Origin of the sequence: Cobetia sp. 14N.309.X.WAT.E.A4 (assembly GCF_030397495.1) — a bacterium.
In the GTDB taxonomy this organism is placed as follows: Bacteria; Pseudomonadota; Gammaproteobacteria; order Pseudomonadales; family Halomonadaceae; genus Cobetia; species Cobetia marina.
Genome location: NZ_JAPNXT010000011.1, coordinates 1 through 57,671 on the forward strand (window position 1 = coordinate 1; position 57,671 = coordinate 57,671).

A 57,671-nucleotide genomic window follows, 5' to 3' on the forward strand; every position below is an offset into this window, starting at 1 on the left:
CCGACAGCTTCAGCGTCGTGGTCACCGACATCACCGGGCAGAGCACCAGCGACAGTCTGGACATCGCGATCCTCGATACCGCGCCGACGGCCAACGCCGATACGCGCAACATCGACGAAGACACCACCACGGCACTCGACGGCAACGTCATCGACGGCGCCAGCGACACCGCCGACACCCTGGGGGCCGATGCCACCAGCGTGACCAGCGTCACGCCGGACGGCGGGAGTGCGTCCGACGTCACGGCAGATGCCGCCGCAGTCGTCACCGGCGACTACGGCACGCTGACGCTCGAAGCCGATGGCAGCTACAGCTATGTGCTCGACACCACCAATCCGGCCGTGCAGTCGCTGGATGATGGCGAGAGCCTGGCGGACGAATTCAGCTACACGATCACCGACGCCGATGGCGACACCTCCAGCACCACGCTGACCATCATCGTCGACGGCTCCACCGACGCAGTCCCCATCATCACGTTGGCAGACAAGGAAGTGACCGAGGCCACGGGTGCCACTGTCACTGACACCTTCCAGGTCGAGGCGGATGCCGGCATCGCCAGCGTCACCATCAATGGCACGGATATCACTTCGGCGTCAGTGGATAGCCCCATCGTGATTCCGGGCGCGACTGATGACGAAGGGACGCTGACTATCACGGGCTACGATTCCGGCACTGTGTCCTACACCTATGTGGAGGATGGCACGGCTGCGGATCACACGGCTGGTGACAATAGCGTGTTCGACAACTTCGCCGTGGTCGTCACTGACTTGGCAGGACAGAGCACGAGCGACAGCCTTGACGTCAAGATTCTGGATACCGCGCCGGTTGCCAACCCTGATGAACGCACCATCGAGGAAGATGCGACGGATGAACTGACAGGCAACGTGATTGACGGTATCAATGACACCGCAGATACGCTGGGCGCCGATACGCCGTTCATGGTCTGCAAACTGGACGATAAAGGGATTGCCGACGGCGGCAGTGCGACCGTCACCGGCGACTATGGCACGCTGACACTCAATAGTGACGGCAGCTATACCTACGTATTGGATACCACCAAGACGCAGTCGCTGGCTGATGGTGTGCAGGCGGAAGATGTCTTCACTTATGTCCTGGAGGACAGTGATGGTGATACGTCTACCACCACGCTGACCATCAACATCACGGGGTCTGACGATCTGCCGGTACTTACCGCAGACACTGGTGCCGTGAGTGAGGACGACGTACTGAGTGCCACTGGTGCGCTGACGGCTACCGACGTGGACGGCATCGCTCCGACCTTCGTCGCCGCCACCGATGACAGCAGTGTCTACGGCAGCTTCGAGGTCGCCGCCGACGGCAGCTGGACCTACACGCTTGATAACGACAGTGCAGACGTACAAGGCCTGATTGAAGGACAGACCGTCACCGAGCAATACATCGTGAGCCTGTCGGATGGCACCAGCACTACCGTCGATATCATTATTACCGGTGCTGATGATGGTGAGCCGACCATCGACTCGTTGGAAGATCAGTCAGTCATCGAGGGTGAGGGTGCGACCGTCACCGATACCTTCAATGTCCAGGCTGATACTGGCATCGCTACCGTCACCATCAACGGCACCGATATCACCGGCGCGACTGCAGACAATCCGGTCGCGATTCCTGGCTCGGATGGTGATGAAGGTACGTTGACCGTCACTGGCTACGATGCCGACACGGGCACCGTCTCTTACCGCTATGTGGAAGATGGTACTGCCGCTGATCACTCTGGCGGCGATGACAGCGTTGTCGATAGCTTCACCGTGGTGGTGACGGATGTTACCGGCGCAACAGCTACCGACAGCCTCGACGTCACGGTTCTGGATACCGCGCCGGTTGCCAATGATGACACCTACACCATTCGTGAGGACGATACTTCCCCTGATGGTGAGCCGGTGATCAGCACCAATGTGATCTCCAGCGTCGTAGGTGGCGGGCAGGATGAGCTTGGTGCCGATGCCGTGACCATCACGAAACTGGACGGCATCTTGCTGGCAGACAACGGGGGTAGTGTTACCGTCGATGGCAGCTATGGCAGCCTGACCCTCAATACCGATGGCAGCTTCAGTTATGACTTGGACGATGTACGTGCCCAGGCATTGGGAGCGGGTGATCTGGTCAAGGAGGAGTTCGAGTACACCATTCTTGATGCGGATGGGGATTCGGATACCGCTGTCATCACCATCAATGTCCAGGGCTTGAACGACAAGCCGGTGGCCTATGACGATGGCCCGATTCTGGTCGAGGAAGATACTCCGGTCAGCGGCAACGTCCTGAGCAACGATGTTGATGCCGATGGTGATGAGTTGAGCGTCGTCAGCTTCACTGTTGACGGCGATACCTACGACCCGGGCGAGACGGCGGATCTTGGCGAAGTCGGCACACTGCTGATCAATACTGACGGTACCTTCACCTTCACGCCCGGTGAGAACTACAACGGTCCGGTGCCTGATACCACCTATGTGATCACGGATGGCACCGAAATTGATGAAGCCATTCTCAGCTTCCAGGATGTCACGGCGGTCGATGACCCGGTTGTCATCAGTACAGATGATGGCGCTGTTGTCGAAGATGGTGTGACACAAGCGTCGGGTACGCTGACCGCGACCGATGTCGATAGTGTTGCGCCGACATTCGTGGCCGCGACCGATGACAGCAGTGACTACGGCAGCTTCACTGTCAATGCTGACGGTAGCTGGACCTATACGCTCGACAACGACACAGCTGCTGTTCAGGGGCTGACGTCTGAAGACGAGATTGTCGAGCAGTACACCGTCACGCTCAGCGATGGTTCCACCACGACAGTGGATATCGTGATCACCGGTACTGATGATGCACTGCCGGTCATCAATTCACTGGAAGATCAGTCCGTCACCGAAGCGACAGGAAGTACGGTCACCGATACCTTTACCGTGAAAGCTGCGGCAGGTATTGCGGCAGTGACGATCGCTGGTGTGGATATCACGGATGCCAACACCTCACCGGTAGTGATCTCCAATCCAGATGGCGAAGGGACGCTGACCGTCACTGGCTATGATGCCGACACCGGGGTGGTCTCCTACAGCTATGTGGAAGATGGCACTGCGGCTGATCATTCCGGTGGCGATGACAGTGTCGTTGACGACTTCGCTGTAGTGGTGACGGATCTTGCCGGTCAGAGCACCACATCCAGTCTGGATGTCACCGTTCTGGACACCGCGCCGATAGCCAATGCTGATACCCGCAGCATGAACGAGAATCGTAGTGCTGCCGTTACCGGCAATGTGGTGGACGGCTCATCTGCGACGGCGGACACCCTGGGGGCCGATGCGGTCACCGTCACCGCCGTCACTTCCGGATCAGAAACCGTCGCGGTGAGCGATGGCGCGGCGGCTGTGATCACTGGTGCTCATGGCGAGCTGACGCTTGAAGCGGATGGCTCCTACAGCTACCAGTCAGCACGCGAAGATCTGCAGTTCCTCGCGGCGGGTGAGTCGGTCACGGATGTCTATACCTACGTGATCAGGGATGCTGACGGTGATACCTCCAGCACCACTCTGACGATCACCATCAATGGTCGCAACGACGGCCCGGCGATCAGCGTCAACAGTGGTGATAGCGCCTCCGCCAGTCTGACGGAAACGGACTCCGCCCTGAGCACCAGCGGTACGCTGTCGGTGACGGATGTGGATCTCAGCAATAGCGTGACGCCAAGCGTGACCAGTGTCTCCAGCAATGGTGATACTGGCGCGCTGGACAACGATGATCTGCTTGCGCTGCTGGGGGTGGACACCGGCGCCATCATCGATGACGAGAACACTGAAGGGACGCTCAACTGGACCTTCGACAGCAGTGCTGCCGGGGAAAGCTTCGACTACCTGTCTGCAGGCGAGTCACTGGTCCTGACCTACACCGTCACTGTCACGGATACGGCGGGAGCGACAGCTACCCAGGATGTCACCATTACCATTCAGGGGACGAATGACGCTCCGGTGGTGACTGCGACTGAAGGCCGCGTCAGCGAAGAAGGGCTCGAAGGCGGTATCGCCGACAGTGATGCGGCTGATGGCTTCACGGATACTACCGATGCCACCATCGTCACCGGTACGGTTTCGGTCACGGATGTCGACAGTGACAGTGTCTCGCTGGTGCTGACGGCGCCTGCCACGGCCATCACGTCCGGTGGCAGCGCCGTGACCTGGGCTGGAAGCGGCACTCAATCTCTGGTGGCGACCGATGCCGAGGGCAATGAAGTCGCGACGGTGACCATCGATGACAGCGGCGCCTATACCTTCACTCTGAGTCAGGCGGTTGATCACTCGGGTGATGGGGAAGATGTCCTGTCTCTGGACTTCGGTGTGCTCGCAACGGATAGCGAAGGCGCAAGCTCCACCGGCACGCTGACCATCGGCATCGAGGATGATGCCCCCGAGCAGCAGGAAGCACAGAGCTTCTCCTCGACGCTGGTGGACACAAATCTCACTATCGTGCTGGATGTCTCTGGTTCCATGTCTGTTGCCAGTGGGATCGGCACCCAGACAAGGTTGGAAAGTGCCATTGAATCCATAAAGACCTTGATCTCGGCCTACGATGATTTTGGGGATGTTCGAATCAATCTGGTGACCTTCTCCACGACGGCAGACTCCTATGGGGCTTGGCTGACAGTCGATGAGGTCGAGGCTGTTCTGAACGATCTGACAGCTGGAGGTGTCACTAACTACGATGCCGCGCTTGCAGAGGCTATGGAAAATTATACGGCCGATGGCGCTATCGACAACGCTCAGAATCTGTCCTATTTCTTCTCGGACGGTAACCCTTATTTTGCTGATGGGAATAGTGATCGACTGAGGAATAGCGTCAGCATCACACAGGGGGGGCTCAATGACTCGGGTATCTCTGAAAATGAAGAAAACATCTGGACGGACTTCCTTGTAGACAACGGAATCAAATCCTATGCCATTGGCATGGGATCGGGGGTGTCCGAGGACAACCTCAATCCAATTGCCTACGATGGTTCAGCGGACGAAGATATCGATAGTACGGTCGTGACCAGCTTCGAGGATCTCGACGATACGCTTGCTGCCACGGTCCAATCACCCGTCAGTGGTCAGCTGGTATCAGGTAGTTCCGTGGATGGCAGTCTGTTGGGAGCGGATGGTGGTTATCTGCAATCGGTCACTGTGGATGGCACGACCTACAGCTATGATCCGGATACCAATGCTGTTTCTGCCACTGGCACTGACAACAGCAGCTACGATGCAGACAGCCTGGAGTTGACCATCTCGACGGATCTGGGCGGCAGCATGCTGTTCAATCTGGGGACCGGTGATTTCTCCTATACGCCGCCGGACAATGTCAGTGAGCGTTCCACGGACAGCTTCGATTACGTCACGGTCGACAACGACGGGGATACCAACACTTCCAGCGTCAGCATTGATGTCGACAAGTTGGCTGTCGTGATCGGGACCTCCGGTAACGATACTTTGACAGGTGATGGTGACGGGCCTTTCTATGCCGATTATCTGATCGGCCAGGGCGGCAATGACATCTTGAGTGGCGGTGTGGGCAGCGATCGTCTGGAAGGCGGTAGCGGCAACGATACGCTGAGAGGTGGTACCGGCAACGATATCCTGTCCGGTGGCGAGGGCGATGATCTTCTGGTGGGTGGCTCCGGCAACGACATCCTCACTGGCGGCGATGGGGCAGACACCTTCCAGTGGATGAGTGGTGATGACGTCAACAGCGAAGGCGGCATGGCGACGGATACCATCACCGACTTCAGTGTGGCGGATGGCGACGTCATCGATCTGTCGGATCTCCTTCAGTCCAATGGGGACGCCGATGCGCTCTCGAGCTTCCTGCACTTCGAGTCAGATGGGGACGGCGGTACCACCATCGAGATCAGTGTGGACGGCTCTGCGGGCAGCAATGTCACCCAGGAGATCACTCTGCAGGATGTGGATCTGACATCGGGCGGTGATTCCGATACCCAGATCATCCAGTCGCTGCTGGATAGCAATAGCCTCAAGACCAACGTTGACGGTTGATGCAAAAGATAAGGGAGATGGCTTAGGCCATCTCCCTTTTATTGCATTAGACTTCACCGAATGAATGTCTGCGAAGTGCCCCACTAAGGAGGACAGGTTGAGCGATCAACCCACGCCATTGAGACCAGAGCCGGTCGGCGAAAGAGAGGGCGACCCTCTGCTGAATGCGCTGGTGTTCATGGCGCGTTACCACGGCAATCCCCGGTCAGCCGCCGTGCTGACGGACGGGCTGCCGATGGAGGACGGGCGTTTGCCTCTGGCGCTTGTCAGCCGTGCAGCCGCGCGTGCCAATCTGAGCGCCAAACTGGTCAATCAACAGATCACCGCGATCAGCGATCTGTTGATGCCCTGCATTCTGATGTTGAATGAAGGGCGCGCTGTCGTGCTGCTGGAAGTGGATGCCAAGACAGAAAAGGCGCGAATCCACCAACCGGAAGCGGAAGGCGATGCATGGATCGAACTGGAAACGCTGACGGCACGCCATGATGGACGAGTGGTCTACCTGAAGCAGGAACACCGTTTCGATGAGCGCGCCCCGGAAACGCTGGAACAGAGCGATGGCCACTGGTTCTGGTCGACGCTGAAGCTCTCGACGCCTATCTATCGTGACGTGATTCTGGCCTCTGTCCTGATCAATCTGTTTGCCGTGGCATCGCCACTGTTCGTGATGAATGCCTATGACAAGGTGGTGCCCAATCTGGCGTTCAACACCTTGTGGGTCATGGCGACGGGCATGGCGATCATCATGGTATTCGATTTCGTGATGCGGCAGACGCGTGCCTATTTCATGGATACCGCCGGCAAGAAGTCCGAGGTGCTGCTGACTTCCAAGCTGTTTGCCAAGACCATGAATCTGCGCATGGAGTCGCGCCCCGGCTCCGTGGGCGGCTATGTGAAGCATCTCCAGGAATTCGATTCCATTCGCGAGTTCTTCACGTCAGCGACGTTGACCACGCTCGTCGACCTGCCGTTTGCGCTGCTGTTTCTCGCCATCATCTGGATCGTCGCCGGGCCCCTGGTACTTGTGCCCCTGATAGCTCTTGTCATCCTGCTGATCTACAGCCTGGCGATACAGAGACCGCTGCGCAACAGCATCGAGAAGGGCTCGCGGCTGGCGACCGAGCGCAATGCACGTCTCGTGGAAGCGGTCTCGGGGCTCGAGAGCCTCAAGCTGGCCAATGCTCAGGGAGAGACCCAGCGCCGCTATGAGCGTGCGGTGGGTCAGATCGCTCATTGGGGAGTGAAGAGCCGCAATCTGACGACATCCGTCAGCTCGCTGAGCATGTCATTGACGCAGGCCACCACGGTGGCACTGGTCGTGTTCGGGGTCTATCTGATCGCGGATGCACGACTCTCGGTGGGTGGGTTGATTGCCGCGGTCATGCTTTCCGGGCGCGCGCTTCAGCCCCTGGGGCAACTGGCGCTGCTGATTACCCGTATCGGGCAGACGCGCAGTGCCATGAGTGCGCTTGAGCAGATCATGGCGTTGCCTGAAGAGGCAGAAGATCGTCGGTACGTGCATCGCGAGACACTGCAGATGCGGATCGAGTTCGATCGTGTCGGCTTCGCCTATGCGCCCAACACGCCGCCGGCGGTGACCGATATCTCGTTGACCATCGAGCCAGGCGAGCGAGTGGCCATCATCGGCCGTATCGGTGCCGGCAAGAGCACCCTGCAGCGCCTGATATGTGGACTCTATCGCGCTACCGCCGGCAGCGTGCGAGTCGATGGTCTTGACCTCAACCAGATCCATCCCGCCGATGTCCGGCGTCATATCGGGCATGCCGGTCAGGACAGTGCGCTGTTCTTCGGCTCTATCCGCGACAACATCACCCTGGGGCAGCCGCATGCCAGTGATACCCAGATTGAACTTGCGGCCGATGCTGCCGGAGTGACCGAGTTCACTCGCCATCACCCGGAGGGGCTTGATCGCCAGGTCGGGGAGGGGGGACGGATGCTGTCCAGTGGCCAACGTCAGACGGTCCTGATGGCTCGGGCGCTTCTGATGCGACCGCCGCTGCTGTTGCTCGATGAGCCCGGTTCGCACATGGACAATCGTGCCGAGCTGCGCCTGAGGCGTATGCTCAAGTCATTGCCGCGTACCCAGACCATGGTGCTGGTGACGCACAAGAGCAGCATGCTGGAAGTGGTAGACCGCGTCATCGTGATGGAAGGTGGGCGTATCGTCGCTGACGGTCCCAAGGACAAGGTATTGAATGCCTTGAATGAAGGGCGTGTGTCCGGGCGCAAGCAGGAGGCTCAACGTGGCTAAGGCACCGATTGAACAGCGCGATCTTCACCACCTGGATGACGTCAGCTCAGCCGTTCTGCTGGCGACCCCCTGGAAGTCACGCATCCTGATCTGGATGGTGCTGGCCTTCATCGTGGTGTTCGTCATCTGGGCCAGCCAGGCGAGCCTGGAGGTCGTGACGCGAGGTTCCGGCAAGGTGGTGCCCTCCACCCACCTCCAGGTCGTGCAGAATCTGGAAGGGGGGATCGTGCGCGAGATCTACATCAAGGAGGGGCAGATCGTGTCGCCCGGAGAGCCCTTGCTGCGCATTGATGACACCAGCGCCGGTTCCGACCTGCGCGAGCGTGTCTCGACCCTGGATGGCTTGCAGGCCACCATCATCCTGTACGACACCGAGCTGGATTCCATCGCGGTGGACGCCTCTGCCGATGACTGGAAGGACCAGGTCGTCATGACCCGCGTCCCCCTGCCATTCGATGAGGAGTTCAAGACTCGCAGTCCTGCACTTGTCGCGCGTGCGATGACCGCCTATCGCACCCACCTCAACCAGTTGAACAGTGGCTTGAATGGCTCTCGTGAGCAGATTCTGCAGAAGGAGCAGGAGCTGAGAGAGCTGAAGTCACGCATCAATAGCCTGGAGCGCAGCTACCAGCTGTCACGTCGTGAGCTCAACATGACAGCACCGCTGGTACGTGAAGGCGTGGTATCGCAAGTCGATCTGCTCAAGATCCAGCGTGAGGTGAATGATCTGCGGGGGGATCTGGAGTCGGCGCGACTGGCAGTGCCTGGCAAGCAGTCGGAGCTGGATGAGGCCATCTCGAATCGTGTCGGTGTTGCCCAGGAATTTCGCTCGCGTGCAGCAGATGAGCTGGCCAAGACTCAGGCGGATCTCGGGCGATTGCGTGAGGGGCGTACCAGTCTTCAGGACCGTCTTGACCGTACTTTGGTGACGTCTCCCGTTCAGGGGGCCATCAAGACCTTGAATATCAATACCATAGGCGGGGTCATCGAGCCTGGCGAAGATCTGATGGAAATCGTTCCCATCGAAGATCAGCTGCTGGTCCAGGCCCGGGTGGCACCCAAGGACATCGGCTTCCTGCGTATTGGCCAGCCTGCCGTGGTCAAGCTGTCTGCCTACGACTTCACCATCTATGGAGGACTCGAAGGCGAGGTGGAGCAGATCAGTGCCGACACCGTTCAGGATGAAGAAGGCAACAGCTTTTATGAAATCAAGGTGCTCACGGAGCAGAACCACCTTGGAAGTGACTCAGACCCGCTCACGATCATCCCGGGCATGCAGGCCAGCGTGGATGTCATCACCGGTGAGCAGACCATCCTGCAGTACCTGATGAAGCCGATTCTGCGCGCCAGGCAAGGTGCCTTGCGTGAACGTTGATCATGGACATGAAGTATTCAAGGGCAACCCATAATGAAAAAGACACTCTTGGCATTGAGCGTGATGGCGGGGATGAGTTCCAGTCTCTCCGCTTCTGCGCAGTCATTGGAAGAAGCCGTTTCCAAGGCAGTGATGGAAAATCCGCGTACCCGCTTGCAGGTGACCCGTCATATCCAGCGTCTGGAAGAAGCGGAAGTCCAGCGTGGGGCCTATCGCCCGACGGTCGATCTGACCGGACGACTGGGCTATGGCAAGTTCGACTCCGAGGATGATGGGGTCAATGACGAGGATGACTGGCACGATTATCGTCGGTTGGATCTCACCATTCGCCAGCTGCTCTGGGACGGTGACACCACGATCGAGCGCATCCGTCAGGCAGAGACCGAAGCTGACTATCAGCGCCTGCAGACGGCCGCCGAAGCCAATGATGTCGCGTTGGATACGGCCGGGGCCTATCTGGATGTCATGCGTGATGAGCTGATTCTCAAATATGCGCAGGCCAATCTCGATGCGCACCGTCGTATTTCCAGTGATATCGGGCGTCGTGCCGAGTCCGGTCTCGGCGCACGCAGTGACGTGCGTCAGGTGGATGGCCGCCTGGCCAATGCCGAGGCCAGCGTGCTGTCCGCCCGGAACAACCTCGAGGATTCCCGCTCGGCGTATCTGCGTCTGGTCGGTGAGCTGCCCACGGATCTGAACCTCCCCAGCCTCGATACCGATCTGATCAGTGCCGATGTGGAGAGTGCCTATGTCCAGGCCAATCAGCGCAACCCCCTGCTGGCAGCGGCACGGGTGTCCATTGATGCGGCTCGTCATGAGGTGAACGCTGAGAAGGGTGACAACTACCCGGAATTCAGCATCGAAGGCAATCGCACGCTGACGGACGATTATGATCAGGACGAGAGCAGCTCCGATGACTGGAGCGTCGAACTGGTCATGCGCTACAACCTGTATCGCGGTGGGCGGGATCAGGCCGAGATTCGCGGACGCCAGGCAGCACTGGAAACCGTCGAGCATGACAATGATCGCGTGATGCGTGATGTGCGTGATGAGATCCGACTGGCCTGGAATGCACGCGAGAACCTCAAGCGTCAGATCGATTATCTGGAAAGCTATGTGCGTGCCGCGACGGATACGCGCGAAAGTTATCGCAAGCAGTTCGATATCGGCCGCAGGACGCTGCTGGATCTGCTGGACAGCGAAAGTGAGCTGTTCACTTCGCAGCAGAATCTGATTCGTGCACGTTTTGACCTGGAAACGGCCAACTATCGCTTGTTGTCCGCGACAGGTGCATTGCTGGATTCAATGAACGTTGCCGTACCGACCCGACAGGGTTGAGTCGCTCACGGCACCACCAGGAAGTGGTGCCGTGGTCATACTGACGGCTGATGAGGAAATCAGATGAGTCTTTCGCGCCGCCTGTTTACCTTGATGTTGTTGGTGCTGTTGGTGTTTTCCTTCGGTATCTTCTTCATTCAGGTCAACAATACCCGTGATTCACTGGCCGAACGACAGCGTGTCGAGCTCTCGAATCTCGCCCAGAGCCTGAGTCTTGCACTGGTGCCGCATGTCGAGCTTGGTGATGCTGCCAGCGCGGAAACCCTGATTCGCGCCACCCTGGATGGTGGATATGTCCGGGATATCCAGCTGGAAAGCGTCGCGCTCCCGGCCCCCATCGCGTTTGACATCACACGAGAAAGCCAGGCACCCGAGTGGTTTCAGCAGATGATTCCCATGCCGGTAGAAACGGTCAGCCGTGAATTGCCGGGTGGGTGGGCCTCTCTGGGGACGATCTCGCTGACGGGAGAGCCGGCCCAGGGTCACGATGACCTCTGGAAGCTCGCCAAACGGCTCGGACTCTGGTTGCTGTTGGGGGGCTTGTTGACCCTGCTGGTGGCCTCGCTGGTCATGCGTCGCCTGCTGCGTCCTCTGGACCGCCTCTCCGCACGTCTCAACGAGATGGAGACACAGCGTTTCGACGCGCCTCTGGAGGAAACCAGTGTCAAGGAGCTGCGTGGCATCACGTCGGCGGTCAATCGACTCGGGCAGCGTCTGCATACCCAGTTCGAGGCTCAGGCGGCGCAGTTGGCGCGCCTGCAGCGCCAGGCTGAACAGGACGCTGTCTCGGGGCTTGGCAACCGTGGTTACCTCAATCGTGCAGTGGATGAATGGTTGAGTGAGCCTCTGGGAGGCAGCTTCGCACTGTTGCGGGTCGCGCAGCTTGAAGTCGTCTATCAGGAGCAGGGCTACAAGGGACGCGATGCACTGCTGCGCGCCATCGCTCAGCGGCTTGAGCAGCGTGAGCTGGCCGGGGAGCCCATCGTGGCAGGGCGATTGGCCAATCATGACTTCGGCTTGCTGTTGCCAGAAGCCGATGAGTCCGCGCTGCAGGCCTTCTTGAAGGGCATCACCGAAGACATCGATCGACTGCTGGATGCCAATCCCATGGCGAACAGCCGCCCGATCGGTTGTGTCATCGGGGCGGCAAGGCGAGAGCCGGGCATGACCCGCACCCAGTTGTTCACGGTGGCGGACACGACCTTGCTGCAGGCCATCGAGCATGGCAGCAGCGTCGCGCTTGCCGAGGAAGGGGATCAGGCGCGTCCACGCGGCGAATGGCGAGACGTCATCGAGCAGTCGCTGGAGCGCCCTGATGGGCTCGATTTCGTGGCGCAGCCCGTGCTGTTCAATGATGGCAGTGAGCTGCACCGGGAGCTGTTCGCGCGTCTGCGTGAAGGGGACCAGCTGCACCGAGCCGGCGATTTCCTGCCGGTCGTGCGCCATTTCCGTCTGGGAGCACGCTTCGACCTGCATGCGCTGGAGTGGCTGGCTGCCCATGTCGATGGCATCGAGGCTCCACGTCTGGCGCTCAACCTCACCGAGGAGACGCTGGATGATGAGGCGAGCTTCTCGGGACTCATCAGCTGGTTGGGAGTCCATCCGCGTCTCTGCAAGCGTCTGGATATAGAAGTGTCGGAAAGCATCGCGCTTCGCCACCTGGAGCGCGTCAAGCTGCTGTTCCGGCGTGCACGCCGGCTGGGCGCGCGTGGAGGCATTGACCGCTTTGCACGTGAGCTGAAGGAGCTCAGTTATCTGGAGGCGCTGCGTCCGGACTACGTCAAGATCGATCAGGCGTTCTTCAAGCGTGACGATGTGGACACCGAGCTGTTGCAAAGCCTGTGCATGACGGCGCATCAGGTCGAGTCTCTGGTGATCGTGACACGGGTCGAATCCGAACAGGACCAGGCGCGCGTGATGTCCCTTGGCGCCGACGGCTATCAGGGCTATGTGGCACCGGCCGTCGATGTCATGGCGAGGAAGCCCTGATAGACAGCCAGGGGCTGGTCGCCATGTGGCAGAGACGCTGCTTCAGCTGGCTGATCGCCTGGGTATTGATGCTGTTCACGGTCGGTTCCGTACTGGCCCGCGATACGCAGGCACAACGTTTCATCGAGGTCTATGGTCAACCGGGGTGGGCGAGAGTCCAGCAATGGGAGCAGCTGCTCGTGGATCTCGACGGGCAGCCGGCCAGGCGTCAGCTCAGTGAGGTCAATGATTTCTTCAACCGGATGCATTTCACCGATGACATGCGCGTCTGGGGGAAGGAGGATTACTGGGCGACCCCGCTTGAGTTCCTGGGGGCCGGCGCAGGGGACTGCGATGATTTCGCCATGGCCAAGTATCTGACATTGCGTCAGCTGGGCGTGCCGGAGAGTTCCTTGCGCCTGCACTACGTCAAGGCATTGAGGCTCAATCAGTTCCACATGGTCGTCACCTATCAGGGCGCGGGCATGTCGATGCCTGATGTGCTGGACAACCTCAACAGCTCCATCCTGCCGGCCAGTGAGCGCACCGATCTCCTGCCGATCTACAGCTTCAATGGCAACGCGTTGTGGATGAGCAAGCGGCTGGAGGGGGGAGAGCGCATCAGCGACAGCCGAGGGCTGTCGAGTCTCACGGACTGGCAACGACGCTACAAGGACGGCGTCCTGAAAGCTCCCCTGCGCAAGCGCCCCTGAGGTGAGGGGCAGTTCAGCGTCGAATCGCGACAGGTATCGAGCAGAACGCCCCGTGGCCAGACCGCCACGGGGCGTTCTGCTTCATGCGGTGTCGGATCGCTTCATTCCGGCGTGTTGCCGCGCAGGTGGAGCACTTCGAGCAGGTTGCCGTAACGGTGACGGCTGGGCATGGTCGCCAGGCCGGAGAACAGCAGCCAGAAGAGGCGCTTCCCGCGAGTGAGCTGATGCGTATGCTGCAGCAGGCGCGACAGCAGACGGTTCTCGTCGCGCTCCTTGTAGCTCGGGGCCATGCTGACCTGCTCACGCACCAGCACCGGGGCCATTTCGAGTCGATACAGCGTTTCGAGTTCTCGGAAGCTCAGGCCGTGTGCCTCGACCACTTCGGCCATGTGCTGATACTCCGCCTCGCGGGGGTCACGCTCCTCCCAGAGAGGCGCCAGCGCCAGCCAGACCTCCTGGCGGCGTTCGAGCAGGGCGGCCACATCGGGGGCGAGGTGAGCGTTCTGGTCGTTCATGGAGAGATCCCGAGCGAAGGCTGTCAGACAGACACACCATCAACGGATGGCGCGAAGCAGGACAGCGGTGTGATGGCGGTGTGCTGAATGCGTCACATGATACGGCAGTCGTCATGGAGGGCTCCAGTGACGTGACATCAGCGCGGGTTGGCCCGCCGGGGCGGACAGCGTCGCCGACAGCCGCTAGAATAGCGGCCAGCAGCAGGCACACACGCCTGCATGTCCTGATTCGACAGCCAGACTCACCAGACGTTTTCAGAGCAAGGCACCGGTCGCGCAGCGTGCGCCGTGGTCGTTGCATACTGGAATCGGGCATCAGCATCGGCGGGTACACGCCGGGCCAACAGCAAACGAGGTTCTTACGTGATCATCAAACCCAAGGTTCGCGGCTTCATCTGCACCACGACTCATCCCAAGGGCTGCGAGCAGAATGTTGCCGAGCAGATCGCCATCACCCGCAAGACGGTCGGTGACAAGCGCGACGGTGGCCCGAAGAAGGTGCTGGTGATCGGTGCTTCCAGTGGCTATGGCCTCGCGGCGCGTATCACGGCAGCCTTCGGTTACGGCGCGGACACCCTGGGTGTCTTCTTCGAGAAGCCGGGCACCGAGAAGAAGGCCGGTACCGCAGGCTGGTACAACTCTGCCGCCTTCGACAAGTTCGCCAAGCAGGAAGGGCTCTACAGCCAGGCCATCAATGGCGACGCCTTCTCGCACGAGACGCGCGCCAAGGCCATCGAGCTGATCAAGGCCAACATGGGCGAAGTCGATCTCGTGGTCTACTCGCTGGCCTCTCCGGTGCGCAAGCTGCCGGACAGCGGTGAAGTGAAGCGCTCCGTGCTCAAGCCGATCGGCGAGACCTACCGGGCGACCGCCATCGACACCAACAAGGACACCATCATCGAAGCGGAGGTCGAGCCGGCCACTGAGCAGGAAATCGAAGATACCGTCACCGTGATGGGTGGTCAGGATTGGGAGCTGTGGATGCAGGCGCTGGACGACGCCGGCGTGCTGGCGGATGGCGCCCGCTCCGTGGCCTTCAGCTACATCGGTACCGAGATCACCTGGCCGATCTACTGGCACGGTGCGCTGGGTCGCGCCAAGGAAGATCTGGACCGCGCCGCCGGCAGCATCCACGAGAAGCTGTCCGCCAAGGGCGGTCGTGCCCACGTGGCCGTGCTCAAGTCCGTGGTCACCCAGGCCAGCGCCGCGATTCCGGTCATGCCGCTCTACATCTCCATGGTCTACAAGATCATGAAGGAGAAGGGCCTGCACGAAGGCACCATCGAGCAGCTCAACCGCTTCTACGCCGAGCGCTTCTATGGTGAAGGCGAGATCGTCACCGACGAGTCCGGCCGTCTGCGTCTCGACGACTGGGAGCTCAAGGACGACGTCCAGCAGGCCTGTCAGGAACTGTGGCCGCAGGTCACCAGCGACAACCTGTTCGATATCACCGACTACGCCAGCTACAAGCAGGAATTCCTCAAGCTGTTCGGCTTCACGCGTGATGATGTCGATTACGATGCCGACGTCGCCACCGACGTCGAATTCGATGTCGTGCAGATGTAAGAGCGCTTCAGCAAGCGCAGAGGTCAGGGTAGCAAGCGCTGCCAGCTGCCAGCTGCCAGCTGACCGCTGACCGCTGACCGCTGCCCGCTGAGCGATGACGACGCCACCCTTCGGGGTGGCGTCGTCGTATGTGGCGGCCTCATCTTGAGCGTCATGCCAGTCCGGGCCAGGCACAAGTGCCAGAGGCATGGCACAATATGGCGGCAGGTTTTCCCCACCCTCACGCGATGGACCTCGACTCACACCCATGCCCGTGGATTCACTGGTTTCCCCCCAGGCCCAGCAACGCCAGATCGGCTTCGTGCTGTTGCCCGGCTTCTCGTTATTGTCCCAGGCCTGTGCGCTGGAGCCCCTGCAGGTGGCCAATCAGCTCGCGGGGCAGACACTCTATCGGGCCGTCACCTTTGCGCTGGACGGGCGCGGTGTGGCGTCCGCAGCGGGCTTGAACCTGTCGCCGGACAGCCTGGTCGCCAGTGATTCGCGCCATCTGGATGCCCTGTTCGTGTGCGGTGCTCAGCCGGCGGGCGAGGCGGGCCTGCAGGAGGTGGCCTCGAATCCCGCGCTGCTGGCCTGGCTCAAGCGTCTGGCCGAGCGTGGCGTGATGCTGGGCGGCATCTCCACCGGCACCCGTGAGCTGGCTCGCGCCGGGCTGCTTGATGGCTATCGTGCGACGATCCACTGGCAGCGTGCCGAGTCGTTCCGTCGCGACTTCCCGCAGGTCAACGTCTCCCATCAGCTGTATGAGCTGGACCGTGATCGTGTCACCTGCGGCGGGGGTACCGCGGCGATGGACATGATGATGACGTTGATCGCCCAGCAGCATGGTCGTGCGCTGGCCGAGAAGGTCTCCGAGCATTTCGTCTGCGAGCGTATCCGGCTGGCGGACGAGCCACAGCACGTGCCGCTCAAGAACCGTTTCGCCCATGCGCCCCAGCCGCTGGTGGAGGCCGTGACCCTGATGGAAGCCAATATCGAGGAGCCGCTGTCCACCCACGAGATCGGCGAGCACCTCGGGATCTCGCGGCGTCAGCTGGAGCGGCTGTTCAAGAAGCATCTGCAGGCGGTGCCCAGCCGCTACTATCTGGATCTGCGTCTGGCACGCTCACGTCAGCTCTTGCGCGAGAGTGATCAGCCCATCGGCGAGATCGCGCTGGCCACCGGCTTTTCCAGCGCCGCTCACTTCTCCACGGCGTTCCGCAACCATTTCGGGCGCAGCCCCCGCGACGAACGTCTCATGCTGCAGGCCTGAAATGTCGCATCGGTGACAAAAGTCGCCTCCTGACATAAGTCGTCGTCCTTTCGCTGAAAGTCTTTGTCATCTCGCCTCCCTATACTCGGGAGTCATGACCCGTGGCTCGCCGATCATCGGCCTGCCACGCAACGCCCCCGCGATGAGGAAGAGACGATGACCCAGCTGACCCGTGCCGATTTCGACCATGCCATGGTGCCCAACTACGCACCCCAGGCTGCCATTCCGGTACGCGGCGAGGGCAGCCGTCTGTGGGATCAGGAAGGTCGTGAGTACATCGACTTCGCCGGCGGCATCGCCGTCACCTCGCTGGGTCACTGCCACCCGGCACTGGTCAAGGCGCTCAAGGATCAGGCCGACAAGGTCTGGCACCTGTCCAACGTCTACACCAACGAGCCGGCCCTGGCGCTGGCCAAGGCGCTGACCGAGCGCACCTTCGCCGACAAGGTCTACTTCTGCTCCTCCGGTGGTGAGGCCAACGAAGCCGCGCTCAAGCTGGCACGTCGTTTCGCCCATGACACCCATGGCGAGAAGAAGGACAAGATCATCTCCTTCCGTCAGTCCTTCCATGGCCGCACCTTCTTCACCGTCAGCGTCGGTGGTCAGCCCAAGTATTCCCAGGGTTTCGGACCGATTCCGGGCGGGATCCAGCACGCCGAGTTCAACAACCTCGACTCCGTGCGCGAGCTGATGGGCGATGACACCTGCGCGATCATCGTCGAGCCGCTGCAGGGCGAGGGCGGCATCATTCCGGGGGAGCAGGCCTTCCTCGAGGGGCTGCGTGAGCTGTGCGACCAGCACGATGCGCTCTTGATCTTCGATGAAGTCCAGAGCGGTGCCGGGCGGACCGGCCACCTCTACGCCTACCAGCACTTCGGCGTGGTGCCGGACATTCTGACCACCGCCAAGGGCATCGGTGGCGGCTTCCCGCTGGGCGCCATGCTGACCACGGATCGCATCGCGCCGGCCATGGCCATCGGCACTCACGGTTCCACCTACGGCGGCAACCCGCTGGCATGTGCGGTGGGGCTGGCGGCGCTCGAGACCATCGACACGCCGGAAGTGCTCGAGGGCGTCGCGCATCGCCACCAACTGCTGCGCAATGGCCTGGAAGGCATCGCCAAGCGTCACGGTGTCTTCAAGGAAGTGCGTGGCATGGGCCTGTTGATCGGTGCCCAGATGGCGCCGGACTATGCGGGCCGTGCCAAGGACATTCTCAATCTGGCGATGGAAGAAGGTCTGATGGTGCTGGTCGCCGGGCCTGACGTGCTGCGTCTGGCACCGTCGCTGGTGATCAGTGAAGCCGAGCTCCAGAGCGGTCTCGACAAGCTCGACCGTGCCGTGGCGAGCTTCGTCGCCGCCTCTGCATCTGCATGAGCAGCGCCATGAGCAGTGCCCCGATGCTGGTGGTGCGGCCTGCCGAAAGCCGCGATCTGCTCGCCCTCGAGCGGCTCGCGGCCTCGGCCACGCCACGCCTGACCAATCTGCCGGCACATCGTGACCGCCTCGAGGAGCGCATCACGCGCTCCCAGCGCAGCCTGCGTGCCGAGATCGATTTTCCCGGTGACGAGATCTACTGCTTCGTGCTCGAGGATCTCGACAGCGGGGAAGTGGTCGGTACCGCCTCGCTGCGCGCCGAGGCTGGCGCGCGGGAGGCCTACTACACCTATCGTCAGGAAACGCTGATCCACGCCTCGCAGCAGCTCAACGTGCGCCATGAAGTGCAGACGCTGTCGCTGTCGCATGAGGTGTCGGATGCCACGCTGCTGTGCGCGCTGTCGCTGGATGCCCGCTACCGCGAGACGGATGCGGACAGCCTACTGCGTCGTGCACGCCTGATGTTCATCGCCCAGTACCCGGAACGCTTCGCCAATGAACTGGCGGTGGCCTTCCCCGGCTATCTGGAAACGCGTGACGAGCGTCAGGTCAGCCCGTTCTGGGACAGCGTCGGCCAGCACTTCTTTGATCGCGACTTCAATGACATCAACCAGATGGCGGGGGTGCGCTCCAAGAGCTTCATCGCCGAGGTGATGCCACCGTTCCCGCTCTATCTGCCGCTTCTCACGCCCCAGGCGCGTGCCGCCATCGGGCGCGAGAATCCGCGCCACGAGTACGCCATGCAGGAGATGCTCGCCGAAGGTTTCTCGCGCTCGCGTCATGTCGACATCTTCGATGCCGGCCCCTTGCTGCTGGCGGAGTGCGAGCGTCTGCACACCTTCAAGCAGTGCGGCTGGCATCCGGTGCGTATCCGTCCGCAGGAAAGCCTGCCGGACGCGGTGCCGGCGATGGTCGCCAACCAGCGGCTCGGCGATTTCCGCTGCGTGCTGGCGCGCTATGCACTGACGCCGACCGGCCAGCTGATGCTGACGCCGCAGCAGGCCGAGGTACTGGGGGTGGAAGAAGGGCGTGCGGTGCTTGCCGTGCCGATGCCCTTGCCGGCGGTCGATGAGGGAGAGCTGTAATGCGTATTCGTCCTATCGCTCGTCACGATATCGAAGGCCTCAAGGTGCTGGCGCGGGAAACCGGCGTCGGCTTCACCTCACTGCCGGACAATCATGAATTTCTCAGCGCCAAGATCGAGCGCACCCTGGCCGCCTTCGAAGGCCGGGAACCCGGTGATGATCGCCTGTACTTCTTCGTGCTCGAGGATGAGCGCGACGGCAGCATCGCGGGCTGCTGTGCCATCGAGGCCTGTGTGGGCACCGATGCGCCGTTCTATCACTACCGGCTCGGCTCGCTGGCGCATTCCTCGGTGCAGCTCGACCTGCATCGCACCCTGGATACGCTGACGCTGTGCTCCGATCACACCGGCGATGCCGAGGTCTGCTCGCTGTTCCTGCGTGAGGGCTGGCGCAAGGACCGCAATGGTGCGCTGCTTTCCAAGGTGCGCTGGCTGTTCATGGCCCAGTTCCGCGAGGCCTTTCCCGACAAGGTGCTGGCCGAGATGCGCGGTGTCTTCACGCCCGAGGGGCGCAGCCCGTTCTGGGAGTGTCTGGGCAGCCACTTCTTTCCGATGGACTTCAATGAGGCCGACCGCCTCACCGGCATGGGCCAGAAGAGCTTCATCGGCGAGCTGATGCCCAAGTTCCCGATCTACACGCCGTTTCTCTCCGAGTCCGCGCGGGCTGCCATCGGTCAGGTGCACGAGCACACCCGCCCGGCGGTGGCGATGCTCAAGAAGGAAGGGCTGCGCTGGGAAGGCTATGTCGACATCTTCGATGGCGGCCCGACGGTCGAGGCCTATATCGATGACGTGCGCGGCGTCCGTGACAGCCAGCTGGCATGTGTCGAGGTGATCGCGTCTGATGCCCCGGCCTGTGAGCGTCCCTCCGTCATGGCCGCCACCACCGGCATGGCGGACTTCCGCGCCAGCTGGATCAGCCATGCTGTCACGCGGGACGACGCGGGTGCCTGCCATGTGCGCCTGCACCGTGATGAGGCCGAACGCCTTGGCGTCACCGGCGGTGACACGCTACGCGTGCTGGCCAGCTGAAGCATTCGCCCCGGGCATCCGCTTCTTTGCGCCATCTCGCAGGCCCATGTCGCCTTGCGTCCTTTTGCCATCAGCGGGGCAGATCGCCAACTGCCCCGTTATCTCCTTGTTCAGCGTCGCTTACGCGGCGCGCCCTTTCGATGAGGCATGCCATGACCACTACGACTCCGACTCCCGCCACACTCAACGTGCGTCAACAGCTCTTCATCGACGGCGCGTGGCAAGCGGGGGAGGCCGAATCCTTCACCAAGACCGACCCCGTCTCCCAGGCACGCCTGTGGCAGGGCGCTTCGGCCACTGCCGAGCAGGTCGAGCAGGCCGTCGCGGCAGCGCGTCAGGCATTCCCGACCTGGGCGCGCCTGGGTTTCGAGGCACGTCTGGCGGTGGTGGAGCGCTTCCGCGATCAGCTGGAGCAGCATCGTGAAGCGCTGGCGATCAGCATCGCCAGTGAAACCGGCAAGCCGCTGTGGGAAGCGCGTACCGAGGTCGGCGCGATGATCGGCAAGATCGCGATCTCGGTGAAGGCCTATCACGAGCGTACCGGCGAGCGCGCCAAGGATGTCGCAGGCACCCAGGCGGTCCTGCGCCACCGCCCGCATGGCGTGATGGCCGTCTTTGGCCCCTACAACTTCCCGGGGCACCTGCCCAACGGCCACATGGTACCGGCGCTGCTGGCGGGCAATGCCTGCGTGTTCAAGCCCTCCGAGCTGACCCCGGCCACCGCCGATCTCACCCTGCAATGCTGGGAGGCCGCGGGCCTGCCGGCCGGCGTGATCAATCTGGTGCAGGGCGCGGCGGACGTCGGTCAGGCCCTGTCCCAGTCCGAGGGCATCGATGGGCTGCTGTTCACCGGCAGTGCCAAGGTCGGCAAGCTGCTGCACCGTCAGTTCGCCGGTCAGGTCGGCAAGCTGCTGGCGCTGGAACTGGGCGGCAACAATCCGCTGGTGGTGCGTGATGTGCAGGATGAAACCGCCGCGGTGCTGGCGATCATCCAGTCGGCCTTCGCCTCGGGCGGTCAGCGCTGCACCTGTGCGCGCCGCCTGATGGTGCCGCAGGGCGAGGTCGGTGATCGTCTGATCGAGGCGCTGGCCACGGCGCTGCGCGAGTTGCGCGTGGCGGGGCAGTTCGAGCAGGACGCGCCCTTCTATGGCGGCCTGGCCAGTGTCGCGGCGGCCGAGGGCCTGCTCAAGGCGCAGGATGATCTCGAAGCGCTGGGCGGCAATGTCCTCGTGCGCATGCAGCAGCTTGAAGAGGGCACCAGTCTGCTCAGCCCGGCGCTGATCGATGTCACCGGCCTTGCGCTCGAGGACGAGGAATTCTTCGGTCCGCTGCTCAAGATCCATCGCTACACCGACTGGGACGAGGCCATCGCGCTGGCCAATGACACCCGCTACGGTCTCTCGGCCGGGCTGATCGGCGGTGAGCGTGCTGACTGGGACGACTTCCTGCTGCGCATTCGCGCCGGCATCGTCAACTGGAACCGCCAGACCACCGGCGCCTCCGGCGACGCGCCCTTCGGTGGCATCGGCGACAGCGGCAACCACCGTCCCAGCGCCTATTACGCGGCCGACTATGTCAGCTATCCGGTCGCCTCGATGGAAGCCGAGGCGCTGGCGCTGCCCGCGACCCTGCCGGCCGGTATCCGTCTGTAAGGCCGTCCGTTCGGGCACCGCCGCCGCTTACCCATTGTTGACCACGACGCTCGCCGTGCCTGCTCCCTGAGGTGCCAAGGCGTCGTGGCAGGAGACCTTCATGTCCGACACCTCGTATCAAGAGATCAATTTCGATGGCCTGGTAGGCCCGACCCACAACTACGCCGGTCTGGCACATGGCAACGTGGCCTCGATGCGCCACGGCGGCCTGGCCTCCAACCCGCGCGAAGCCGCGTTGCAGGGCCTCGACAAGATGAAGTCGCTGGCGGATCTGGGTTATGCACAGGGGATTCTGCTGCCGCAGCAGCGCCCGGACCTTGGCGCACTGCGTGATCTCGGCTTCACCGGCAGCAATGCCCAGGTGTTGAAGGCGGCCAGCGAGCAGGCACCGCAGCTTCTGCGCGCGGTGTGTTCCGCCTCCAGCATGTGGACGGCGAACGCCGCCACCGTCACGCCCTCGCGCGACAGCGGTGATGGCCGCGTGCACTTCACGCCGGCCAACCTGCAATCCAGTTTCCACCGCTACCTGGAGCCCGCGACCACCGGACGCATCCTCGGCGCCATCTTCGCCGACGATGCCCATTTCGCGCATCATGCTGCGCTGCCCGCGACGCCGGCCTTCTCCGATGAAGGTGCGGCCAATCATACGCGGCTGTGTGATGGCCACGGCGGGCCGGGCGTGCATCTCTACGTCTATGGCCGTCAGGCCTTCGGCGGTGACGGCGTCGAACCGCGTCGCTATCCGGCGCGTCAGACACTGGAAGCCAGTCAGGCCGTCGCGCGTCAGCATGGCCTGAGCGAGGATCAGGTGGTGTTCGCCCAGCAGCATCCGGAGGCCATCGATGCCGGTGTCTTCCACAACGATGTCATCGCGGTGGGCAATGGCCCGGTGCTGTTCTACCACGAGCTGGCCTTCCGCGATGAAGAGGCGGTGCTCGACGAAATTCGCGCGAAACTGTCCACACCGCTGATCCCGATCCGCGTGCCGCTGGAGGCCGTCAGCCTCGAGGATGCCGTCTCCTCCTACCTCTTCAACTCGCAGTTGCTCTCCAATGACGATGGCAGCATGACGCTGGTGGTGCCGGGCGAGTGTCAGGAGAACGAGACGGTATGGAATGCGCTGCAGAATGCGATTCTGGCCGGCCCGAACCCGATCGGGGAAGTGCTGGTCAAGGACGTCAAGCAGAGCATGCGCAATGGCGGTGGCCCGGCCTGCCTGCGTCTGCGCGTGGTACTGAGTGACGCCGAGCGCGCCGCGCTGTCCGGGCGCGTGATGATGACGGATCAGCTGCACGGCGAGCTGGGTGACTGGGTCAAGCGTCACTATCGCGATAGCCTGACGCCGGCGGATCTCGCCGACCCGCAGCTGGCCGAAGAGACACTGGCGGCGCTGGATGAGCTGACGCGGCTGTTGAAGGTCGGCAATGTCTACGCCTTCCAGCGCTGATCGCCCTCGCTGAAGCCATGAACCACACAGCCCCCATCGGTCTCGCCGGTGGGGGCTGTGTGGTTGTGGATTGGTGATCTGAAGTCTGACATTTGAGAATCAGATGCCGTGGCGCGACTCAGGCCAGTTGTGGCTGCACCATGCGCTTGGGCTCGCGGCGCACCGGCCAGTGCACGAGCGCGGCCAGCAGGCCGAAGATGCCGCTGGCGATCCACAGCAGGTCGTAGCTGCCGGTCAGCTGATAGACCACACCACCGCCCCAGGCCCCCAGGAAGGCGCCGACCTGATGCGCGGCCAGCACCATGCCGAACACGAAGGCCTGACGCTTCTGGCCGAAGTAGAGCGCGACGGCCTGGCTGGTCAGTGGCACCGTCGACAGCCACAGCACGCCCATGATCGCGCCGAAGGCGTAGAGCAGCATGCTGCTGGGCGGGATGACCACCATCGCCATCACCAGTGCGGCGCGGCACAGATAGATCAGCATCAACAGCTGCGGCGGGTGACGGCGGCCGCCCCAGGCACCGAACAGGATGGTGCCGGCGATATTGAGCGCGCCGATGATCGCCAGCGTGTTGCCGGCCACGTTCAGGGGCAAACCGCAGGCGACCACGAAATTGGGCAGGTGGGTGGCGATGAAGGCGACGTGCACGCCGCAGACGAAGAAGCCGCCGGCCAGCGCCAGAAAGCGCCGGTCCTGCAGCAGCGGGCCCTGGCTCGGGACATCCTCTGCCTGTGTTTCACTGCCGGCCGGCGGGCGACGCAGCAAGGGCAGGGCCATGGGAATCAGCAGCAGACAGCTGGCGCCGAGCGCCAGCATGGCGATCTTCCAGTCGATCAGCACCAGCATCGGGGTCGCGACCGAGTAGATCAGCTGCCCGAAGGAGCCGCCGGCCGAGGCGATGCCCAGGCCGATGCCACGATGCTGGAGGGGAACCAGGCGCGTGACGGCGGCCAGCACCAGCGGGAAGGTGGTCGCCCCGATACCGATGCCGGCCAGCACGCCCGCGCCCAGCATCCACACCGTCGGGGTCGGCCAGAGGGCGGTGACGCCCATGCCCACCGCATAGCACAGGCTGCCGACCAGAAAGACGCTGAGGGTGCCGAAGCGGTCCGACAGCTTGCTGGCGATGGGCGCGGCCAGCCCGAAGACCAGATTCTGGATGGCGAGGGCAAATGACAGGCTGCCCATGCCCCAGGCAAGCTCGCTGGCCATCGGTGGCAGCATGAAGCCCATCGCCTGGCGCGCGCCGGTATTGATGGCGAGTATCAGCGCTGCCAGCGCGATCGCCGCCTTCCAGTTGAGTTGCATGTCAGATCCTCATGCCGGGAATCGTTATTGTCGTTGTTCTTGCAGTTCTTGCAGTTCTTGCGGTCCCTGCACCCGGTGCTGGCCATGGGCGGAACATCCTCCATGAGGACTCTCGCTACATTTCACTTTATTCTCATAAAAGTACAGATGCCGGATACGCCACTGTCAGACGCGTCTGCGACACTCTCGTCCATACCAGGCAGTCACATGGCTTCGCGGGAGTCCTCGCTCCGGTGCGCCGCCATCATTCTCGACCGCTACCGGCCCAGTCCCGAGGCGGACCGATGTCATGTAAACATCTGCCGATGACAAGGCGTGAAACGCTATACTGTGTGGCATGCGAGACAGCATCTGCATGGCCATGATGAGCCCAGTGACATCACACTGTTTCCTTTTTGGCACCGTGGTGCCGAATCGTGACCTGTAGAATTCACCGATTCGAATCGTGCCAGGCCTCAAAGCCTGGGGTCGGTCCCTGACGCCGAACCCACGCCACGTCAGTCAGATGACGCCATGGCTGGCCGCGACACCCTGCACGCGTTGTCCGAACCCTGTCCCCCTGCTTCATGCTCCTGAGGAGAAGCCCCTTGGCCAACTTCACTCTGAACGGCAAGGCCGTCAGTCTCGAGGTCGATCCGCAAACCCCGTTGCTTTGGGTGCTGCGTGAACACCTGGGCCTGACCGGCACCAAGTTCGGTTGCGGAATCGCCCAGTGCGGCGCCTGCACCGTGCACCTGAACGGCACCGCGGCGCGCACCTGTGTCCTGCCGGTACTGGCCGCCGAGGGTGGTGACATCGTCACCATCGAGGGGCTGGCCGAGAACGATGACCACCCGCTACAGCAAGCCTGGGTCGAGGAGCAGGTGCCGCAGTGCGGTTACTGCCAGTCGGGCCAGATCATGCAGGCCGCCGACTTCCTCAAGCACACACCGAACCCCACCGATGAGCAGGTCACTGCCGCCATGGCGGGCAACCTGTGTCGTTGCATGGCGTACGTGCGTATCCATCGTGCGGTGAAGCGTGCCGCCGCGATCGCCAGTGAGCGCGACACGGCGCAGGTGATGGGCCAGCAGACCGAGGCCACCGCCGCGACTGCCGGTGTCGGCACATTCGATCCGCGTGCCACGGCAGATGCCGTGAGCCATTCTGCTGCCGAGGAGACATCTCATGGCAAGGTTTGAAGATACGCTGGGCCGGCATCAGCGCGCTCAGGCAGCCACTCGTCACCCCTCGAGCCAGTACGGCATCACGCGGCGTGGTTTTTTGATCGGCAGTGTCGCGGGTTCCGCGATGCTGGCGTTCGGGGTCTCCGGCGCGGCCCTGGCCAGCGGCGCCGATGACGGCCGCTCTGCCAGCGAGACGCTGTCCGCCGGCGCCTTCGAGCCGACCATGTGGTATGCCATCGGCACTGACGGCACCATCACCATCCATATCACCAAGGCCGAGATGGGACAGCACGTCGCCACCAGCCTGGCGCGTCTGGTCATCGAGGAGCTCGAGGCCGATCTGGCCTCCGTCGAGATCGTCTACGTCGACAGCGATCCCAAGTGGGGCTACATGATCACCGGCGGCAGCTGGTCGGTGAATCACAGCTACCAGCCGCTGTCTCAGGCAGGGGCTGCCGGGCGTATCGCGTTGATCGAAGCGGGCGCCAGACAGATGGGCGTGTCCGTCGAGAGCTGCAAGGCGCGCAAGGGCCGTGTCATCAGTGGCGATCAGTCACTGGGCTATGGCGAGATCGTCGCCGCGGGCCTTGAGCGCAGCTTCACGGAAGATGAGCTGGCGGCCATCGAGCTCAAGCCGGCCTCCGAGCGCCGCGTGCTCGGCACCAAGGGCAATGCGCTGGACGTGCCGGCCAAGACCAACGGTCAGGCGGTCTACGGCATCGATTACACCCTGCCTGCCGAGGTGGAAGCCCGTGTCGGCAAGACGCTGCATGCGCGCCCGGTGCTGCCGCCGAGTCGCTTCGGCTGCAAGGTCACGGCCGTGGATGACAGCGAAGCCCGGAAGGTCATCGGCTATCGCCAGACCATCGAGCTCAAGGATCCGTCCGGCATGTGTCAGGGGTGGTTGGCGGTCATCGCCGACAACTTCTCGGCGGCCATGCGTGCCACCGACCTGCTCAAGGTGGAATGGAGCAAGGGCGACAGCTATCACGTCGATGAGGCGGCGATCCAGGTAGAAGGCCAGCGACTGGTCAGCGCCCCGAGTCGTGACAATGGCTCGCTGATGGTGGATCAGGGTGACCCTTCCGCGCTGATCGAAGGTGCGGCGACCACGGTGGAGTCCACCTTCACCACCTCAAGCGTGCTGCACTTCACTCTGGAGCCGGCCAATGCACTGGCCTATGAGGAGGAGGGGCAGTGGCATGTCCACTGCGGCAACCAGCAGCAGTCATTGCTGATTCCCCTCGTCGCCAAGGCGCTGGACGTCGAGGATGGCAAGATCACTCACCACCAGCTGTATCTGGGCGGTGGCTTCGGGCGTCGTCTCCACGGTGACTACGCCGTGCCGGCGGCACTGGCGGCCAAGGCCGTGGGGCGTCCGGTCAAGATGATCTTCACGCGCCCGGACGATAGCCGTTTCGATTGCGTGCGCTCGCCCTCGGTGCAGCGTGTGCGTTCCGGTCTGGATGCCGAGGGCCGTGTCGTGGCCTCCGAGCACGCCGCCGCGGCAGGCTGGCCGACTGCCGCGCTGATGCCGAGCTTCCTCGCCGAAGCCGTGGAAGGCGGTGGCAAGCTGGATTCCTTCTCCATCAGTGGCGCGGACCACTGGTACAACGTGGGCACCCAGCGTGTCTGGGCGCAGCAGAACAAGGTCGCTCATGAGGCCTTCGTGCCGGGGTATCTGCGCTCCGTCGCACCGGGCTGGACGCTATGGGCGGTCGAGCAGCACATCGATGAGCTGGCGCAGGCAGCCGAGCAGGATCCGGCCGAATTCCGCCTCTCGCTGCTGGACGCCGAAGGCCGCAATGCCGGCAAGGCGCCGGTCAGCACGGGCGGGGCGGAACGTCTGCGCAACGTGCTCACGCGCGTGATGGAGAAGTCCGGTTGGAGCGAGCGTGACAGCCTGCCGGAAGATACCGGCATGGGCGTGGCGCTGAGCTTCGGTCAGGAACGCAGCATGCCGACCTGGGTGGCCTGCGTGGCACGGGTCAAGGTCGATCGCGCCACTGGCGAGGTCAAGATCGAGAAGCTGACCAGTGTCGTCGATGCCGGTACCCTCGCACACCCGGATGGCGCCATGGCGCAGCTGGAGGGCTCGCTCTTGTGGGGCGTCTCGATGGCGCTGCACGAAGGCACCGAATACCGCGAGGGTGGCCCGGTGGCGCAGAATCTGGGTGCCTACCAGCCGCTGCGCATGCATCAGGTGCCGCAGATGGATCTCGAGTTCGTTGACAGCACAGAGATGCCGGTCGGTCTTGGCGAGCCGGGTACCACGGTGGTCGCACCGGCGGTGGCCAATGCCATCCATCACGCCGTAGGCGTTCGCCTGCGTGATCTGCCGATGCGCCCGGCGGCGCTCAAGGCCGCGCTCAGCGAGGCCTGATCCTCACCGGTGAATGCGTCTGATACCCGCCACTCCGGCATGCCCGGGTGGCGGGTTTCGTGTCTTCTGGCTGGGAGCCGGCTTCCGATATGAGAGATTTTTGATGCAACATCTTGATCTTGAAGTGATCTGTCAGGCGATCGACTGGCTGGCGCCGTCAGATGGCACGCGGCCTGACAGCCCGATCTGGCTGTGTACGGTGCTGTCCACCTTCGGCTCCTCACCGCGTGAGCCGGGCGCCTGGCTGGTGGCGCGTGCCGATGGCCAGCATCGTGGCTCATTGTCCGGTGGCTGTGTCGAGGAGGACTTCCTGGCGCGCCTGGCGGGAGGCGAATTCACCGCGAGCGCCCAGGTGATCCGCTATGGCGAGGGCGGCCATCAGGGCGCGGGGATCGCCTTGCCGTGCGGTGGCTTGCTGGACGTGCTGGTCGAGCGCTTCACGGCCAGCGAGGCGGACATCGCGCATCTCAAGGCACTGCGCGAGGCACTCGAGGGTCAAACGCCGCGTCTGCGTCAGGTCATGCTGGCGGGGGATGGCGCGCGTACGCTTCAGCAGGACAGCGGGCTGGGGGAGCGGGTCGAGCCACTCAAGGGTCACGAGGGCGAGGTGTACGGCTATCAGCTCAGGGTCGGGCCGGTGGCGCGTCTTCTCTTGGCGGGACTCTCGCCGGTGGCGGAAGCCTGCGCTGCCTTCGCCGTCAGCCTCGGCTTCGAGGTGATCATCTGCGAGCCACGCGAGGAAGTGCTGGCGGACTGGGATGCCCGCAAGACGCCGCTCGCCGGTGTCACCCTGCGTCGTGAGCTGCCCTCGCGCTTCATCGCGGCGGGGGGCTGCCATGCCGCCACCGCCGTGGTGGCGCTGACCCATGATCCACGCATTGATGATCTCGCGATGATCGAGGCGGTACGCCAGCCCGCCTTCTACATTGGCGTGATGGGCTCGCAGCGTACCTCTCAGGCGCGCGCCGAGCGGCTGGCACGCAGCGGCGGGCTCAGCGCCGAGGAGATTGCGCGCATCGTGATGCCGATCGGACTGAATCTGGGCAGCAAGACACCGGCCGAGATCGCGCTGGCGGTGATGGCCGATATCGTGCGCATCCGGCGTGGGCGCGCTCGGGAAAGTCTGTGAGACCCGGCATGAGTGAGACGATCATCCTGGTGATGGCGGCCGGTCAGAGTCGCCGCTTTGGCAGTGACAAGCGTCAGGCTTGTCTGGCGGATGGCCAGACACTGTTGATGGCGACGCTTTGGCAGGTCATGTCCTGTGAGGTGGACTGGCGTCTGCTGCTTCGTGAGGACGATGATCCCGCCGCACTGCTGGGAGATGACTTCGCGCGTGAGCATGCCCGGCGAATCTGGCGTGCGCCGCAGGCGGGCAACGGCCTCGGCGCCAGTCTCGGCGATGCCTTCCGTCAGCTAAATGATGAGGCTGGATTGGCGCATGTGCAGGTGGCGGCGGTATGGCTGGCGGACATGGCGCAGATCACGCCGCAGACCTTCCACGCCTTGCACCGTGAGGCGAGTGCGGAGCATGTGGTGCGGCCGGTACTGACAGGCGAGAAGGGCAGCCCCGGGCATCCGGTGCTGTTCGGGCGGACGCTATGGCGTGAGCTGGCAGCGCTTGAGGGCGGTGAGGGTGCGCGGGAAGTGATCCTTCGACATCGTGATGCCTTGCGTGAGGTGGTCGTCAGCGATGCCGGCATTCTCGACGATATCGATACACCGGCGATGCTGGCGGTAAGGCGGCGAAGTCTCCCACCCCCAAATGCCTGAGCAAGCGTTGGGTGGCAAGCCATCGCGCCAGACACAAGGACGCCCCGTCACCTGAAGGTGACGGGGCGTCCTTGTGTCTGCTCATCCGCATTCTACAGCGTGCGCACGTCCAGCAGCTTGATGCGCTGGATGCGTGGCTCACCCCAGCTCAGATCCAGCACCCACTCGGCATCGAAATGCGTGTGCAGCACGCTGCCGTCGTGATGCGCGGCGCGGTGCTCGCCGCCCATGCGCAGGGTGGCCGTGTCGAGACTCTCGCGTCGGGCACGTACCCAGCCCAGTGCATGACTGTTGATCAGCAGATCATCACGGCGCTGTTCCCAATTGGTCAGGAATTCGCTGCCAGTGAGCGTCTCATCCAGCAGCTGGATCACGGCATCGTCTCCCAGCAGCTCGGCCAGCTCGAGGGACGGCGCCAGGCGGTTGAGCAGAGAGAACCAGCGATGCGCGAAGTTCTCGAGTTCAGCCTCAAGGGCCAGATCATTGAAGGTATCGGCGTACATGCTACCCGCTCCCGAGTATTGAACAATGTAGGTTCGGCGGTGTGCCGAGACGATGCGGCGAGGCAAGCCAGTGCGGCGAATCATCTCGCGTCGCCGCACTGGCGGTGTGGTCCGTGAAGCCCCGGCTTCTCTAGGTACGCTTCTCGACCATCCTGCGGATGCCGACATAGAACAGTGGCGTCAGCAACAGGCCGAACACGGTGACGCCGATCATGCCGGAGAACACCGCCACGCCCATCGCCTGGCGCATCTCGCTGCCGGCGCCCGTGGCCAGTACCAGCGGTACCACGCCGGCGGTGAAGGCCACCGAGGTCATCAGGATGGGCCGCAGACGCAGGCGACAGGCCGTCAGCACGGCATCCAGGCGACTCTGACCTTCATGCTGCTGCTCACGGGCGAACTCGACCAGCAGGATGGCGTTCTTACAGGCCAGCGCCACCAGCACGATCAACCCGATCCGCGTGAAGATGTTGTTGTCGCCTCCCGTCAGCCACACGCCAGCCAGCGCCGACAGCAGCGTCATCGGCACGATCAGGATGATCGCCAGCGGCAGCGACCAGCTCTCGTACTGAGCAGCCAGCACCAGGAACACCAGCAGCACCACCAGCGGGAAGATATAGATCATGGTGTTGCCGGCCAGCACCTGCTGGTAGGTCACCTCCGTCCACTCGTAGCCGATGCCCTGGGGCAGATTGGCTGCCAGCACTTCCTCGATGGCGGCCTTGGCCTGATCACTGGAGACACCCGGTGCCGGCGAGCCGTTGATGTCGGCGCTGACATAGGTGTTGTAGTGCATCACGCGGTCCGGACCGGTGGTCGGCGTCACCTTGACGAAACTGCCCAGCGGAATCATGCGCCCGTTGTCGCTGCGTACCTTGAGATTGCGGATGTCATCCGGGTCGAGACGCGCCGACTGCTCGGCCTGGGCGCGTACCTGATAGGTCCGCCCGAAGCGGTTGAAGTCATTGACGTACAGCGAGCCCATGTAGATCTGCAGGGTCTCGAAGGCGCGTTCCACCGGGACGCCCATGATCATCGCCTGTTCGCGGTCCACGTCGATGTCGTACTGCGGCACCTGGATGCGGAAGCTGGAATAGACGCTGCTCAGGCGCGGGTCGGCATTGCCCTTGGCGGTGATGGTCTGCACGGCGGCGAACAGCTGATCGAAGCCCTGGTTGCCGCGGTCCTGCAGCTGCAACTTGAAGCCGCCCGTGGTCCCCAGACCCAGAATCGGCGGCGGCGGGAAGACGGCGACGAAGGCCTCGTCGATGCCGGCAAACTTGCGGTTGAGCTCGGCGGCGATCGCCTGGCCGGAGAGCTGGGGCGACTGGCGATCCTCGAAGTCATCCAGCGGCGTGAACAGGATGCCGGAATTGGAGGCATTGACGAAGCCGTTCACCGACAGCCCCGGGAAGGCCACGGTATGGGCGACCCCCGGTGTCTCGAGTGCCAGCTTCTGCATCTCGTTGATGACCTCGGTGGTGCGATCAAGGCTTGCCGCGTCCGGCAGCTGAGCCATCGCGACCAGATACTGCTTGTCCTGTCCCGGGATGAAGCCGCCGGGCACGCTGTCGAACAGCTTGCCGGTGGCGCCGAGCAGTGCCAGATAGATCACGCCGACGATGACACCGAAGCGCAGCAGCTTCTTGATCAGGCCGGTGTAGCCGTTGGACATGGCATTGAAGGCCCGGTTGAACGGCGCGAACAGCCAGCGTCCGAACAGGCCATCGATGAGGCGTGTCAGCCAGTCCGGCTTGGCACCGTGCGGCTTGAGCAGCAGGGCCGAGAGCGCCGGCGACAGGGTCAGTGAGTTGAAGGCCGAGATCAGCGTCGAGATGGTGATGGTCAGCGCGAACTGCTTGTAGAACTGGCCGCTCAGGCCGCTGATGAAGGCGGTGGGCACGAAGACCGCCGTCAGCACCAGCGCGATGGCGATGATCGGGCCGGTCACCTCGCGCATGGCGATCTGGGTCGCTTCGATGGGGGAGTGGCCCAGCTCGATGTTTCGCTCGACATTCTCCACCACCACGATGGCGTCATCGACCACGATACCGATGGCCAGTACCAGTCCGAACAGCGACAGCGTATTGATCGAGACACCCATCAGCTGCATGACCGCGAAGGTGCCGATCAGCGAGACCGGCACCGCGATCAGCGGGATGATCGAGGCGCGCCAGGTCTGCAGGAACAGGATCACCACGATCACGACCAGCAGGATGGCCTCGAACAGGGTATCGATGACCGCCTCGATGGAGCCGCGCACGAAGACGGTGGGGTCGTAGACGATGTCGTAGCTGACACCATCGGGGAAGGCATCGGACATCTCGCTCATGCGCTCGCGGACCGCATCCGACAGCGCGATGGCATTCGAACCGGGGCGCTGGAAGATCGGCATCGCCACCGCATCCTTGCCGTCGAGTTGCGCGCGCAGCGAGTAGCTGTCGGCACCCAGTTCGACACGTGCGACATCCTTCAGGCGCGTCAGGCGGCCATCCTCATCGACACGGATGACGATGTTCTCGAATTCCTGCGTGCTCTCGAGACGTCCGCGCACATTGAGCAGGCGCTGGAACTGGTTGTCATCCGGGGCGGGCTGGGCACCGACGGAACCGGCGGCGACCTGCTGGTTCTGGGCGCGCAGCGCACTGATCACGTCACCGGCAGACAGTCCACGCGCCGCCACGGCGCCCGGGTCCAGCCATACACGCATGGAATACTCGCCAGCACCGAACAGGCGCACGTCACCGACGCCGTCGAGACGGGCGAGGTTGTCCTTGAGATTCAGGCGCGCGTAGTTGGATAGCCACAGCTGGTCATAGCGGCCATCCGGAGAGGTCAGGTGGACCACCATCGTCAGGTTGGGCGAGGCCTTCTCGGTGGTGATGCCAAGCTGCTGCACCTCCTGCGGCAGGCGTGGCGTGGCGCGTGCCACACGGTTCTGCACCTGCACCTGGGCCTTGTCCAGATCCGTGCCCAGTGCAAAGGTTGCCGTCAGGGTCAGGTTACCGTCGGAGGTCGCCTGGGAGTCCATGTACAGCATGCCTTCGACGCCGGTGATTTCCTGCTCCAGCGGCGTGGCGACGGTCGAACCGATGACTTCCGGGTTGGCACCCGGGTAGTTGGCGCGCACCACCACGGTAGGTGGCACGACTTCTGGATACTCGGAGATGGGCAGCTGGAACAGTGACAGCAGCCCCGAGATGACGATCAGGATCGACAGCACCGCGGCGAAGACCGGGCGCTTGATGAAGAAGCTGGAGACGTTCACGTACGGCCTCCTGCTGCCTGGCGGTCGGCCTCGGCCAGCGCCGCGGCATCCTGATCATTGTCGTGCGACGGCTGATCCTTCTGGTGTTGCGTCAGGCGAGCGACACGCTCGGCGAGGGCCTTGAGGGCACCATTGTCGGACATCTCGACCAGCTTGGGCGTGATCGGCATGCCCGGGCCTGCCTTGGCGGGGCCGGCGGCCAGCACGCGATCACCGGCGGCCAGGCCATCGGTGACGGCACGCAGCGGGCCAAAGCGCGGGCCAGTGGTGATGCCACGGTAGGCGAGGGTGTCATCTTCGCCGATCACCAGCACGAACTGACGATCCAGATCGGTGCCGATGGCACGCTCCGGGATCAGCACGGCATCGCGAATCTCGGGGGAGGCGATGCGCAGGCGCGCGAAGGCGCCCGGCCGCAGGGCAGGGTCCTCTGCGGTGAAGGTGGCGCCAATGCGCAGGGTACCGGTGTCGATGTCGACGCTGTTGTCGATGAAGTCGAGCTCGCCCTGGAACGGGAAGTCCTGCTGGCCTGCCAGCTGCAGTTCCACCGGCAGATGATCCTCGGCGGAGACGTCGGCAAAGTCCTGATTCCAGGTCAGCTCGCTGATGTCGATATAGGCGTCCAGCTGGCGAGTTTCCACCAGGGTGGTCAACACGCTCTGACCGGCTTGAACGGTATTGCCGCGCGTGATGCGGGCATTGGACAGTTGGCCATCGATCGGGGCACGCACCGTGGCGTAGTCGAGATCCAGACGGGCGCGCTCGAGCTGGGCGATGGCGGCCTTGAGCTGGGCGTTGAGACCGGAGACGCTGGTGCTGCGTGAATCGGCTTCCTCGCGGGAGATCAGGTTGCGCTTGACCAGGCTGGCCGCGCGTCCGGATTCACTGCGGGCGTTGGCCAGTTCTGCCTTGACGCGAGCCACCTCGGCTTCCAGACGATCAACCTCGGCCTTGAAGGGGCGCTGATCGAGGCGGACCAGCGGGGTGCCGGCGCTCACCTGACTGCCTTCGGTGAACAGGACCTCTTCGATTTCACCGCTCACGCGCGGGCGGAGCTGTACGCTCTGCGGAGATTCCAGGCGGGTGGTGTAAGTGTGCCAGGCCGCGACCGGCTGAGCCTTGGCCGCGACGACTTCCATCGTGGGAGGTGTCGGCTGGGCGCCAGCGGAAGCCTCGTCATCGCCTTCACTGCAGGCGCTGAGCGCAAGGAGACCGCCAAGGGTCAACAGCAGGGAAGAGGCGATACGAGAAAGGCGCGCCGGACGTGAAGGATGTCTCGACATGGGGGAGCTACCGTTGCAGGAGTGGGATGCTGGGCATCCTAGAGAGGCCGGGCAGACGGGATAAGCCCTCTCAGCCACACTGCTTTGGTTCTCAATTTGCACCAATTGTGCAAGGGGACGCGATGGCTCGGCATCTGGCTCAGGCGTGGCGGGGGCTTGCTCTCATTCCCCGGCGGCGCTGATGAAGGGGCTGGGTCGGGAATGACCCTGTCTCAACGCAAAAGTCCCGCGGCAGATGCCAGCGGGACGTGTTGTCTTGCGTGTCACTTGCGCCTGTCAGCTCGCGCGCGTCATGACATGGGAGGCGATCTTACTTCTTCTCGCCGAAGTACTTGGTGTGGATGGTGTCGTAGGTACCATCGGCCTTCAGTTCCGCCAGTGCGCCGTTGATCTGCTCGGCCAGGTCCTTGTCACGCTTGCGCATGGCGATACCGAAGCCGTCGCCGAAGTATTTCTTGGGCTCGGTGACCACTTCCCCCACGGCCTTGTAGTTGCCGTTGCCGCCATCGATGAGGGTGGACTTGCCGACCGGGAAGTCGAGGAAGGCGATGTCGAGGCGACCCGCATCCATGTCCAGCACCAGGTCATCGGCGGTGGTGTAGCGCTTGACCTCGGCATTCTTGGCGTAGAGATCCGTGACGTAGTTGTCCTGCAGGGTGCCGCGCTGCACGCCGATGGCCTTGCCCGCCAGGGCCTCGGTGGAGGTGGCGCTCAACGCGCTGTCGGACGGCGCGAACCAGGCAGACGGCGGCGTGATGTAGGTGTCGGAGAACAGCACCTTCTCACGGCGTTCTTCGTTGATGGTCATCGAGGACATGATGGCGTCGTACTTGCGTGCCATCAGGCCGGGGATGATGCCGTCCCATGCCTGGATGACCCACTCGCAGTCGCGGTTGATCTTCGCGCAGATGGCATTGCCCAGCTCGATGTCGAAGCCGGTCAGCTCGCCGTCCGGTGTCTTGTATTCCATCGGCTCATAAGGCACATCGACGCCGATGCGCAGTGTCTCGGCGGCCTGTGCGCCACCGGCCATCAGTGCTGCACCCAGCAGGGAAATTCCCAGAAGCTTCTTCATGTCGTTCCCGTTCCTCGTTGTTGTTGGTCGAGCTGACGTGTCAGCGACACCAGACGCTCCCTGAAAAGGTATCAGGCGTCTGCGCCGATGAAGACAGGACTGTCGTCAGCCATTGTTCTCCACACTAGCCCAGTCCTGCGCTGTGGTGAAGGGGGAAAATGGTCGGATTCAAACGTTCGTTAAACGAGATGCATTGCTGGATCAGGAGTGAAAAACGAAAGAAGCGCCCAGCAAGGGGCGCTTCTTTCAGTTCAATTCAATGGTTTCAAGTGTGCCAGTAGACGTTTCTCCAGCTGCCTGAAGATGGCAATGATGGTGAAGGTCAGACACAGATAGATGGCGGCGACGAACAGGAAGGCCTCGAAGGGGGCATAGAAGCGTGCATAGATGTCACGCGCCGCCCCGGTGAGATCCAGCAGCGTCACCACGCTGCAGATGGCGCTGGCATGCAGCATGAAGATGACTTCATTGCCGTAGGCCGGCAGTGCACGTCGGAAGGCACTGGGCAGAATGATGCGACGCATCATCTTGCCCCGCGACATGCCATAGGCGCGTGCAGCTTCCATCTCGCCCTTGGGCGTGGACTGGATGGCACCATGGAAGATCTCGGTGGTATAGGCCGCGGTATTGAGCACGAAGGCCAGCAGCGCCGGGACGAAGGGGTCACGGAAGTACTCCCACAGCCAGGTGTCCTGAATGCTGGAGACATGCACGCTGGTGATCCCCAACGAGATGTCGAAGCCATCGAAGAACACCACCCCGTAGTAGATCAGGTAAAGCTGGATCAGCAGAGGGGTGCCACGGAAGACATAGGTGTACAGGTAGACCGGCATCTTGATCCAGCGGCGGCGCGAGCCGCGCAGGATCGCCAATGGCACGGCCAGCACCAGCCCGATGATCAGCGACAGGAATACCAGCTGCACCGTGGTGACCAGCCCCTCCCAGTAGTGCCAGAGAGTGGTGGCGGTGAAGATGTAGTTGTCGCTCAGCACATCATCGAGCATCTGGCCAAGCTGGGCGATGATGCCTGTCGGGCCCGCATCGTTCAGTTGTTCCATGCGCTGGCCTCCCCGAATCCGGTGTTGTAGCGCTTCTTGAGGCGCGAAAGCCCCCATTCGGACACGGTGGCGATCAGCAGATAGCCCGCCGCGACCGGCAACAGGAAGGTGAAGGGCTCATGGGTTGCCTTGGCGGCCTCGCTGGCGACACGCACCATGTCGACCAGCCCGATCACCGACACCAGGGCGGTGGTCTTGAGCAGTACCATCCAGTTGTTGCCCAGCCCCGGCAGGGCGTGACGCATCATCAGCGGGAAGCGAATGCGTTTGAAGACCTTCCAGTTGCTCATGCCATAGGCGCGTCCGGCCTCGATCTGGCCGGCATCCACTGCCATGAAGGCACCGCGGAAGGTCTCACCCATGTAGGCGCCGAAGATGAAGCCGATGGTGATGACGCCCGCGGTGAATTCGTCGACGTTGACGAAGACATCGATGTCATAGCGGTCATACAGCCAGTCGGTGACCATGTTGATGCCGATCTGACCACCGAAGAACAGCAGCAGCATCAACACGATGTCCGGTACGCCACGGATGATGGTGGTGTAGAGCGTCGCGATCCAGCGCAGTGGCGTGGAACGCGACATCTTGGCGGTCGCTGTCATCAGCCCGAGGGCGATGGCCAGCAGCTGGGCCAGCACGGCCAGCTGCACCGTGACCCAGGCACCCTCCAGCAGACTTGGCCCGTAGCCTTGTAGGTCGATCATGGGAATCCTCCCGTGAAGCGCCGTGCAAACCGCTCAGCGGTTTACTGGCTGTTGGCGGTCGCGGCGCTGGCGAAGTACTTGGCGTTGAGACGCTCGAGCGTGCCGTCGGCCTTCAGCGTGTCCAGTGCCTCGTCGATGGATTTCTTGAGATCACGATCGCGCTGCTTCATGGCGATGCCGAAGCCGTCACCGAAGTACTTCTTCGGTTCGCTGATGGCGCTGCCGGTATTGACGAAATTGCCATCATTGGCCTCGACCAGGGTGTCCTGACCGACCGGCAGATCAAGGAAGGCGACATCGACGCGACCGCTGTCCATGTCCAGCACCAGATCATCCAGCTTGGTATAGCGACGCACCTCGGCCACGCTGGCGTAGAGGTCGGTGACGTAGTGATCCTGCAGGTTGCCGCGCTGGACACCGATCACCTTGCCCTTGAGAGCCTCGGCATCGAGGCTGTCCGCACCGGCCAGCGGGCTGTCCGCCTTGATGAACCAGCCGGACGGCGGCGTGAAGTAGGGCGCGGAGAACAGCACCTGACGTTCACGCTCCGGGTTGATGGTCAGCGCGGACATGATGACGTCGTACTTGCGTGCCATCAGGCCCGGGATGATGCCGTCGAAGTCCTGCTCGACCCACTCGCAGCGAGTGGCGAGCTGCTCGCAGATGGCATTGCCCAGCTCGATCTCGAAGCCGGTCAGCTCACCGCTCGGCAGCTTGTAGCCGAAGGGCGCGTAGGGCACGTCGATGCCGAGGCGCAGCGGGTCCGGCACATCGGCGGCCTGCACGGCGCCTGCCGAGATGGCGAGAGTGGAGAGACCGAGGGTGAGGCCCATCAGGGCGCGTGTCGCGAACTGTTTCATCACTTTCATTCCTGAAATCTCTTGCGCCTCGAGGCCTGCCGATGGCATGGCGCTCGCGGTGCTGAATCATGTGCCGGACACGGGATCACCGTGCCGGGGGAAGCGCCGGCGGACCGAGCGGTTGTTCAGAGCCGTCCGTCAGTCCTGTTCATCAGTCCTGCCTGTCAGTACTTGGGCGCCAGGAACTGCTTGAGTCGCTCTGACTGGGGATTGCCCAGTACCTCAGCCGGATCGCCGGCTTCCTCGACCAGACCCTGATGCAGGTAGACCACCTGACTCGAGACGTCGCGCGCGAAGCTCATCTCGTGGGTCACCACCACCATGGTGCGGCCTTCCTCGGCCAGGTCGCGCATCACCTTGAGCACGTCACCGACCAGTTCCGGGTCGAGAGCCGAGGTCGGCTCGTCGAACAGCATCACCTCCGGCTCCATCGCCAGGGCGCGCGCGATGGCACCACGCTGCTGCTGGCCCCCCGACATCTGGGCCGGGTAGTAGTCGGCGCGTTCGAGCAGGCCGACGCGATCCAGCAGGCTGCGCGCGTGCGCGATGGCTTCTTTCTTCGGCTTGCCGAGCACGTGGATCGGCGCCTCGATGACGTTTTCCAGCAGGGTCATGTGTGACCACAGGTTGAAGCCCTGGAAGACCATCGACAGGCGCGCGCGCATGCGCTCGACCTGACGCCAGTCCATCGGCTCGCGACCGCGGCGGGTGTCCTTGAAGCCGATCTGCTCGCCGTGGACGAAGATGTCGCCACCGTCCGGCTGTTCCAGCAGGTTCATGCAGCGCAGAAAGGTACTCTTGCCGGAGCCAGAGGCACCGATCAGCGTGATAACGTCGCCCTTGCGTGCCTTGAGCGACAGGCCCTTGAGCACCTGATTGCTGCCGAAGGACTTGGTGATGTCGCGAACCTCGAGGGGCAGCACCTCGCGGTTCGGGGTCTCGATCCCGGGGGATGTCTTGGTCATGCCGTTACTCCGATCCAGACGCAGCGCATCGCTGCCTTGCCAGGCGGCGCGGGCGCGTCCTGAGTCTGCCGCAGGGCGGCACGGACCCGTGGGAACTTGTGCGTTGTCGACACGGCGGCACAGGGTGCATGACGTCGCCAGGCGAGCTGAATCTCGCTGGCAGCTGGCCATGTCGTCGCAGCCGCTCGAGTGGTATCACGGTCGTGATCGTGAAAGGGGGCAGATTCTACCAGCTCAACGCTGGGTTAACTGCTTCCTTGGAGCGTCGCCGGATACGACTTTGGTTGAGCGCGTGTCGGCAAGAGTCGCTGGCTGGCGACAGGAGGGACAGAACGGCAGGAATGCGTCATGAGTGGGGACCTTGTTGTCATTATTGGGGGCGCCCACCCTGCCGATGCGCCGTGCTGCGTGGGGCAGTACGGCGGTGGCTGGCGGGTGGGGCGCATTTCATGATCAGGCTGTCTCGGGGGGAGCACAGTTGGCCAGCAGCAAGGCGGCGCGGGCGCCGATCTCGACACTGGCATTGGGGAATACCACGCTCAGCGGCGTGTCCCCGATGATGCAGGGGCCCGCCTGCGCATCCCGGGCGATCAGCGTGCCGGGGGCGAAGCGGGTGAAGTTGGCGACGTCCTCGCTGAAGCACAGCGCGAAGTCTGCGGAGTGGCGCATCAGCTCCACCTCCACCTTGAAGTAATCCATGGCACCGGGATCAGACTCATCCGGCGGCATTCCAGTGGCCAGAGCCGCGAGCAGGCGGGACATCGGCGCCAGTGCCGCCATGTCATTGGCGCCGAACGGACGCACCTGGCCCAGCTCCAGCGTGAAGGCATCGGCATCATGGTAGTGGCGCGAGTAGTGCGAAAAGGTCCAGCTGTGCTGATGTTGATGCAGCACGGCCTGGAGGCCGGCAGCGCTCAATATCGACCACTGTGAGGGACTGATGGCCTCTCCCTCGCTGAAGGGCACCACGGCAAAGCGCGGGTAGTGGCTGTCGCGGATCGCGGTATGCATGTCGTAGTGCAGGCGCCGCGTGCCATCGGCCGGCGGGAAGCGGGCGTAGAAATCATCCACTGCCGCCATCAGCTGGCGGGCGCGTGCCGGCTCATCATCGGCTGGACAGTCATTGGCCTTGCCGGCAGCCGCGTTGCCGGCGTCCACCGAGATGGCGGTCGCCGTCTCGGTACGTCGGAACAGCCGATTGAGGTTGGTCGCATGGAAGCGCTCACCGGTGCGGATGGCGGGCAGGTTGCCCAGAATCAGCAGCAGCGGGGCACCGGCGATCAGGTGGCCGCTCTCGAGACCGGCGATCAGCTCACCCAGCAGTTCGATGGGCGCCGTCTCGTTGCCGTGAATTCCCGCCGAGAGCACGCAAGGACGAGCCGCAGGCCCTTGGGTGTCCGGACAGATCTCCAGCACGCCGGGGGCGACGATCTCATAGCGCCCACCGGGGATGCGTCCCATGCCACGCGCGCTGGCGTGGCCTTCGAGTGTCAGGTCAAGCCAGTCGGCAATCACGGGGTGGAGTGCTCCCTTGGGCTGTCCTGGCCGGTATCGGAAGATTCGGTCAGGTGGGTGGATTCGAAGATCTTGTCGGCACTGGCGGCCACGAAACCCTGATACAGCTTGCCGTCGGCATCCGGATAGCGACGGGCGAACTCGTAGTAGCAGGTCGCGATCTCGTGCTGCTCGCCGCCGGCGAAGGTGAAGGTCTGGCGGTCGGCGAGGGTGGAGGCCTGCTCCAGCAGGACCTCGGGTGAGCCCTTGATGCGTCCGCCGGCCGGATTGATGCCCAGGCCAAGCGCTTCGACGCGCTCCAGCACCTTGTCGAGCGTGTCATGACGGGTAAGTGCATTGACGCTGATGGTGAAGTGATTGGCGCGCAGGCCGATGATCGACAGCCAGGCCGCGTATTCGCTCTCCTCCATCAGACGCTGATACTGCTCGAAGGTCGGCGCGTCCCACAGGCGACCTGACCACAGCACGGAGGGCTGGGTGGCGGCATCCGGCGAGATCTGGCTGACCAGACCATCGATGATCGACTGGGCGCGCTCGGAAAGCTCATGACATTTCAGCTCGGAGAGGAAGACGCGCGGCATGTCGGGAGACGGCGGCAGATAGCCGAAGGCGCGCAGTTTCTTCTCGCGGAAGTCATAGGGGGCGAAGCGGGTGTAGCCGAGCGCCAGCAGATGAGGTTCCAGCGCGCTCAGGGTGATCGGCCCGCGGTCGAAGGTCCGGAAGGCCACGTGGTCGTTGACGATGGTCTCGCCGTCGGCCACGAAGGCATCCTGGATCTGTTGGGCCTGGGGCGTCATGGCGACGTAATCATCCCACAGGGCGCTGAAGAACTGCTGGATATCCATGGCACGAGCTCCCTCTGAACTGAGTTGCCCAGTGCAGCGAGGTGTCACTGACACTGGGCGACGGCATGTGGCGGTTGGCAGCAGGGCAGCGCACTCGGCGAGACGCTGCCTCGGCAGATTGTCAGCTCACCATTGGCGAGCCGCTGGCGCGTGGCAAGAGGCAAGGTCGGTTGGATGAAAGCGGCTGTCCGCACCATGTAAACGTCACGTGTCGGTTTAGACCTTGGGTGGAGCCTGCGCCCTGAGCAAGCGCCTGCATCATCAGCTCTCGCCGTCAGCGACGGGACATGCCTCACCTTGCTCGACCTTGATCAGTGAATCGGTGGCGAAGCCGAGCTCGGCAGCCTGATCGACCAGCGCCTGATAGGTGCCGTCATCCAGCTGCGGCTCGCGCGCCAGTATCCACAGGTAGTCGCGATCGGCACCGGCCACCAGCGACCACCGATAGTCATCATCCAGTGCCAGCACGTTGTAGCCACCATAGAAGGGGCCGAAGAAGCTGACCTTGAGGGCCGCGGTCTCGCTGCCCTGAGTGAAGTAGGCTCGCCCTTCGGCCTGACTCCATTCGCCCTTGTCGGCATCAAGGCCGCGATTGATGACGCGCACGCCGCCGTCCTCGCGGGGCGAGTAATCGGCGGTGACGCAGCTCAGTCCCTCCTCGAAGCTGTTGGGCAGGCGGGCGATCTCGTGCCATTGCCCGTAGTAGCGTTCGAGCTGGAAGTCCCCGACGGGCTGGGTGCCGGACGGGACACCGGCACAGCCGCCAAGGAGGCTGAGGCCAGCGAGCGAGAGGGCGAGATGCGGCAGGCGTGTCATTGGCGGGCTCCATGAGACAGGACGCCCCGGCGAATCGTCGCGGGGCGTCGTTACGTGATGAAAGGGTGCACAGGCATCCTTCTCTCATTGGGGCGTCTGCGGTTGTCTCAAGAGGGAGAGGGCATCATTCGTGGTGGAGGATCACAGCACCAGGCGCAGCGGGTTGGCCGCGACCACTCGCCCGCGGCCACGTTGCTTGGCTTCATACATGGCACCGTCCGCACGCGCGATGATGGTTTCCGGCGTGGCACCGGAGAAGGGGAACAGACAGACGCCCACGCTGGCGCTGACACCGATGATCAGCGGCTCGCCGTCGACCTCGAGGTGGATGGGCCTGCTGATCGCGTCCACCAGACGATTGGCCAGTGTTTCCGGGCCCTGGCGGCTATCGCCTTCACGACTGATCAGCACGAGAAATTCATCGCCTCCCAGGCGGCCGACGATATCGTTGCCACGCAGGGTGTCTCCGAGTCGTTCGCCGATGATGCTCAGGACCTGGTCGCCGATATGGTGACCATGGCGGTCATTGATGGGCTTGAAGCCATCCAGGTCGATGAACAGCGCAGCCTGTATGACGCCGGGTGCCTGGATGTCGAGCACCTGATCGAGATGCTCCATCAAGGCGCGTCGATTGAGCAGTCCGGTGAGCGAGTCGCGAGTCGCGTGGTCACGCAGATTGTCTCGCTCGTCGGTGACGTGACATTCACGCAGGAACAGCAGGCGGCTCTGTCGCTCTCGCGAGTAGGCGCTCATACCGGCCAGCAGGTTGGCGGACATCATGAAGAAGGCTTCGTTGGCTTCCACCAGCACGCCGGTACCACTGTGCAGGATCGCGCAGCTGGTGGTGCAGCCCATCCAGATCAGCAATCCGCAGGCCAGTGCATAGATGAACTGCAGTCCCAGCAGGGTGTAGGTCCAGAACACCAGCAATAGCAGACTGACGAAATAGGCCGGGAATTCACCCTCATGCATCTCATGGTGATCCACTGCGTGGTCATTGCCGAGATGGAACATGGCCAGCGTGCCCAGCGCCGCGCTCAGGGAGGCCAGGCACAGCAGGCCATTGACCCGGTGTCTGTATCGCGCATGGCGTGACAGCAGGAACAGGCTCAGGACACTGACGAGAATGCCGGCGCGCAGCAGCAGCAGGCTCTCGAAATGGTGGGTAAGACTTATCTCGATCAGCGCATAGGACGCGAACATCACACAGCTCAGCGGGATGGTGAACCGGCTGAGCTTGTGTGAGGTCTCGATCTGTTGTCGACGATAGCGTCGTTCCAGGGTGTCATCCGCAAAGCAGAGCGTCATGGGATTCATGGGCGGTACCTGAGTAGCCAGAGTCTCAGGATGCCATCGCCTTGCGTGGTCTGCTGCCGGGGCTGGGCGAATTGAATCACTGAGCTTCAACGCTCGCGGGCCGTCGTCAGTCCAGCTGGCGCGCTGTGACGCGCAATGCCGATTCCACCATGTCGTAATCGACGTAGCAGCCTTGCAGGTGCCGGCGCCCGGTGGTCGGGTCGAAGGACCGGCGCCCATGCATCACGCGGCGGTTGTCGAAGGCCACCATCTGACCGGCCTCGAGCTTGAGGTGCAGGCGGAAGTCCGGTTCGCGCAGGATGCTCCAGTAGTGGCGGTAGGCGTCGTACCAGGCCTGCATCCGTTCCAGCGGCAGGCGCAGGCTATCGCGGATCCAGTTGTTGAAACGCACCTCGATGACCTTGCCGCTGGCATCCAGATGGATGACCGGTTCGCGCACCACGAGGTCGGTCTGCTCATCCGCGAAGCGAAAGTCCACCGGCGTCTCGGCCAGCAGGCGGAAGGCGGCAGGGTCACGCCGGCGCAGTTCCTCGGCGACGGCCATGCCGTCACCGAAGATCGACTCACCGCCCTCGGCGTCATTGACCAGGCAATAGAGCATCTGGATGTCCGGCGGTTGGCGCCAGTTGGGCAGATCCGTGTGCAGTTCCAGCGCGATGGGCGTGTAGGCGGCATTGTTGGGCGCCTGCTTGGAGAAGACCTCGAAGCGCCCGCCGAAGTTGGTGGCACGGATGGGGCCGATGGTGGCCGCGATGGCATCGATCTCACCGCCTTCACAGGTGCCGCCGTCCAGAATCGCGAAGCCGTCGCGGCACAGCGCTTCCAGCCACCCAAGTCGTGCGGCGCCGCCGGCCATGTAGTCGGCAAAGGCGGTAACGTGAGGCTGATGGCCCTGCTGCCAGGCGCGGCTTGAGGGGACCGGCGTGGCTGGCGGCGCATCACTCGGACGACGTTGCAGCAACCAACCGGCATCGAAGCGACTGGTGTGGCCGTCCTGCCAGATGACGACGAGATTGCCTTGCTCGATACGCAACTGATGCACCGTCAGGGCCGCATCATCCATGAGCATGAAGGTGCGCTCGAAGGTCTGCGGATGACGGCAGGCGTCGCAGGCGCAGTGATCACGCAGCCAGATCAGCGGAAAGCGTGCCTGATCCCCATCGGCCCAGCTCAGAGTCGCCAGTGCCTCGTCATGGGTCGCCTGAATCAGGGGAGTGCCGCGATGATGGGGCTGATATTCCTTCATGTCCCACTGATGACGCGTGCCGGCATCCGTCGCTGCCGTGTCGGTAGTGTCGGTAGTGTCGATAGTGTCGTTCGTATCGATAGTGTCGTTCGTCACGCTAGTGTCGCCAATACCATCAGTGTCGCTGGTACCGAAAGTGTCGGAATCAGATGCGGTGAGAGTCTCCATTGGCGCCTTCCTTGTCTCTGTCGGTGTCGGTGAGTCTTGTGCTGAGAGTGAGTCTATTGTCTTGCGTGTCATGAGGGCTGACCAACGCGAAATATGACGCCCATGGCTTAGCTGAGCTAATGTGTGGTCATGCTCCTCCATTGTCCGCCACGAGATTGCCATGCACGACTCACCTTCCTCGCCGCCGAGTGTCTTGCCTGTTTCCTTGTCCAGCCCGTTGCCACCCCTGGCCTGGCTGCAGGCCTTCGAGGCGGCGGCACGCCTGATGAGTTTCACGCGGGCGGCCGAGGAGCTGAGCGTCACCCAGTCCGCCATCAGTCAGCGTATCCGCCAGCTGGAGGATCGGCTCGGCCAGCCGCTGTTCGTGCGCCATGCTCGCAGTCTGAATCTGACACCGGCCGGGCAGGCCTGGCTGCCGGCGCTGCAGGATGGCTTCCAGCGTCTGCAGGAGGGCACGCTGGAAGTCTTCGGACCCTCGCGCGCCGCGCCGGTGAGTCTGCGTGCGACGCCGATGAGCCAGCAGGCCTGGTTGTTGCCGCGTCTGGCCAGCTTTCATCGAGATCAACCCGAGATCGCCCTGCGGCTGGTGAGTGCCTTCTGGGCGCGTGATTTCGATGGCGAGGAAGTGGATATCGAACTGCGCTATGGCCAGGGGGACTGGCCGCAGGTCGAGGCGATCAAGGTGGGAGCGGAGCAGGAGCGGATGATCGTCGTGGCAAGCTCGGCACTGAGCGCCCGGTTGAGCACGGCGGCGGATCTGACCGGAATGACGCTGCTGCATGCGGCGGGATTCGCGGTGGGCTGGCGTCGCTGGCTGGTCGCGGCCGGCCAGCTGGGACTGGAGAAGACGACGTCCACCATCAGTTGTGACACCCAGGTCATGACACTGGAAATGGCGCGTCTCGGCATGGGCGTGGCGCTGGTGCATGAAGGCCATTTTCAGCAATGGATGGCCTCCGGCAATGGCGGGCTGGTGCAGGCCTTCCCGCTGGCGATTCCTGCCGAGCAGCATTTCTGGCTGGTACGTTCCTCTCAACGACCCATGCGACCCACGGCCCAGCGTGTCTGGGATTACCTGGTGGAAAAGCCAGCAGTGACCGACTCAGGTACTGCTCTTGATGCATCGGGGAATCGCAATGGCGGGCCCGCCGCGGCACACCCTGATTGATATACCGTTAGCTTGAGCCGGTGGTGGAGGGGGTGAGCGGTCGCTATTCATTGCCCGGATCTTCTTGTCTGCCTGTCAGGCGCTCAGTCATGGGCCGTCGGGCAGCGTGGCAATGGCGATTGGTGGAAGAAGCGTTCCAGCAGGGCATACAGCTCGGGATAGGCGACTTCGAGGGTGTCCGGTGCGGTAAAGAAATACTCGCAGCACACGGCGAAGCATTCGGCGGGGTGACTGGCGGCGTAGTCATCGATCGGCGTGGGAATGCCGTGTGCCAGGCGCTCGCTCAGGTCATCCCAGACGGCGGTGAAGGTGGCGTGCCATTCCTGAGCGCTGATGTGGCCAGGCAGAGGCGGAAAGCCATCGGCATCGGTGGTGTTGGCCATGTCGAGCTTGTGGGCGAATTCGTGGATGACCACATTGAAGCCGCTCCAGTCACCGCTGGCGGCCAGGTCCTGCTGCGTGACCACCACCGGCCCCTGGTACCAGGTCTCACCGGCCCGGGTGTCCTGGAAGACATGCACCACGCCTGCCTCATCCATCTCTTCCACTTCACGGCGGATGGCCTCGAGCGGCAGCATGATCTCATGGACGCGAGCGCCGGCATCCTGCCAGCGCTCGGCATGCGCCCAACCATTGAGCAACAGCATCGCCTGAGCCGCCAATGCCAGCGCCTCGACCTCCTCGAGAGGCTCGGCGCTGGTCAGCTTCCAGTCATGCAGTTGCCGCCGGGCGCGGCGCTCGAGACGCGTGAGCGCCTCGGCGTCGAGTCCCTCGAGGATCGGCAGACGCTCGCGGACGGATTGCCACAGGGTGTCCCCCTCCTGGGGCTGGGAAGAGAAGGGGGCTGAGGCGTCGGCATCATGGCCGTGGCGCTCGGATCGCTGCCACAGTCGTTGCCACCAGGGGGGCATCGAGTCAGTCCTGACGACTGCCGGACTTCCAGGACCAGTCGCGCAGGCGCAGGTCGAAGAGGTCCTTGCGACGGTCCTTGAGGTTGGTCACCGAGCCTTCGCTGCGTACGACCTTGAGACGTTCCAGATCGAGATCCGAGAACATGATCATCTCGGTGTTCGGGGTCGTCTCGGCCATCACCGCATCATGCGGGAAGGAGAAGTCAGAGGGCGAGAATACCGCTGACTGGGCGTACTGGATGTCCAGACTCTCGATGGACGGCAGATTGCCGACACTGCCGCAGACCACCACATAGCACTCGTTCTCGATGGCGCGCGCCTGGGCGCAGTGGCGGACGCGCAGGTAGCTGTTCTTGGTGTCGGTCCAGAACGGCACCATCAGGATGTCCATGTCCTGGTCGGCCAGCAGACGTGACAGCTCCGGGAATTCCACGTCGTAGCAGATCAGCATGCCGATGCGACCGGCGTCGGTCTCGAACACGGCCAGCTCGTCGCCGCCCTTGATGATCCAGTCACGGCGCTCCTGAGGCGTGATGTGCAGCTTGGCCTGACGGTCGATCTCGCCATCGCGGTGACAGAGATAGGTGACGTTGTAGAGCTCGTTGTCATCACCGACCTCCACCATGGACCCGGCCACGATGTTGATGTTGTAGGCCACCGCCATGCGCGAGATTTCCTGCTTGAAGCGCTCGGTGAAGCCGGCGAGGAAGCGGATGCAGCGCACCGGGTCACTCTGGTCTTCCAGCAGGCCGATCAGCGGCGTATTGAACAGCTCCGGGAAGACGGCGAAGTCGCTCTGATAGTCCGAGAGGGCATCGACGTAATATTCCACCTGCTGCAGCACGGATTCGACACAATCGAACTTGCGCATCTGCCACTGGACGGCGCCGACGCGAATCATCGTCTTGCGGCTTTCCAGCACACGCTCGACCGGCTCGAAGAGGATGTTGTTCCACTCGAGCAAGGTGGCATAGCCCTGTGAGCTCTCGTCTTCCGGCAGATACTGGCGCATCAGACGCTTGACCAGAAATCCATTGGCCAGCTGGAAGGACAGGATGGGGTCGTAGATCTCGCGTCGCTCGACCTTGTCGATGTAGTCGGTCGCGGACAGCTCCGCGGCATACTCGTGATACTGGGGAATGCGCCCACCGGCCAGAATCGAGCGCAGATTCATGGAGCGACACAGTTCCTTGCGCGCTTCATACAGGCGGCGGCCGAGACGATAGCCCCGGTAGTTGGGGTCGATCAGGACATCCAGGCCATAGAGCGCATCTCCCTCGGGGTTGTTGAGGATGACTTCGCGCTGACCGATCAGATCATCGTACTTGTGCGGGTTCGAGAAGGCGTCGTAATCCACCAGCGCCGTCAGCGCGACCCCGACCAGCATCTCGCCGTCCTCGATCACGATCTGACCATCGGGGAATTCCGCGACCAGGCGATTGATGGTGTGTTCCGGCCAGGCGCCGCCGATGTCGTCGTAGATGCCGTCCATCAGGCGTTTCAGCTGGGGGTAGTCGGATTCCTGCAGGTTGCGCAGGTTAAGGTGCAGGTCTTCGACGGACATCGAGACTCCTTGGGAAATGAGTGATGAGAGCAGGGCGAGACGCGGCGGGGGCGACAGCTTGGATCCATTATTCGCGCTGTCGAGGCCGAGTGTCATCAATATCCTTTGGTCAATGACCGGCGCGTGTCGCGAATCCCTCCTCAATGGGTCCAACCTCGCGCCACTGCAAGGGTGAGCGGGTGGAAGCACGGCGAGCGGCGTGTCAGCGGGATATTGAACGAATGCTCATTTTGCTTGCATTTGCGCGGCACAACGTCCAAAACATTGCCATGGGCAAGACGCCCACGGCGACGTCATGCCGAACATCTTGAGCTTGAATGACACCGGAGGATACCTGCATGACCCCAGTACTCTATGAATTGCGAGGCCGTGATGGCCGTCTGCGTTTCTCGCCGTTCTGCTGGCGCGCGCGGCTGGCCCTGGCCCACAAGGGCATCGAGGCGGAACTCGTTCCCATGCTGTTCACCGACAAGAGCCCGATCGACTTCTGCGATTCCACCACGGTGCCGGTACTCAAGGATGATTTCGGCGTGTCGATGGACAGCTACGACATCTTCCAGCACCTGGACGAGCATTATCCGGATGCAGGCAATGGCCCGCTGATCGGCGATGCACTGGCAAGGGCGCGCCTGAATTTCGTCAAGGTCTATGCCGAGCAGGTCATGGCCGTCGGTTTCTTCCGCCTGGTGGCGCTGGATCTGGTGCAGGCCATTCACCCGGATGACCGCGAATACTTCCAGAGCGCCCGAGAAGCCCGCTTCGGCATGTCGTTCGAGGAGTTCCACGATGTCGAGATCGCCCGTGGCATTCTCGACAGCGCCTTCAAGCCGTTGCGTGGCCTGCTGGGCAATCAGCCCTTCATGGATGGCGAGTCACCGGCGGCGGCGGATTACCTGATCTTCGGCTTCTTCATCTGGGCCCACATCGTCTCCGACACCTCGCCCTTCGGCGAGACGGAAGACCCCGCTGATCCGCTGGTGCAGTGGCGCGAGCGCATGATGGATCTCCATGACGGCATGGCACGCAAGTCGCCGCGTGCCAGCGAGATCCCGCAGTAATCCCTCAATCGCGTCAGCGATGCGCTTCCTGATGGCTCGAACGCTTCCAGGCGTTCGGGCCATGTCGTCTTGCCCTCGAAAAGGTGCTCACGATGATTGACCTGTATTACTGGACCACGCCCAACGGCCACAAGATCACGATCTTTCTGGAGGAAGCCGGCCTCGAGTACCGACTCATTCCGGTCAACATCAGCAAGGGCGAGCAGTTCGCGCCAGCGTTTCTGGCCATCTCGCCCAACAATCGCATGCCGGCGATCGTCGATCATGCGCCGGCCGATGGTGGCGAGCCGATTTCCGTGTTCGAATCCGGCGCGATTCTGGAATATCTGGCCGACAAGACCGGCCAGTTCCTGCCGCGCGAGACGCGCGCACGCAATGATGTGCTGCAGTGGCTGCATTGGCAGATGGGCGGCCTGGGGCCGATGCTCGGTCAGGTGCACCACTTCAAGCACTACGCGCCAGAACCGGTGGAGTACGCCATCGAGCGCTATCACAAGGAAGGCGAGCGGCTGTACGGTGTGCTGGAGCGCCAGCTTGCGGGGCGGGAGTTCGTGGCCGGTGATGATTTGAGCATCGCCGACATGGCCATCTGGCCGTGGCTGAAGGCCGAGAAGCAGGAGATCGATCTGGCCCGCTTCCCGGCGGTGGCTGCCTACCGCACTCGCATGGCCGAGCGTGATGGTGTCAGCCGGGCGATGGCGCGCATCGACGACATCAATCCGGCGGCCAATGTGGCGATGGATGAAGAGGCGCGTCGCCACCTGTTTGGCCAGGGCCGCTGAGTCGCGCTGGTACGTGAGGCCTGCGGGGCTAGGGCTGCCCCCAGTCCTTGGGCACATGGCGCCGGATACGATCCAGCAGCGCGCCCAGCTTGCGCGGCGGGTGCCCGAAGGGATAGTGCAGGCTGACCGGAATCGAGGGTCCTTGCCACTCGGGCAGACAGGCCTCGAACTGGCCGGGATGTGCCACGGAGCGGGTGCGCACGTGGTGGTCCGGCAGCAGGCCGATACCGGCGCCATGCGCGATGTGGTCGGCATGTACCACGACATTGTCGACCGTGAAGCGTGAGGGCGGCAGGCTCACTCGGTACTCGCCCTGTTCCGGATGGTGGAGCACCAGATCGGGATGATGGCGGTCGATCAGGTTGACCCAGTCGTGGGAGGCAAGCTCGCCGGGATGCTGCGGATGGCCATGCTGACGCAGATAGTCCGGGTGGGCATACAGATGCTGACGCTGGTGGCCCAGCACCTCGTCACGCAGGCCGCTGTCACGGGTCGGACCTTCCCACAGCCACAGCATGACCTGATCATCCTCACGTGTCGGAGGCTGCAGGTTTGAAGTCAGCGTCAGGCGAATGCCCGGATACTCCTCGATGAACTCGGTGAGCAGACGATTGAACCAGCCACGCAGGAAATGCGGGTGGACGCTGATGCTGAGATCACCGCTCACCTCCTCGCGGAGTTCGTCCAGTGCCATCTGCGAGCGCTCGCCCAGCGACAGCATCTGCTGGCAATACTGATGGAACAGCGTGCCGGCCTCGGTGGGAATCAGGCGGTTGGCCTGGCGATGCAGCAGCGGCTGACCGAGCTGATACTCGAGGTGACTGATCCGACGGCTGAGCGTGGACTTGGAGATACCGAGGTGTTCGGCGCCGGCGCCCAGGTTGCCATGGCGCATGATGGCATCGAAGGCACTGAGGCCCTGAAATTCGTCAAGTACGGGAGGCATGGATTGGTGGCACCTGAGACTGTCTGCCACTCGGGCAGCCGATGGCATGAAAGAGAGCGTGGAGGCAGAGTGCGCCGCGGATCTGGCGCAAGGGCCAGTGGCGAGTTGCCGATTTGGCCAGCATTGTAGCCGATTTGGCGGGGGGAGTGGCATGCATGAAAGTGATTCGCGTTCTCTGCTGGCGGGCGCGTTCAGATAATGGGGCTCACGATTCCAGCTCGTTGACGCCCATCCGCGCCCGAGCGGGATGCATGTGGCGGATGGGCGCGGCATCATGGCATGCAGCAGTGGCACGCGCTGTCGCTGCATTTCACTCTTCCAAGGCCCTTTCGCGGCCTGACAAAGGACCTCGTGATGTCACTCGCCACGCGCTTGCGCGCTCACTTTCGCTCATGCCAGGAATCCGCCTGCCTGAGACGCACCTCTCTGACGGCCCGCTCAACACTGCTGATGACGCTGGTGGCGCTGCTGGCGGCACCGGTGCAGGCCGACGAACCCACCCGGATTCGCGTCATGGCCGCCGCCTCGCTGCATGATGCGATGGATGCCATCGAGGCCCGCTACGAGCGCCTCGCCAACGTGGATATCCTGCCGGTCTACGCCTCGTCCTCGACCCTGGCGCGTCAGCTGGCCAATGGTGCTCCAGCCCAGCTGTATCTGTCGGCCAACGAGCGCTGGATGGACTGGCTCGAGCAGCAGCCCGGCGTGGTGGTGACAGGGCGTCATGATCTGCTGGGCAATCGTCTGGCGCTGGTAGCCGCCGGGGCAAGTTCGCTGGATGCCGGCGTCAGCAATGCCCGGGACGTGACGGACGTGGCCAAGCGACTGGCCGCGACGGGCGACGCCTCCCGGCTGGCGGTGGGGGACCCGGATCACGTGCCGGCGGGCATCTATGCACGTCAATCGCTGGAATCGCTGGGTCAGTGGCAGGCACTGCGCTCGCATCTGGCCAGTGCCGAGGATGTGCGTGCGGCGCTGGCGCTGGTCGAGCACGGTGAAGCCCCACTGGGCATCGTTTACTCGACGGATGCCTCCGTCAGTCATCGCGTCCATCAGATCGGCCTGCTGCCCGAGAGCAGCCACGACCCCATCCACTATCCTGCCGCCTTGATCACGCGGGGCGGGGATGCGCCCGACGAGGCAGCGGAAACCTTTGCCCACTGGCTTTCCAGCAATGAGGCAGGGGCCATCTTCCATCGCTTCGGGTTCACCACCCTTGGGGCCCAGACCGCACCCGCCACCGCTGACAGCCAGTGAGAGCGCCCCGGCTGGGCTGGCGCGCCGGCCGGCATGTCCCGGAGGCACGCGGGCCGCTACACTGGAGGTTTTCCGTGGCATCATTGCGGCAATGACGTGGCTGGCAGAGCGAATCATCGAGCGGGCCATGGCGATGCCATGGGCGCGAGTCGTCTCGTGATCGCGCTGCCCTGCGCCACCTGATCTTGTTCGAGGAGAGTGCATGCTGAGCGCACTGGAATGGGAAGCCCTGAGCCTGAGTCTCAAGGTCGCCTGCGTGGCCGTCGGCTTCAGTCTGATTCCCGGCTTCGCCGCGGCCTGGTGGCTGGCGCGACGCGAGTTTCGTGGCAAGGCGCTGGTGGATGGCCTGTTGCATCTGCCGCTGGTGCTGCCACCGGTGGTGGTCGGCTATCTGCTGCTGGTCACCTTCGGACGCAACGGCGTCATCGGTCAGTGGCTGGCGAAGATCGATATCGTGCTGCCCTTCACCTGGCAGGGCGCCGCCGTCGCGGCAGCGGTCATGGCCTTCCCGCTGATGGTGCGTGCCATGCGCCTGTCGCTGGAGGCCATTGACCCGGGGCTGGAGGCCGCGGCTCGTACCCTGGGGGCCAACCCGCTGCGGGTGCTGTTCACGGTGACGATGCCGCTGGCGCTGCCCGGCATTCTGACCGGCGGCATGCTGGCCTTCGCGCGCGCGCTGTCGGAATTCGGCGCCACCATCACCTTTGCGGCCAACATTCCCGGCGAGACCCGTACCTTGCCCCTGGCGCTCTATACCCTGATCCAGACGCCGGGCGAGGAGGGCGCGGCCGCGCGTCTGTGTCTGATCGCGGTGGTGATCGCGATGCTCTCGCTGTTGTCTTCCGAATGGCTGGCGCGCCGGGCCCGACTCCGGATGGAGGGGCGTGATGCTTGATTTCCACCTTTGCCGCACGCTGGGCGCCTTCCATCTCGATGCCGAACTCAAGGTGCCGGCACGCGGGGTCACGGCGCTGTTCGGACGTTCCGGCAGCGGCAAGACCAGCATCCTGCGCATGATCGCAGGGCTCGACCGCCCGGATCATGGTCATCTGCGTCTCACGGGCGAGTGTCTGATCGGCGGCGAGCATGATCACTGGGTGCCTGCCCATCGGCGCAATCTGGGCGTGGTCTTCCAGGAGCCTCGACTGTTTCCGCACTACAGCGTGCGCGGCAATCTCTGTTACGGCATGTCGCTGGCGCTGACGCGTGCTCAACGCCAGCGCAACCGTGACCACCTGCACGAGATCGTCGCGCTGCTGGGCATCGAGGACCTGCTGACGCGCATGCCGGGGCAGTTGTCGGGTGGCGAGGCGCGGCGTGTCGCCATCGGACGCGCCCTGCTGTCACGCCCACGCATGTTGTTGCTGGATGAGCCGTTGACCGGCCTTGATGGCGCCCGCAAGCAGGAACTCCTGCACTACATCAGCCGTCTGGCTCGCGAGATCGAGATCCCGATCCTGTTCGTCAGTCACGATACCCGGGAGCTGTTCGCCGTCGCGGACCGCCTCGCGCTGGTCGACAATGGGCGCATCACCGCCAGCGGCGAGATCGGCGACATGCTGTCACGTCTTGATCTGGCCCCGCAGACCGGGCGTTTCGAAGCCGGCTCGCTGCTCAGTGCCGAGGTGCTCTCGCACGATGAAACGCATCAGCTGACCCGTCTGGGGCTCGGGGCGGGATTGAGTCTCAAGCTGGCGCGTCTGGCGATGCCGGTCGGGCGTCGGGTACGCCTGCGACTGCGTGCCCGTGATGTCAGCATCGCGCTGGAGACCCCGCTGAATACCAGTCTGCGCAATACGCTGCCCGCCGTGATTCACGAGATCGAGAGCGAGCGCGGCCACGCCAGTGCGGAACTGGTGCTGGGCATCGCCGGCCAGCGGCTCAGAGCGCGCGTGGACCGGCTGGCCTGCGAGGAGCTGGGGCTCAAGGTCGGCCTCGGCGTCAAGGCATTGATCTCGAGCGTCGCGCTCTCCGGCCCGGACGTGATCAGTCTCGATGTCGGAGACGAGGTCGCGCAGCAGGATGAGGCGGCCGGCACCAGCGAGACGACGTCTCCCTGAGTCTCCCGCGATCCCGCTCCCCTGAGCCCCCTCGGGCCTGGCATTCTGGTAATGTGCCTCGCTCGGTATCCATCGACAAGGAAGACCCTGATGCAGCTGACCCACCTGTGGCGCTACCCCTTGAAGTCAGGCGCCGCCGAGGCACTTGAGAGCACGACTGTCGGCGAGGAAGGCCTGACGCAGGACCGCCGTTTCGTGGTGGTCGCGGCACGCGGCAAGTTCGTCACCGCACGCACGCATCCGCAGATGCAGCGTCTGGCACTGCGCGAGCAGTCGCCGGGCCACTGGCGGCTGTGGCAGCTGGACCGCCCGGCCTGCGGTGAGGTGAGCTTCGCGACCCGTGATGAGGCCGAGCGTCTCGACATCCAGGTGTGGGCAGACCAGTTCAGCGCCCTGAGCGTCAGTGACGAGGCGGATGCCTGGTTGAGCGAGCAGCTCGGCATGCCGGTGCGGCTGTGCTGGCTGGGCGAGCGCTCCGAGCGCTATCGCGAGATCATCCGACAGCGCGTGAGTGCCGCGGACGGCTTCCCGCTGCTGCTGGCCAACGAGGCCTCGCTGGAAGCGCTCAATCGCGAGACGCCGACGGCGGATCACGGCATGAACCAGTTCCGGCCGAATCTCGTGATCAGCGGTGCCGAGGCCTGGGCCGAGGATGGTTGGCAGGAGGTGATGATCGGCGAGGTACGTTTCCGCCTGGTGTCATCCTGCACGCGCTGCGCGATGGTCAATGTCGACCCGGCCACCGGCGAGAAGCGTGGTGACAGGGAGCCGCTGACGACACTGGCGCGGGTGCGTCGTTTCGAGGATGGCCAGGTGCACTTCGGCTACAACCTGGTGGCGGTGGACCCGACGCGCCACCAGCCGCTGCGGGTCGGTGATCCTGTCGAGGTCACGGCCTTCAAGTGACGCCTCGCGGCTGAACGCAGACGCCCGCCACCTTCGATGGCGGGCGTCTGCGTTCAGGGGGCGGTTGGCAAGGCTCAGTCCGGCGGCCCGAACAGGGCAGGCTGACCATGCGCCTCACGCCAGACATCCAGCGCTGCCCGGTGCAGCTGACTGTGTCGCCACGCCAGCGCCTCGATATCACGGTCATAGCCGCCGCCGATCACGCAGGCCACGGCCGCGCCCGCCTCGCGACAGCGCTGGATGACATGCCGCTCGCGCCGGTAGAGGCCGCGGTCGCTCAGTTCGAGATGGCCGAGCCTGTCGGCGGCGTGCGGGTCGACCCCGGCATCGAAGATCACGAGTTCCGGCTGCACCCGCGTCAGCACCGCCTCCAGCGTGCGCTCCAGCACCGCCAGATAGTCCTCATCGCCCATGCCTTTCGGCAGGGGTACGTCCAGATCACTCTTCTGCTTGCGGGCCGGGAAGTTGCTCTCGGCATGCAGCGAGAGCGTGAAGACTCGTGGCTCGTCAGCGAAGATCAACGCGGTGCCATCGCCCTGATGGACGTCGAGATCGACGATCAGCACCCGCGTCACGCCATCTTCCAGTGCCTGATGCGCCGCCACGCCGATGTCGTTGAGCAGACAATATCCGCTGGCCGCCTCGGGATGGGCGTGATGGGTACCCCCGGCGGTATTGCAGGCCAGGCCGCGCGTGAGGGCTTCGCGCACGGTGGTCAGCGTGCCGCCCACCGCCAGCACGCTGCGCTCGCGCAGGGCCTCGCTCCACACGAAACCGCTGCGACGCTGGGCCTGATGACTCAAGGTGCCACTGAGAAATTCATGCACGTAGCGGCGGGTGTGCACGCTGAGCAGGTCTTCCTCCTCGGCGGGCTGGGGCATCACCCACTCGACGGCCCAGGCGCAGTCGGCCAACTGGCGGTCCAGCAGCCGTTTGAGCACGCTGAACTTGTCCATCGGGAACGGATGCTTCTCGGGCAGCGCGATGCGATAGCCGGGGTGATGGATCAGCGCCAGTGGCGGGCAGGCAGCCTCAGCGACGTGGGACAAAGTGCACCTCCCGGCCCTCGGTGGTCAGCTGACGAATGGCGATGGGGCGGCCCTTTGCATCGAGATCCACCAGTCCGATAC

43 protein-coding genes and 1 pseudogene (1 of these 44 running past the window's edge) are annotated in these 57,671 nt (G+C 63.4%); 24 read left to right on the forward strand and 20 right to left on the reverse strand.

Features of this window, described 5'->3' with window-relative positions; genetic code table 11:
- The 6 genes from OW493_RS13840 to OW493_RS13865 form a co-directional block, all read left to right on the forward strand.
- Positions 1-6,047, forward strand: a 6,047-nt coding sequence (locus OW493_RS13840) for a VCBS domain-containing protein (RefSeq protein ID WP_289864495.1), incomplete at its 5' end; no start/stop codon positions are given.
- 97 nt (positions 6,048-6,144) lie between these two features.
- Positions 6,145-8,319 carry a type I secretion system permease/ATPase gene (locus OW493_RS13845; protein WP_240704257.1) on the forward strand — a complete coding sequence of 725 codons (2,175 nt, stop codon included), beginning with the start codon at positions 6,145-6,147 and terminating at the stop codon, positions 8,317-8,319.
- Entirely contained in the window at positions 8,312-9,694 is a 1,383-nt protein-coding gene (locus tag OW493_RS13850; protein WP_084207911.1) for an HlyD family type I secretion periplasmic adaptor subunit, read from the forward strand. The genes OW493_RS13845 and OW493_RS13850 overlap by 8 nt, the downstream gene beginning before the upstream one ends.
- Positions 9,695-9,727: 33 nt before the next feature.
- Positions 9,728-11,032: a TolC family outer membrane protein gene (locus OW493_RS13855; RefSeq protein WP_176493571.1), complete on the forward strand. Its 1,305-nt coding sequence runs from the start codon at positions 9,728-9,730 to the stop codon at positions 11,030-11,032.
- Between the two features lie 63 nt (positions 11,033-11,095).
- Positions 11,096-13,021 (forward strand): EAL domain-containing protein, encoded by a 1,926-nt coding sequence (locus OW493_RS13860; protein ID WP_141392320.1) that lies wholly within the window; start codon positions 11,096-11,098, stop codon positions 13,019-13,021.
- Between the two features lie 23 nt (positions 13,022-13,044).
- The gene (locus tag OW493_RS13865; RefSeq protein WP_077378262.1) at positions 13,045-13,713 is read left to right on the forward strand and encodes a transglutaminase-like cysteine peptidase; all 669 of its coding nucleotides are present in this window, start codon (positions 13,045-13,047) and stop codon (positions 13,711-13,713) included.
- A gap of 101 nt (positions 13,714-13,814) precedes the next feature.
- On the opposite strand, the gene OW493_RS13870 is transcribed toward OW493_RS13865, so the two are convergent.
- The gene (locus OW493_RS13870; protein ID WP_077378265.1) at positions 13,815-14,228 is read right to left on the reverse strand and encodes a hypothetical protein; all 414 of its coding nucleotides are present in this window, start codon (positions 14,226-14,228) and stop codon (positions 13,815-13,817) included.
- A 363-nt stretch (positions 14,229-14,591) separates the two neighbouring features.
- On the opposite strand from OW493_RS13870, the gene fabV reads away from it, so the two are divergent.
- The 7 genes from fabV (at position 14,592) to astB (ending at position 23,635) form a co-directional block, all read left to right on the forward strand.
- Entirely contained in the window at positions 14,592-15,794 is a 1,203-nt protein-coding gene (fabV, locus tag OW493_RS13875) for an enoyl-ACP reductase FabV (RefSeq protein WP_077378268.1), read from the forward strand.
- A gap of 247 nt (positions 15,795-16,041) precedes the next feature.
- Positions 16,042-17,043: a GlxA family transcriptional regulator gene (locus OW493_RS13880; protein ID WP_169477227.1), complete on the forward strand. Its 1,002-nt coding sequence runs from the start codon at positions 16,042-16,044 to the stop codon at positions 17,041-17,043.
- 156 nt (positions 17,044-17,199) lie between these two features.
- Positions 17,200-18,420 (forward strand): aspartate aminotransferase family protein, encoded by a 1,221-nt coding sequence (locus OW493_RS13885; protein WP_077378271.1) that lies wholly within the window; start codon positions 17,200-17,202, stop codon positions 18,418-18,420.
- A 23-nt stretch (positions 18,421-18,443) separates the two neighbouring features.
- Positions 18,444-19,505, forward strand: a complete 1,062-nt coding sequence (locus OW493_RS13890; protein WP_141392325.1) for an arginine N-succinyltransferase — start codon at positions 18,444-18,446, stop codon at positions 19,503-19,505.
- Complete coding sequence (astA, locus tag OW493_RS13895; protein ID WP_279856255.1) at positions 19,505-20,536, forward strand: arginine N-succinyltransferase; 1,032 nt, start codon at positions 19,505-19,507, stop codon at positions 20,534-20,536. Before OW493_RS13890 ends, astA begins: the two co-directional genes overlap by 1 nt.
- A 152-nt stretch (positions 20,537-20,688) precedes the next feature.
- Positions 20,689-22,188 carry a succinylglutamate-semialdehyde dehydrogenase gene (gene astD / locus OW493_RS13900; RefSeq protein ID WP_279856254.1) on the forward strand — a complete coding sequence of 500 codons (1,500 nt, stop codon included), beginning with the start codon at positions 20,689-20,691 and terminating at the stop codon, positions 22,186-22,188.
- A gap of 100 nt (positions 22,189-22,288) precedes the next feature.
- Complete coding sequence (gene astB, locus OW493_RS13905) at positions 22,289-23,635, forward strand: N-succinylarginine dihydrolase (protein WP_289864500.1); 1,347 nt, start codon at positions 22,289-22,291, stop codon at positions 23,633-23,635.
- Between the two features lie 118 nt (positions 23,636-23,753).
- On the opposite strand, the gene OW493_RS13910 is transcribed toward astB, so the two are convergent.
- Entirely contained in the window at positions 23,754-24,944 is a 1,191-nt protein-coding gene (locus OW493_RS13910; protein ID WP_289864501.1) for an MFS transporter, read from the reverse strand.
- A 566-nt stretch (positions 24,945-25,510) separates the two neighbouring features.
- On the opposite strand from OW493_RS13910, the pseudogene OW493_RS13915 reads away from it, so the two are divergent.
- The 4 genes and pseudogenes from OW493_RS13915 to OW493_RS13930 all read left to right on the forward strand — a co-directional run.
- Positions 25,511-25,978, forward strand: a pseudogene (locus OW493_RS13915) ((2Fe-2S)-binding protein); the annotation flags it as partial.
- A 133-nt stretch (positions 25,979-26,111) separates the two neighbouring features.
- Positions 26,112-28,493 carry a molybdopterin cofactor-binding domain-containing protein gene (locus tag OW493_RS13920; RefSeq protein WP_289864505.1) on the forward strand — a complete coding sequence of 794 codons (2,382 nt, stop codon included), beginning with the start codon at positions 26,112-26,114 and terminating at the stop codon, positions 28,491-28,493.
- A gap of 103 nt (positions 28,494-28,596) precedes the next feature.
- Positions 28,597-29,622 carry an XdhC family protein gene (locus tag OW493_RS13925; RefSeq protein ID WP_289864507.1) on the forward strand — a complete coding sequence of 342 codons (1,026 nt, stop codon included), beginning with the start codon at positions 28,597-28,599 and terminating at the stop codon, positions 29,620-29,622.
- An 8-nt stretch (positions 29,623-29,630) separates the two neighbouring features.
- Positions 29,631-30,266 (forward strand): nucleotidyltransferase family protein, encoded by a 636-nt coding sequence (locus OW493_RS13930; protein WP_289864508.1) that lies wholly within the window; start codon positions 29,631-29,633, stop codon positions 30,264-30,266.
- A 92-nt stretch (positions 30,267-30,358) separates the two neighbouring features.
- Here OW493_RS13930 and OW493_RS13935 read toward each other — a convergent pair whose 3' ends face one another.
- From OW493_RS13935 to OW493_RS13995, 13 genes are all read right to left on the reverse strand, one after another.
- The gene (locus OW493_RS13935; protein WP_077378298.1) at positions 30,359-30,769 is read right to left on the reverse strand and encodes a hypothetical protein; all 411 of its coding nucleotides are present in this window, start codon (positions 30,767-30,769) and stop codon (positions 30,359-30,361) included.
- Positions 30,770-30,899: 130 nt separating this feature from the next.
- On the reverse strand, positions 30,900-34,037 hold the full coding sequence (locus tag OW493_RS13940) for a multidrug efflux RND transporter permease subunit (protein WP_289864509.1): 3,138 nt from the start codon (positions 34,035-34,037) through the stop codon (positions 30,900-30,902).
- Positions 34,034-35,320 (reverse strand): efflux RND transporter periplasmic adaptor subunit, encoded by a 1,287-nt coding sequence (locus tag OW493_RS13945; RefSeq protein WP_289864511.1) that lies wholly within the window; start codon positions 35,318-35,320, stop codon positions 34,034-34,036. Before OW493_RS13945 ends, OW493_RS13940 begins: the two co-directional genes overlap by 4 nt.
- A gap of 310 nt (positions 35,321-35,630) precedes the next feature.
- Positions 35,631-36,395: a transporter substrate-binding domain-containing protein gene (locus tag OW493_RS13950; RefSeq protein WP_077378307.1), complete on the reverse strand. Its 765-nt coding sequence runs from the start codon at positions 36,393-36,395 to the stop codon at positions 35,631-35,633.
- Positions 36,396-36,646: 251 nt separating this feature from the next.
- A complete protein-coding gene (locus OW493_RS13955) occupies positions 36,647-37,399 on the reverse strand; it encodes an ABC transporter permease (protein WP_136938974.1) in 753 nt (250 codons plus the stop codon).
- 41 nt (positions 37,400-37,440) lie between these two features.
- A complete protein-coding gene (locus OW493_RS13960) occupies positions 37,441-38,157 on the reverse strand; it encodes an ABC transporter permease (RefSeq protein WP_084207919.1) in 717 nt (238 codons plus the stop codon).
- Between the two features lie 41 nt (positions 38,158-38,198).
- A complete protein-coding gene (locus OW493_RS13965; protein ID WP_289864513.1) occupies positions 38,199-39,017 on the reverse strand; it encodes a transporter substrate-binding domain-containing protein in 819 nt (272 codons plus the stop codon).
- 164 nt (positions 39,018-39,181) lie between these two features.
- Positions 39,182-39,982 (reverse strand): ATP-binding cassette domain-containing protein, encoded by an 801-nt coding sequence (locus OW493_RS13970; protein ID WP_077378316.1) that lies wholly within the window; start codon positions 39,980-39,982, stop codon positions 39,182-39,184.
- 453 nt (positions 39,983-40,435) lie between these two features.
- Entirely contained in the window at positions 40,436-41,497 is a 1,062-nt protein-coding gene (locus OW493_RS13975) for a succinylglutamate desuccinylase (protein WP_289864514.1), read from the reverse strand.
- Positions 41,494-42,342, reverse strand: a complete 849-nt coding sequence (locus OW493_RS13980) for a DUF1338 domain-containing protein (RefSeq protein WP_289864515.1) — start codon at positions 42,340-42,342, stop codon at positions 41,494-41,496. Before OW493_RS13980 ends, OW493_RS13975 begins: the two co-directional genes overlap by 4 nt.
- Before the next feature lie 261 nt (positions 42,343-42,603).
- Complete coding sequence (locus OW493_RS13985; protein ID WP_289864516.1) at positions 42,604-43,158, reverse strand: lipocalin family protein; 555 nt, start codon at positions 43,156-43,158, stop codon at positions 42,604-42,606.
- A gap of 141 nt (positions 43,159-43,299) precedes the next feature.
- Positions 43,300-44,475: a GGDEF domain-containing protein gene (locus OW493_RS13990; RefSeq protein ID WP_289864519.1), complete on the reverse strand. Its 1,176-nt coding sequence runs from the start codon at positions 44,473-44,475 to the stop codon at positions 43,300-43,302.
- A 106-nt stretch (positions 44,476-44,581) separates the two neighbouring features.
- Complete coding sequence (locus OW493_RS13995; protein WP_289864520.1) at positions 44,582-45,817, reverse strand: TauD/TfdA family dioxygenase; 1,236 nt, start codon at positions 45,815-45,817, stop codon at positions 44,582-44,584.
- Positions 45,818-46,049: 232 nt separating this feature from the next.
- Here OW493_RS13995 and OW493_RS14000 point away from each other — a divergent pair, with 232 nt between their 5' ends.
- Positions 46,050-47,057: a LysR substrate-binding domain-containing protein gene (locus tag OW493_RS14000; protein WP_289864521.1), complete on the forward strand. Its 1,008-nt coding sequence runs from the start codon at positions 46,050-46,052 to the stop codon at positions 47,055-47,057.
- Between the two features lie 83 nt (positions 47,058-47,140).
- On the opposite strand, the gene OW493_RS14005 is transcribed toward OW493_RS14000, so the two are convergent.
- Together OW493_RS14005 and OW493_RS14010 are read right to left on the reverse strand one after the other, a co-directional pair.
- Complete coding sequence (locus tag OW493_RS14005; RefSeq protein WP_289864523.1) at positions 47,141-47,968, reverse strand: M90 family metallopeptidase; 828 nt, start codon at positions 47,966-47,968, stop codon at positions 47,141-47,143.
- A 4-nt stretch (positions 47,969-47,972) separates the two neighbouring features.
- The gene (locus OW493_RS14010) at positions 47,973-49,532 is read right to left on the reverse strand and encodes a bifunctional GNAT family N-acetyltransferase/carbon-nitrogen hydrolase family protein (RefSeq protein WP_077378340.1); all 1,560 of its coding nucleotides are present in this window, start codon (positions 49,530-49,532) and stop codon (positions 47,973-47,975) included.
- Positions 49,533-49,870: 338 nt separating this feature from the next.
- On the opposite strand from OW493_RS14010, the gene OW493_RS14015 reads away from it, so the two are divergent.
- Positions 49,871-50,590, forward strand: a complete 720-nt coding sequence (locus OW493_RS14015; RefSeq protein ID WP_289864527.1) for a glutathione S-transferase N-terminal domain-containing protein — start codon at positions 49,871-49,873, stop codon at positions 50,588-50,590.
- A gap of 92 nt (positions 50,591-50,682) precedes the next feature.
- Positions 50,683-51,372: a glutathione S-transferase N-terminal domain-containing protein gene (locus tag OW493_RS14020; protein ID WP_289864531.1), complete on the forward strand. Its 690-nt coding sequence runs from the start codon at positions 50,683-50,685 to the stop codon at positions 51,370-51,372.
- 28 nt (positions 51,373-51,400) lie between these two features.
- Here the strand turns inward: OW493_RS14020 and OW493_RS14025 are convergent, their stop codons facing one another.
- A complete protein-coding gene (locus OW493_RS14025) occupies positions 51,401-52,318 on the reverse strand; it encodes a LysR family transcriptional regulator (RefSeq protein ID WP_077378346.1) in 918 nt (305 codons plus the stop codon).
- Positions 52,319-52,672: 354 nt separating this feature from the next.
- Here OW493_RS14025 and modA point away from each other — a divergent pair, with 354 nt between their 5' ends.
- From modA to OW493_RS14045, 4 genes are all read left to right on the forward strand, one after another.
- Positions 52,673-53,575 carry a molybdate ABC transporter substrate-binding protein gene (gene modA / locus OW493_RS14030; RefSeq protein WP_240704255.1) on the forward strand — a complete coding sequence of 301 codons (903 nt, stop codon included), beginning with the start codon at positions 52,673-52,675 and terminating at the stop codon, positions 53,573-53,575.
- A gap of 202 nt (positions 53,576-53,777) precedes the next feature.
- Positions 53,778-54,470, forward strand: coding sequence for a molybdate ABC transporter permease subunit (gene modB, locus OW493_RS14035; protein WP_077378349.1), 693 nt, complete (start codon positions 53,778-53,780; stop codon positions 54,468-54,470).
- On the forward strand, positions 54,463-55,635 hold the full coding sequence (modC, locus tag OW493_RS14040; RefSeq protein WP_191237635.1) for a molybdenum ABC transporter ATP-binding protein: 1,173 nt from the start codon (positions 54,463-54,465) through the stop codon (positions 55,633-55,635). Before modB ends, modC begins: the two co-directional genes overlap by 8 nt.
- Before the next feature lie 90 nt (positions 55,636-55,725).
- Positions 55,726-56,541 carry an MOSC N-terminal beta barrel domain-containing protein gene (locus OW493_RS14045; protein ID WP_258038322.1) on the forward strand — a complete coding sequence of 272 codons (816 nt, stop codon included), beginning with the start codon at positions 55,726-55,728 and terminating at the stop codon, positions 56,539-56,541.
- A gap of 74 nt (positions 56,542-56,615) precedes the next feature.
- Here OW493_RS14045 and OW493_RS14050 read toward each other — a convergent pair whose 3' ends face one another.
- Entirely contained in the window at positions 56,616-57,590 is a 975-nt protein-coding gene (locus OW493_RS14050; protein WP_255303156.1) for a histone deacetylase, read from the reverse strand.
- Positions 57,574-57,671 carry the final stretch of an alkaline phosphatase family protein gene (locus tag OW493_RS14055; RefSeq protein WP_240499655.1) on the reverse strand. It continues 1,930 nt past the right edge of the window, so only the last 98 of its 2,028 coding nucleotides appear in the window; its start codon lies off the right edge, out of view; it ends in the stop codon at positions 57,574-57,576. Before OW493_RS14055 ends, OW493_RS14050 begins: the two co-directional genes overlap by 17 nt.

Coding starts and splice junctions, on each gene's coding strand:
- OW493_RS13855 (WP_176493571.1), top strand. CDS start 9,728: ATGAAAAAGACACTCTTGGCATTGAGCGTGATGGCGGGGATGAGTTCC.
- OW493_RS13860 (WP_141392320.1), top strand. CDS start 11,096: ATGAGTCTTTCGCGCCGCCTGTTTACCTTGATGTTGTTGGTGCTGTTG.
- OW493_RS13865 (WP_077378262.1), top strand. CDS start 13,045: ATGTGGCAGAGACGCTGCTTCAGCTGGCTGATCGCCTGGGTATTGATG.
- OW493_RS13870 (WP_077378265.1), bottom strand. CDS start 14,228: ATGAACGACCAGAACGCTCACCTCGCCCCCGATGTGGCCGCCCTGCTC.
- OW493_RS13880 (WP_169477227.1), top strand. CDS start 16,042: ATGCCCGTGGATTCACTGGTTTCCCCCCAGGCCCAGCAACGCCAGATC.
- OW493_RS13885 (WP_077378271.1), top strand. CDS start 17,200: ATGACCCAGCTGACCCGTGCCGATTTCGACCATGCCATGGTGCCCAAC.
- OW493_RS13890 (WP_141392325.1), top strand. CDS start 18,444: ATGCTGGTGGTGCGGCCTGCCGAAAGCCGCGATCTGCTCGCCCTCGAG.
- astA (WP_279856255.1), top strand. CDS start 19,505: ATGCGTATTCGTCCTATCGCTCGTCACGATATCGAAGGCCTCAAGGTG.
- astD (WP_279856254.1), top strand. CDS start 20,689: ATGACCACTACGACTCCGACTCCCGCCACACTCAACGTGCGTCAACAG.
- astB (WP_289864500.1), top strand. CDS start 22,289: ATGTCCGACACCTCGTATCAAGAGATCAATTTCGATGGCCTGGTAGGC.
- OW493_RS13910 (WP_289864501.1), bottom strand. CDS start 24,944: ATGCAACTCAACTGGAAGGCGGCGATCGCGCTGGCAGCGCTGATACTC.
- OW493_RS13920 (WP_289864505.1), top strand. CDS start 26,112: ATGGCAAGGTTTGAAGATACGCTGGGCCGGCATCAGCGCGCTCAGGCA.
- OW493_RS13925 (WP_289864507.1), top strand. CDS start 28,597: ATGCAACATCTTGATCTTGAAGTGATCTGTCAGGCGATCGACTGGCTG.
- OW493_RS13930 (WP_289864508.1), top strand. CDS start 29,631: ATGAGTGAGACGATCATCCTGGTGATGGCGGCCGGTCAGAGTCGCCGC.
- OW493_RS13935 (WP_077378298.1), bottom strand. CDS start 30,769: ATGTACGCCGATACCTTCAATGATCTGGCCCTTGAGGCTGAACTCGAG.
- OW493_RS13945 (WP_289864511.1), bottom strand. CDS start 35,320: ATGTCGAGACATCCTTCACGTCCGGCGCGCCTTTCTCGTATCGCCTCT.
- OW493_RS13950 (WP_077378307.1), bottom strand. CDS start 36,395: ATGAAGAAGCTTCTGGGAATTTCCCTGCTGGGTGCAGCACTGATGGCC.
- OW493_RS13955 (WP_136938974.1), bottom strand. CDS start 37,399: ATGCTCGATGATGTGCTGAGCGACAACTACATCTTCACCGCCACCACT.
- OW493_RS13960 (WP_084207919.1), bottom strand. CDS start 38,157: ATGATCGACCTACAAGGCTACGGGCCAAGTCTGCTGGAGGGTGCCTGG.
- OW493_RS13965 (WP_289864513.1), bottom strand. CDS start 39,017: ATGAAACAGTTCGCGACACGCGCCCTGATGGGCCTCACCCTCGGTCTC.
- OW493_RS13970 (WP_077378316.1), bottom strand. CDS start 39,982: ATGACCAAGACATCCCCCGGGATCGAGACCCCGAACCGCGAGGTGCTG.
- OW493_RS13980 (WP_289864515.1), bottom strand. CDS start 42,342: ATGGATATCCAGCAGTTCTTCAGCGCCCTGTGGGATGATTACGTCGCC.
- OW493_RS13985 (WP_289864516.1), bottom strand. CDS start 43,158: ATGACACGCCTGCCGCATCTCGCCCTCTCGCTCGCTGGCCTCAGCCTC.
- OW493_RS13990 (WP_289864519.1), bottom strand. CDS start 44,475: ATGAATCCCATGACGCTCTGCTTTGCGGATGACACCCTGGAACGACGC.
- OW493_RS14000 (WP_289864521.1), top strand. CDS start 46,050: ATGCACGACTCACCTTCCTCGCCGCCGAGTGTCTTGCCTGTTTCCTTG.
- OW493_RS14005 (WP_289864523.1), bottom strand. CDS start 47,968: ATGCCCCCCTGGTGGCAACGACTGTGGCAGCGATCCGAGCGCCACGGC.
- OW493_RS14010 (WP_077378340.1), bottom strand. CDS start 49,532: ATGTCCGTCGAAGACCTGCACCTTAACCTGCGCAACCTGCAGGAATCC.
- OW493_RS14015 (WP_289864527.1), top strand. CDS start 49,871: ATGACCCCAGTACTCTATGAATTGCGAGGCCGTGATGGCCGTCTGCGT.
- OW493_RS14020 (WP_289864531.1), top strand. CDS start 50,683: ATGATTGACCTGTATTACTGGACCACGCCCAACGGCCACAAGATCACG.
- OW493_RS14025 (WP_077378346.1), bottom strand. CDS start 52,318: ATGCCTCCCGTACTTGACGAATTTCAGGGCCTCAGTGCCTTCGATGCC.
- modA (WP_240704255.1), top strand. CDS start 52,673: ATGTCACTCGCCACGCGCTTGCGCGCTCACTTTCGCTCATGCCAGGAA.
- modB (WP_077378349.1), top strand. CDS start 53,778: ATGCTGAGCGCACTGGAATGGGAAGCCCTGAGCCTGAGTCTCAAGGTC.
- modC (WP_191237635.1), top strand. CDS start 54,463: ATGCTTGATTTCCACCTTTGCCGCACGCTGGGCGCCTTCCATCTCGAT.
- OW493_RS14045 (WP_258038322.1), top strand. CDS start 55,726: ATGCAGCTGACCCACCTGTGGCGCTACCCCTTGAAGTCAGGCGCCGCC.